Here is a 57,671-nt window from a genome sequence, read left to right on the forward strand (position 1 = left end):
TTGCCGTCGCGGCAGGCCGGCAGCAGGTTCGCATACAGCAGGCGCAGCGCTTCCTTGGCGAGCATGTCGGACAGCGGGTTCTTCAGGCGCGCCGAAGTATAGGCCTCGATCGCGTGCACCATCGCATCGATGCCGGTCGCCGCGGTCGCCTGCGGCGGCAGGCCGAGCGTGAGTTCGGCGTCGAGCAGCGCGATGTCCGGATACAGAATCGGCGAAACGACGCCGCTCTTGGTGGTCGCGCCGGTCGTGACGATGGAGATGGCCGTGACTTCGGAGCCGGTGCCCGCCGTGGTCGGAATCAGCACGAGCGGCAGACGCGGGCCTTCCACGTTACCGACGCCATACATCTTGTCGAGCGGCTGCTCGCTTGCGCACAGCACGGCGATCAGCTTGGCGACGTCCATCGACGAACCGCCGCCGAGCCCCAGCACGATCTGCGCGCCGCTGGCCTTCGCGCGCGCGGCGGCGTCGAGCACGACGTGATCGGGCGGATCGGCGACGACGTCATCGATGACGGTGACGTCCCAGCCCTGGGTCGCGAGGTCGTCGAGTGCGGGGGCGATCAGGCCGCTTTGATTGAGGAAGCGGTCGGTCACGAGCACGACGCGGCTTTCGTTGCGATAGCGCTCGCGCAGCAGCGCGCCGAGCCGCCGGGCGCTGCCGTATTCGACGATGAGCGAGGGAACCGTGGTGAAACTGAATGCGTTCATGCGATGCGCTCAGGAAAGTGAATCTTCGGTTTCGAGTTCGAGGCTGCGAAAACCCCGGTTGTAGTAGACGAGCGGCGTGGCTTCGCACAGCTCGACTTCCTGGATCTCGCCGATCAGCACCGTATGATCGCCGGCTTCGTGCACGTCGCGCGCGACGCACACGAGCGAGGCCATCGAGCCCGGCAGCACGGGCGGATGCGGATTGTCTTCGGTGCCGTAGCGGAAGCCGTGCGGGGCGAACTTGTCGACGCCCTTGCGCGCGAAGTGCATCGCGACATCCTTTTGATCCTGCGAGAGGATGTTGATCGCGTAGCGCTGCGCGGTGACGAAGGCCGCGTGCGAATCCGCCTTGTTGGCGATGCACACCAGCACGAGCGGCGGGTCCATCGATACGGACGAGAACGAGCTGGCGGTGAAGCCCCAGTGGCGGCCTGCTTCGTCGGTCGTCGACACGATGGTGACGCCGCTCGGGAAAGCCGACAGTGCGTCGCGGAAGGTCTGATTGTTCTTGAGCGTCATGAAAGTCTCCGGAATGAGATGAGCGCATGGCATCTGCACTTCATGATCCCAGTCTAGAGTCGCGCGTCCCGCAGAACAATTTCGAAGTCGCGATGGATTGATCGAGAAAACGGATAGATGAGCGGATAGATGAGCGCTTTGATAGGTGGCAAGCGCTCGCATCATGGTCTCAGGCCTGCGCCGCGTCGCTGCTCAGCGTCGCGCCGAAGTTCGCCTGCAAATGCCGCACGAAGCTCAGCGCGGCGGCGCTCAGGTCCGCATCGCGCGAATGCAGAATGCCGAAGCTGCGCATCAGCTTGACGTCGGTGACCTGGAGCGTGGCGCGGGTGTCGCGCGCGTAGCGCTGCGCCATCGAGCGCGGCAGGAAGGTGGCTCCCAGACCCGCGTCCACCATGCCGAGCAGCGTGCTCAGGTTGGCGGCGTGGTGCATCGGCCGCAGCGCGAGACCGCGTTTCGCGAACTCGTCGGCGAGCCGCTCGCGCAGGATCGAATAGCGGTCCAGCAGCATCAGCGGCACTTGCGCGAGCTGCTCCAGCGTCACTTCGCCGGCGGGCGCGAGCGCATGCGAGGTCGGCACCACGACCAGCATGTCTTCTTCCGTGAGCGCTTCGAAACTCAGCTTGCTCGAGTCGTTATCGAACGCGACGACCGCGAGATCCGCCTCGCTGCTCTCGATCCTCGCGACCACGTCTTCATATTGCAGGTCGCGCAACTGGATCTGCACGTCCGGATAGCGCTGGCAGAAGGAATGGATCAGCGAGGGCAGCATGACGGCCGAGATCATCGGCGTGGCGGCGACGACTACGCGCAGCCGCGCGGCTTCGGCATCGGCCTGAAATTCGGTCAGCAGCTTGCGCAGGTCGCGCAGCGCGGCTTCGGCGTGCTCGCGCAAGCGCTTGCCGGCGGCGGTCGGCTCCACGTGACGCGTGGTGCGCACGAGCAGCCGGGTCTTCAAGGTCGATTCGAGCCGCTGCACGCGGGCCGTCACGGAAGGCTGGGAGATATGCAGACGCCTGGCGGCGGCGCTGAAGCTGCCCAGTTCCACCACCGCAAGAAAAGTCTCCAGTTCGACGAGGTCGAAACGCAGCGTGACCGGCGCCGCGGCATGCGCGGCTTCGTCCGGCTTGTCGGACGTCATGGCCCAAGGTCTCCGGGTTTTATCAGGAATGTCTATGAGTCTATCTCATAAAGCAAATAGTGTCGTGGCGTGGGCGTCGACATAATCGGTTCATACGACTGCGCCTCTTGCGTCATGCCGAAGCATGCGGCGCTCCGAAGAATCGCAAGGAGACTTCATGAAGGACGAAATCAAGATCCTGACGCCGAACGGCATCCTGGGCTACGGCATCCCGGCGGCCGACTTCTGGCGCGGCATCGATCAAAGGCCCGACGCGATGATCGTCGATGGCGGTTCTACCGACCCCGGTCCTTATCTGCTCGGCTTGCCGAAGACGCTGGTGACGCGCGAAGCCTATCTGCGCGATCTCTCGCTGATGCTCGAAGCCTGCGCGACGCGCAAGGTGCCGATCTATATCAGTTCGGCCGGCGGCCCCGGCATTCGCGCGCACGTGGACTTCATGGTCGACGTGATCGAAGAGATCGCGAAGCGTGACGGTTATCGCTTCAAGATCGCCAAGATCTATTCGGACGTGGATCCCTCGTATGTGCGCGATGCCATGGGTGAAGGCCGCATCACGCCGTGCGCATCGGCGCCGGAGTTGCAGGTGTCGGATGTGGGCGCGTCGTCGCATATCGTCGCGCAGATGGGTGCGGAGCCCTTCGCAAAAGCACTGCGCGAGCATCCCGATCTGGACATCATCGTGGCGGGCCGTGCCTACGATCCGGCGCCGTTCGCGGGACTGTGCATGCTGCACGGAATCGAGCCGGGCATTTACTGGCACATGGGCAAGATCGTCGAGTGCGGAGCGAACTGCGCAGAGCCAAAGGGCAAGGTCATCCTGGCGACGATCCGTCGCGACAGCTTCGACCTCGAACCGATGAACCCGCGCGAGCGCTGCACGCCGGCTTCGGTGGCGGCGCACACGCTGTACGAGAAGACGCGTCCGGACCTGCTGACGGGACCGGGCGGGGTGCTGGATCTGCGCGAGGCGACCTACGAACAGCTCACGGAGCGGGCGGTGCGGGTGCGCGGCAGCCGCTTCATTCCGGCCGACGACTACACGGTGAAGCTCGAAGGCGCGGGTGTAGTGGGCATGCGCACGATCTTCATCGGCGGGATTCGCGATCCGATCCTAGTCGAGCAGATCGACACGTTCCTCGAAGGCATCAAGCAGCAGGCGCACGAGACCTATCCTGAGCTGTGCTCGGGCGAAGCGACGCTGAATTTCCACGTGTACGGCAAGAACGGCGTGATGGGCAGCTTCGAGCCGCAGATACAAGCGGTGCCGCACGAGATCGGCTTGCTGGGTGAAGTCACCGCAGCAAACCAGGAACTGGCGAATGCAATTTGCAGCAGCGTGCGTATCGATGTGCTGCACACGCCGTATCCGGGTCAGGTGGCGACCGCTGGCAACTTCGCGATTCCGTTGAACCCGCCGGAGAACCCGATTGGTCCGGTGTGCAAGTTCACGGTGTATCACGTGATGAAGATCGACTCGGCGGAGTCGCTGTTTCCGGTTGAGATCGTGGAGGTAGGCGCATGAGCACGACGCAGACACAAAACAAGACGCTGCGCGAACTGGCGAAGGTGGTGCGCAGCAAGAACTCGGGTCCATTCGAGATCACGTTCGACGTGATCTTCGACGAAGTGGAGTTGTACGAACGCGTGAAGGCCAGCGGGGTGCTGACCGAGGCGCTGATCTGCAAGCTGTACAACGTGACGAAGGAAGACATCGTGACCCTGATGTTCTTCGACCCGGCGCGAGCTTTCAAGCTGACGCTGAAGCGTTCGTGGGCGCAGGGCAGCGTGGGCGAGCGCGACACATTCGGCGCGCAGCAGCACGCACCGTTGCTGACGATTGAAATTCCCGGCGTCTGATAACGCCGACAAGAACAAGGAGGCATGCTCAACATGGCAAACAACACTTCGCGTCAGATGACGCTCATCGGTTTCCTGCAGGCTCAGAACTGCTCGACCTATCCCGGCTCCTGGCGTCATAGCGGCGCGATGCAGGACTTCATGTCGCCGGAGTATTACCAGCGCATTGCGCGCACGCTGGAGGAGGGCAAGTTCCATCTGGCCTTCTTCGACGATCGTCTGGCGATGCCGGACATCTACGGCAACGATCACGCGCAGACGGTGGAGCACGGTGTACGCGCCGTGAAGATGGACCCGTCGCCGATCGTGACCGCGATGGCGATGGCCACGACGCACCTGGGCCTTGGCGCCACGTATTCGACGACCTACTACGAGCCGTACCACATCGCGCGCCACTTCGCGACGCTGGACCTGATGACGAAGGGCCGTGTTGCGTGGAACGTGGTGACGTCACTGAACGATTCGGAGGCGGCAAACTTCGGTCGCGACATGCATCTCGAGCATGACTTGCGCTACGATCGCGCCGACGAATTCCTCGAGACCGTGATGGGTCATTGGGATTCGTGGGAAAGCGATGCGCTGATTCTCGACAAGGAGAGCGGCCGTTTTGCCGATCCGGCCAAGGTGCATCGACTGGATCACAAGGGCGAGTACTTCAAGTCGCGCGGACCGCTCACGGTGCCGCGTTCGCAGCAGGGTCATCCGGTGTTGATCCAGGCGGGGCAGAGCGGCCGTGGCCGTGCGTTTGCGTCGCGTTGGGGCGAGCTGATCTTCGTCGTGTACCCGAACCTTGCAGCGGGCAAGAAGCAGTATGCCGAGCTGAAGCAGGCGGTGTCGGCGGCGGGGCGTGATCCGGAGAAGGTCAAGGTATCGACGGCGTGTTACACGGTGGTCTCCGAATCGGAAGAGATTGCGCAGCAGGAGCGTGAATACATCGATTCGCTGGCGAAGCCGATCGACTCGCTGACGCTGCTGTGCGAAGTGCTCAACACGGACTTCTCGAAGCGCGACTACGACGCGCCGTTCACCGATGCCGAGATGAAGGCCATTTCGGGCTGGACGGGTTTCCGCGATCGCGTGGTGATGTTGTCGGGCAAGCAGAATCCGTCGGTGCGTGACTTCGTCGAGTTCTCGAATCGTGCGCGCCTGAATGAGTTCCCGGTGTTCGCGGGTACGGCGAAGACGGTGGCTGACCAGATGGAGCAATGGTTTGTCGAAGGCGGATGCGATGGCTTCGTGATTTCGCCGACGCACGTTCCTGGCGGCTATGAGGATTTCGTGCGTCAGGTGGTGCCGGAGTTGCAGCGTCGCGGCGTGTTCCGCAAGGACTACGACGGCACGACGTTGCGCGAGAACCTTGGCCTGTCGAAGCCGGATGCGGGCGATTGGCGCAAGCAGGCTTTCGCGGGCGTGAATGGCGAGGCGGGGCGCAAGGCGGGCTAAGGCTTCACACCATCGATCAAGCAAGAACAAAGCGCCCGGCCTGACCGGGCGCACCCCTTGGAGACAGACATGGCAGAAATCGCCGACATCCGGCGTGTGGCGCTTGCGAGCACCATCGGCACGACCCTCGAGTGGTACGACTTCTTCATCTTCGCGTCCGCGGCGGCGCTCGTTTTCAGCAAGCTGTTCTTTCCGACGTTCGATCCGGTGGCGGGCACGATTGCATCGCTTGCGAGCTTTGCGGTGGGCTTCATTGCGCGGCCGGTGGGAGGAGCGGTGTTCGGGCATTTTGGCGACCGGATTGGCCGCAAGGCGATGCTGGTCCTTAGTCTCACGATGATGGGCGGCGTGACGTTCCTGATTGGCTTGTTGCCGACGTATGCGAGCGCGGGCATTGCTGCGCCGATTTTGCTGACCGTATTGCGTTTCGTGCAGGGTTTCGCGGTGGGTGGCGAGTGGGGTGGCGCGACCTTGATGGTGATCGAGCATGCGCCTGCCGGGAAGCGCGGCTTTTATGGCAGCTGGCCGCAGATGGGCATTCCGGGCGCATTGATTCTTTCGACGGGCGCGATGGCGGCGACGACTGCGTTGACGACGCCGGAGCAGTTTGCTGCGTGGGGCTGGCGGGTGCCGTTCCTGTTGTCGGGGATTCTGGTGGTGGTGGGGATTGTGATTCGGCGGCGACTGGCGGAATCGCCGAGCATCGAGCGCATGCGCCGCACGCATGACACGCCGAGTGTGCCGATTGCGACGCTGCTGAAGCGTCATAAGCGTACGACGTTCTTGCTCGTGGCCTCGCAGGCGGTGCAGTGTGCGGGCTTTTATGTGGTGGCGGTGTATTCGCTGGTTTATCTCACGCAGAACCTGCATTTGCCGCGGAGTGACGCGTTGCGGGCGTTGATGATTGCGGCGGCGTGTACGTTGGTGGCCCATCCTACGTTTGGGGCGCTGTCGGACCGCATCGGGCGTAAGCGGGTTTTTATGGGTGGGATGATTTTTCTTGGGCTGTTCATTTACCCGTACTTCATGTTGCTCAATACCGGAAGCTATCCGCTGATCGTGCTTGCTATGAGTCTTGCGATGGCGGTTGGAGAAGGGTCTGTTCAGGCGGCACAGCCTAGCCTTTTTGCCGAGCAATATTCGTCGGGGGTAAGGTATAGCGGGGTGTCGTTGGCTTATCAGCTTGCCACGGTGTCGTGGAGTGGGCCCACTCCGGTGATTGCGGCGATGTTGATCGCCTGGGCAGGGGGGTATTGGCCTCTTGTTGGCTACATTATTTTCCTCGCGGTTATTTCGGTTGTTTCCATCGTTCCGCTCAGGGAAGCGGCGGGGGTTGAGCTTTCTTCTCTCGAGGAATCTATTCAGGATGATGCTCCGAGGTTTGCGCGGGGCGCCGCGACACGGTAGAGAGTTCTGTTTGCTCGCTTGCGCTTCTATGGACTTCCCGCTTTCGCGTCGGTCTATTAGTACTGCCCCTCCCCGGGGCGGGGGTCTTCGCTCTGGTCCTTCGCGTGGGTTGCTTGTGTTCGCCAGCGCTTCTATGGACTTCCCGCATTCGCGTCGGTCTATTAGCACTGCCCCTTCCCGGGGCGGGGGTAACTTTCTTTGCTGCTGCAAAGAAAGTCACCAAAGAAAGCAGCTTTCTTACCGCCCAGCGTCACGTAACGGCACGACACAGAACTGCCTCACTGGCCCGGCACTAGCGAGTGCCCTCATAGGCCACACCGGGCGTGGATCGCGGACCCACTGTGCAACCGCGCCCCCAAGCAAACTGGTGCAGCACCTAAAAGCGCCGGCCCAGCGCTACGCGCTGCCGGAGGGTATGCAAGGGAAACCGGTGGGAGGCAAGAGCTATGAGATGGATCCACTAGCAAGGAAGCACGGGCAGCCACGCCCCGATTGACCGGACGGCGGCGCGAAGCGCAGCGCCGGAGCATGCAAGGGCTGCACCAGTTTGTTCTGTGGTGCGATTTCACAGTGGGTCCGCGATCCACGCCCGGTGTGGCCTATGAGGGCACTCTCTACTGCCGGGCCAGAAACATGGTTCTGTGTCGTGCCGCTAGGTGACGCTGGGCGAGAAAAAAGCTGCTTTCTTTGGTGACTTTCTTTGCAGCAGCAAAGAAAGTTACCCCCGCCCCGGGGAGGGGCAGTGCTAATAAACCGACGCGAATACAGGAAGTCTACAGAAGCGCTGGCGAACCAAAGAAAACCCGGAGAAAACAATGAACTTGGAAGATCAACTAAAAGACCCGACCCTGCTGCGCAACGCAGCCTACATCAATGGTGAGTGGCAACAAGCCGACAACGGCGAAACGTTCGAAGTAAAAAACCCCGCGACGGGCGAATCCCTTGGCTCCGTGCCCAAGATGGGCACCACCGAAACCCGCCGTGCGATCGAAGCAGCAAACGCTGCCTGGCCGGCATGGCGCAAGAAGACCGCGAAGGAACGCGCAACCTTGATGCGCAAGTGGTTCGACTTGATGACAGAAAACGCCGATGACCTGGCGCTGATCCTCACCACTGAACAAGGCAAACCTCTCGCTGAGGCCAAAGGCGAAATCACCTACGCAGCATCCTTCATCGAATGGTTCGCGGAGGAAGGCAAGCGCGTTGCCGGCGATACCCTCGCCACTCCGGCAGCGGACAAACGCATTGTCGTGACGAAGGAACCCATCGGCGTGTGCGCGGCGATCACGCCGTGGAATTTCCCGGCAGCAATGATCACCCGCAAGGTCGGCCCGGCGCTCGCAGCCGGCTGCCCGATCGTGGTAAAGCCAGCAGAAGCCACCCCGTTCTCGGCCTTCGCGATGGCCGTGCTCGCCGAACGCGCCGGCATTCCGAAGGGCGTGCTGAGCATCCTCACCGGCGACCCGAAAGCCATCGGCGAGGAAATGACCGGCAATCCGATCGTGCGCAAACTTTCGTTCACCGGCTCCACCGCCGTAGGCCGTCTGCTGATGGCGCAAAGCGCGCCGACGGTCAAGAAGGTCACACTGGAACTCGGCGGCAACGCGCCTTTCATCGTCTTCGAAGACGCCGATATCGATGCAGCAGTAGAAGGCGCCGTCGCCTCGAAGTATCGCAACAGCGGCCAGACCTGCGTCTGTACGAACCGCTTCTACGTCCACGAAAAAGTCTACGACGCGTTCGCGCAGAAACTCGCTGCGGCAGTCGGCAAGATGAAAGTCGGCAACGGCACTGAAAGCGGCGTCGCGCTCGGACCGCTGATCAACGAAGCAGCCGTGAAGAAAGTCGAATCGCACATCGAGGATGCGCTCTCGAAAGGCGCTTCACTGGTATCCGGCGGCAAGCGCCACGCACTCGGCCACGGCTTCTTCGAGCCGACCGTGCTCACGAACGTCACGCCGGACATGAAGGTGTCGAAGGAAGAAACTTTCGGGCCGCTCGCGCCGGTGTTCAAGTTCAGCTCCGACGAAGAAGTCGTGCGCATGGCCAACGACACCGAATTTGGCCTGGCCGCCTACTTCTACAGCCGCGACATCGGCCGCGTATGGCGCGTCGCCGAAGCGCTCGAATATGGCATGGTGGGCATCAACACCGGTTTGATTTCGAACGAAGTCGCACCGTTCGGCGGCGTCAAGCAATCCGGCCTCGGACGCGAAGGCTCGCATTACGGCATCGATGACTACGTCGTCATCAAGTACCTCTGCATGGCGGTCTGAGCGCTCACGCGTAAAAGCCAGCACATGAAACCCGCACCGCACGCCACGCCCCACACGAAGCGCGGCGTGCGGTGCATCGCATCAGAGCGCCGTCGCCGGGCTCTCTGCCACCGCGCTCGCGTAAGGCACATCACGCTTGCCATAACGACGCACACGCAGGTTCGCCTGCTCGCCATGACCCGCGAAGCCCTCGAGCGCGCACAGTCGCGAGCAATACTCGCCAACCAGCGCCGATGCCTCGTCCGTCAACACCTTCTGATACGTGCAGGTCTTGATGAACTTGCCCACCCACAGGCCGCCCGTATAACGCGCCGCCTTCTTCGTCGGCAACGTGTGATTCGTGCCGATCACCTTGTCGCCATACGACACATTCGTGCGCGGACCCAGGAACAGCGCGCCGAAGTTCGTCATGTTCTCGAGGAAGTAATCGACATCGCGCGTCATCACCTGAACGTGCTCGAACGCGAGATCATTGGCGATCTTCACCATCTCTTCATCCGACTCCGCCACGATCACTTCACCAAACTGCGCCCACGACTTGCGCGCGATATCCGCCGTCGGCAGGATGCCCAGCAGGCGCTCCACTTCCGCCATCGTCTCCTTCGCAAGCTTCTCGGACGTCGTCAGCAAGATGGCAGGCGAATCCGGTCCATGTTCGGCCTGGCCGAGCAGATCGGTCGCGCACATTTCGCCATCCACGCTTTCATCGGCGATCACGAGCGTCTCGGTCGGACCCGCGAACAAGTCGATGCCCACGCGGCCGAACAACTGGCGCTTCGCTTCCGCGACGAACGCATTGCCCGGGCCCACCAGCATGTCCACCGGCGCAATGCTCGCCGTGCCGATCGCCATCGCGCCCACCGCCTGGATGCCGCCCAGACAATAAATTTCGTGCGCGCCGGCCATGTGCTGCGCCGCGACGATCGCCGGCGCCGGCTTGCCATGGAACGGCGGCGCGCACGTGATGATGCGCGGCACGCCGGCCACCTGCGCCGTAATCACCGACATGTGCGCCGATGCCAGCAGCGGATACTTTCCGCCCGGCACGTAACAGCCCGCCGCATTCACCGGAATGTTGCGATGCCCAAGGATCACGCCCGGCATCGTCTCGACTTCAATGTCCTTGATCGAGTCGCGCTGATGACGCGCGAAGTTGCGCACCTGCGTCTGCGCAAACTCGATGTCCTTGATGTCGCGCGCCGACAGCTGCGCGAGACAGTCGTCAATCTCCTTCTGCGTCAGACGATAGTCCTCGCGATCCAGCTTGTCGAAACGGATCGACAGATCACGAATGGCCGCATCGCCCCGTTCCTCGATATCGGCGAGCGTCGCCTCCACCGTCTCACGCACTTCCTTCGCCGCCGACTTGATCACTTCCGCAGTCGCACCTTGCTTCAGCCACTTGGCCATGACATCTCCTGGTCTCTGTTCGTTGATGTGGGGAGCGCAACCTCATTGCATACGTATGCAACACGAGCGAAGATTAGTCGCTTTTGGCGTGATCGGCAAGTTCCAGTGGGGAAAAGCGAAGCTAAGGTTTACCCGGGCATGGCCCAGGTTTGCGTGCCGTCATCGTTCGTCACGACACCCCGGCGCGGCCTGCGCGCCGAGCCGCGCACGATCAGCCCGCCAGGAGCTTCGTCGTGAAGCGCGGCATCGAGCGTGCCGTTCAGTTGCGCAAGCACCGCGGCGACGGCGCGCTGCACCATGTCGTCGAGCGGCTGGCTGTAGGTCGTGAGGTCGAACACGGGCCAGCGCGCCATGTCGATATCATCGAAGCCGACGATCGACACCTCGTCGCCCACCTTCAGCCCGAAGCGCGCGCGCGCCACGCTGATCGCGGCCAGCGCCATGTGGTCGTTGGCGCAGAAGATGGCGTCGGGCGGCTTCGTGGCGGACAGCAGCGAGATCACCGCTTCCTCCGCGCCCGCCGCCGTGTACTGGCCCACGCGCCGTTCAATGGCCTTCACGCCCTGCTCACGCAAGTAATCGAAGAAACCTTCCTCGCGATCACGGCTCGTCGACGAGCTCTCCAGCCCCGTGACATACGCATAGCGCTTGTGCTTGCCGGCGTGCAGAAACGCCGCGAGCGTGCGCGCGCCCGCGCGGTTCTGGCCCGTCACGCTGGACGCGGCCTGGCTGTCGGTCTTGCGATTGAACATCACCACCGGCAGCCCGATGTTCATGCACTCGTCGGCGAAATGCGAGGACAGGCTGGTCGAGATCAGCACCAGCGCATCCACGCGATAGCGCAGCACTTCATCGAGCACGGGATCCGAGCCGAGCAAAGGGTCGCTCGTGAACATCAGCACGCCATAGCCCGCGCGCGCGAAGGCGGCCGTGAGCGCGTTGAGGGCGGCGTGATAGAACGGATTGGCATTGGCCGGCACCGTCACGCCGATGAGGTTCGCGCGCCCCGTGATCAGCGAACGCGCCACCAGGTTCGGCCGGTAGCCCAGTTCGCGCGCCGCCGCGACGATGCGTTCCCGCGTGGCCGGCGAGACGCTCGCGCCGGGCGTGAACGCACGCGACACCGCCGACTGCGAGACGCCCGCCGCGCGGGCTACGTCATGCGCGGTGGCGGGTCGTCGTTCGGGCGTGGCATCGGACATCGGGTCGGGTCTCGGGGTGTCGGGGAATCGGCGGCGCACCAGCAAGCGCGCCGACAGTATGCCCCAGCTCGTTCAGGCGATCGAGCGCCACACGCCCGCGCGCACCAGCGCATCGGTCTCCTGGCGCACGATGCGATACAGCGCCTTCATGGCGAGCGTGGCTTCCTTCTTCGGCGAGAACGCCACCGAGAGCACGCCCGGCAACGTCGGCTCGATGATCGGCCGGGCCTTCAGCGTGCCCCGCTCGATACGGCCGCGCACAGCCGCATAAGGCGCGACCGAGAAGCCCAGGCCGGCCTCGACGAGCTCGAAGATCGCCATCATCGCGTCGATCTCGAAGGCAATGTTCAGCGTGAGCGAACGCGTGGTCGCGGCATCCTCGACGAGCGTGCGCAACCCATGCGGGCGCGCCGGCAGTATCCACGGCAGCTGCACGGCGTCGGCAAAGCGGATGGGCTCCATCGCGGGCTGGAGGATGCTCGCATCGGGCGGGCCGACGAGCAGCAGGTCGTCGGACAGCAGCGGCTCGATGCTGATCGTGCTGTGCGGCCCGATGTTGTACAGCACGCCGATATCCAGCTGGCCGCTCAGCAGCCATTCGAGCATGTAGCCCGACAAGCCCTCGCGCATGCGCAGGCGCACCTCGGGAAATTCGGCGCGGAAGCGCTTGACGAGCGGCACCAGCAGGAAGTCGCCGAGCATCGGCGGGATGCCCATCGTGACCGTGCCGCCCGGCACCGAACGCAGGGCCTGCATGTGGTTCACGGCCTCGTCGCTGCGTTCGAGGATGTCGTTCGCGCGCGCGAGAAACTTCTGCCCGGCCTCCGTGAGCGACATGCCATGGCCGTGCCGATACAGCAGCGGCGGCCCCAGTTCCTGTTCGAGCATCTGGATATGGCGCGTCAGCATCGACTGGCTGATGCCCAGAATCGCGGCCGCGCGCGAGACGCTGCCTTCGCGCGCCACCACCATGAAATACTTCAGCTGCTTCAACTCCACGTGCGGGTCTCCTCGTTCTCCTCGGTTGCCGGGCATTGTCGCCCGAAGCGAGCCGATATGCATAACAGGTATGCGAGCAGCCGCCGTTCCATCTGATTACGCTTGATTCCATCCAGAAGCACAACGGAGACACGCACACAATGGAAGAACTCAGGTTGCTCAGCAGTACGGCCATCCTCGGCTATGGCTTCGCGCAGAGCGCGTTCGAAGCAGGGCTTGCGCGCAATCCGCATCTCATCGGCGCGGACGGCGGCAGTTCGGATCCGGGGCCGTACTACCTCGCCTCGGGCGAGTCCTTCACGTCGCGCATGGCGACCAAGCGCGACATGCGCATCATGCTGGCCGCCGCCGTGCCGCGCGGCATTCCGGTGATCGTCAGCACCTGCGGCGGCGCCGGCGGCGATCCGCATCTCCAGATGATGGTCGATATCGTCAAGGAAATCGCCGCGGAAGAAAGTCTGTCATTCAAGCTCGCGGTGATCAATTCGGAATTGCCCAAGAACGTGCTGCTCGAACACGTCAACGCCGGCAAGACCCGGCCGCTCTACGGCCTGCCGGAACTGACGCCGGAACTCGTCGAACAGGCCGTGCGCGTGGTCGGCGCGATGGGTCCGGAGCCGTACATCACCGCCCTCGACGCCGGCGCGCAGGTGATCCTCTCGGGCCGCAGCACCGACCCGGCGCCGTGGGCCGCGATGGCGATCCGCGCGGGCTTCTCGCCGGCGCTCGGCTGGTACGCGGGCAAGATGCTCGAATGCGGCGCCGAACCGGCGTTGCCGAAGCGCGAAGGCTGTCTGCTTGCGACCATCCGCGAAGATCACGTCGAACTCGAACCGATGCACCCCGAGCAGGCCTGCACGCCGCGTTCGGTAGCGTACTTCGCGCTGCATGAGAACAGCAGCCCGATTCATCACCACGAGCCGGGCGGCATGCTCGACACCTCCGAATGTTCGTTCGAGGCCGTCACGGAGCGCGCGGTGCGCGTGTCCGGCATGCGCTGGAAGCCCGCGAAGTACACGGTGAAGCTCGAAGGCGTCGAGGCGCGCGGGCATCGCGTCATCTCGCTGTGCGCCACGCGCGACCCGGTGCTGCAAGCGCAGATGGACCGCTATCTGGCCCGCTCGCGCGAGATCGTCGATGAGAAGGCGACTGCTTTCGGCGCGCCGTCCGACACCTACACGCTCAACTTCCGCGTCTACGGCCAGAACGGCGTGATGGGCGAGCGCGAACCGCTGCCGCAGGCCGAGCGCCATGCGCACGAAACGGCGATCGTCGCGGAAGTGGTCGCGCAGGACCGCGATACCGCGAAGGCCGTGCTGGCGATTGCGCGCACCACGATCCTGCACTCGGAATTCCCGGGCCGGCTCTGCAAGGAAGGCAACATGGCGATCCCGTTCTCGCCGTCCGACCTCGATCTCGGTCAGGTCTACCGCTTTTCCGTGTGCCATCTGCTCGAACCGGAGAACGCGCTGTCGCTGTTCCCGATCCGTTACGAAACCATCGGAGCCTGACATGCCAGCCATCAAGGACTTTGCGAGCGTGTGCCGCAGCAAGAATGCAGGACCGTTCATGGTCACGCTCGACATCGTGTTCGAAACCGACGAGATCTTCGACCGCGTCGCCGCCACCGGCGTGCTCACGCCGCAACTCTTCGCGCGCCTGTATGGCGTGAAGCCGGAGCAGGTGCAGTTCACGCCGTATCGCGCCGCGCGCGCGTTCAAGGCGACGCTGCCGCGCCTGATCTCCTCGGGCGATATCGGCGACACCGACGTGTACGGCTCGCAGCAGCACGCGCCGATGCTCGATATCGACATCCCCATCAAGCTGGAGAACACGCAATGAGCGAAGCCGATCTCCAGACGCGGCCCGCCGCGTCGCCTGTCATCGAAGACACCTTGCAGGACGGCTTTCGCCAGGCCATGCGCCGGCTCGCGGGCGGCGTGGCGCTGGTGTCGACGGTGCATGAAGGCGTGCGCCACGGCATGACCGTCACCGCCGTCACCTCGCTGACGATGGACCCGCCCGCGCTGGTCGTCTCGGTGAACCGGCATGCATCCGCGTTCGATGCGCTCCTGCGCAGCGGCACCTTCTGCGTGAACCTGCTGACGCAGCAGCATGCGGACCTCGCGGTGGCCTTCTCGCGCAAGCCGGACGGCGACGCCCGCTTTGCCAACGGCGCATGGCGCATGAACGACCACAATCTGCCGTCGCTCGACGGCAGCATTGCGTCGATCACCTGCCGCGTGCACGACACCGTGGAGTTCGGCACGCACGCGATCCTGATCGGCGCGGTCGAGCATCTGGAGATCGAGTCGCAGCAGCCGATGGCGCCGCTCATCTATCTGAGCGGGCAATTCGGCGGCTTCTGGCCGCTTACGGCCTGAGGAGCGCGCATGTTCGACGCGAAATACGAACACGCCAACTTCCCGCGCGTGCGGCCCGAATGGCTCGCGCAGGTCGCCGAGCCGGCCGTGGAGCCGGAACTGCCGATCATCGATCCGCATCATCATCTGTGGGATGTCGAGAGCGCGTTCTATCACGCGCCGGAACTCGTCGCGGATGTGAACGCAGGGCATCGCGTGCTGGCCACGGTGTTCGTCGAGTGCAAGGCGCATTTCGACAACGACGCGCCCGCCGGTTTCGAGCCGGCCGGCGAGACGCGCTTCGCGGTCGCGCAGGCGCAGGCCGCCGCGCAGTTGCAGCATGGTCATGCCGGGCTGGTGAAGGGCATCGTCGCGTATGGCGATCCTTTCGTCGCGAATCCGCAAGGCGTGCTCGAAGCGCATCTCGAAGACGGACAGGGCCGCATGCGCGGCGTGCGGGTCCGCGCTGCATGGCATGCCGATCCGGCTTTCGCCGCGCCTCATGGCGGCGCCGATGAACACCTGATCGCCTCGCCCGAACTCGACCGCTACTGCGCGATCCTCGCGGAGATGGGCCTCGTGCTCGACCTGTGGGTCTATCACACGCAACTGGACCAGGCCGCGGAACTCGCGCGCCGTCATCCGCGCCTTGCCATCGTGCTGAATCATTGCGGCGGTCCGCTGGGCATCGGTCCTTACGCCGATCAGCGCGCCGCGGTGCGCGAGGAGTGGAGCCGCTCGCTCGGACGCGTGGCGGCGAACGATAACGTGGCCGTGAAGATCGGCGGACTGGCGATGCCGCGCACCGGCTTGTCTTTCGCCGATGCCGCGAAGCCCGCCAGTTGTGTCGAGCTGGTCGAACGCTGGACGCCCTATGTGCGCACCTGCATCGAGCTGTTTGGCGCGGACCGCGCGATGTTCGAGAGCAACTTCCCGGTCGACAAGGGCAGCTGCAACTACGTCTCCATGTGGAACGCGTTCAAGCTGCTGAGCGCCGGCTATCCGGACGCGGCGCGCCGCAAGCTGCTCGCGGGCACGGCGAATCGCGTATATGGGCTGCGGGTCGAGGCACTCATGGCGGAGGGCATCGCGTAAGCACAACGAGTCAGGCGCATCACCCATCCGCAAAAGGCACGAGACCGTCCGGCGCACGCCAGTGTGCGCACGGATTTCCGGAGGAGACATATGAAAAATCGCCGCATCTTTATCTACATCTTTCTGTTTTCGCTCACGAGCATCAACTACATCGACCGTGTGGCGCTTTCGGTCGCTGCGCAGCCCATCGCGCATGAGTTCGGCATCAGCCCGATCCAGATGGGCTTCCTCCTGTCCTCGTTCATCTGGACATACTTCGCGAGCCTGATCCTGTGGGGCCTCGCACTCGATCGCTGGGGCACGCGGTACGTCAACGCCATCGGCATGGCGGTGTTCTCGGTGGCCACCGTCGCGACCGGCTTCGCGTGGAGCTATGCGTCGATCCTCGTCACGCGTCTCGTGATGGGCGCCGGCGAAGCCTCGTCGTATCCGGCGGGCGGCAAGGTGATCCGCGAATGGATGCCGGCGCGCGAACGCGGCATCGCGGCGGCCGTGCTCAACAGCGGCTCGTATGCAGGCCCGGCCATCGGCGCATTGGTGGTCGCCTTCGCGGTGCAGATGTTCGGCTGGCGCACGGGCTTCATCCTGGTCGGCAGCTCGGGCGCGATCTGGCTCGTCTGCTGGCTCAAGTGGTTCCGCAAGCCGGAGCTCGCCACCTTCCTCAGCGAGGAAGAGCGCGCGCACATCCTGCGCGAGCGCAACGGCGGCATGCCCGACACGCCCACCGGCCCGACGCTCTCCATCCCCGACCTGCTCAAGTCCGTGAGCGTCTGGGGCCTGCTCATCACGCAAGGCTTCGGCTCCTACGCGCAGTTCCTGTTTCTCACTTGGCTGCCGAGCTACTTGCAGACCGAGCGTCATCTCGACATCGTCAAGAGCGGCTATTTCACGGCGCTGCCGTATGCGCTCTCGGTGCTGCTCGCGCTCGGCATCGGCAAGCTGAGCGACCGCCTGCTGCCCGTCGATGCCATCAACAAGGGCGGACGCCGCACCATGGTGGCGGCCTCGATGCTGCTCACCTCCGTCGTGCTAGTCACGCCGTTCGTCGATGACGTGTGGCTCATGGTCGCCGTCTTCACGCTCTCGCTGACCGGCGCGCAGGCCGCGCTGGCGATGAACATCGCGCTGATCGGCGACCTGCTGCCGTCGTCGGCGGAAGTGGGGCGCGGCACGGGCCTGCTGATCACCGGCGGCGCATCGTTCGCGATGATCGCGCCGATCGCCACGGGCTATGTGGTCGCCATCACGCACAGCTACAACAACGCGTTCTACATCGCGGGGGCGCTCGCCCTGGCCGGTGCGCTCGTCAGCCTCTTCATGACGCGCAAGCCGATTCGCCACCACGACAGCGTGGCGGAGATGAGCGAAGTCTCGGCCCGCGCCTGAACCCCTTTCACGATTCACGAGGAACCTGACATGACCCAGAAGCAAATGACCCTGATCGGCTTTCTGCAGGCGCAGAACTGCTCGACCTATCCCGGTTCGTGGCGCCACAGCGCGGCGATGCAGGACTTCACGACGCCCGAGTACTACCAGCGCATCGCGCGCACGCTGGAAGAAGGCAAGTTCCACCTGGCCTTCTTCGACGACCGCCTCGCGATGCCCGACATCTACGGCAACGATCACACGCAGACTGTGGAAAACGGCGTGCGCGCCGTGAAGATGGACCTGGTCTCGATCCTCACCGCGATGGGCATGGCGACCTCGAAGCTCGGCCTCGGCGCGACCTATTCGACGACCTACTACGAGCCGTTCCACATCGCGCGTACGTTCGGCACGCTCGACCTGATGACCAAGGGCCGCGCCGCGTGGAACGTGGTGACGTCGCTGAACGATTCGGAAGCGGCGAACTTCGGGCAGGACTCGCACCTCGAGCACGACCTGCGCTATGACCGCGCCGACGAGTTCGTGGAAACGGTGATGGGCCACTGGGACACGTGGGAAAGCGATGCGCTGATCCTCGACAAGGAAAGCGGCCGCTTTGCGGATCCGTCGAAGGTGCATCGTCTCGATCACCAGGGCAAGTTCTTCAAGTCGCGTGGTCCGTTCACGGTGCCGCGTTCGCAACAGGGTCATCCGGTGCTGATCCAGGCGGGGCAGAGCGGCCGTGGCCGTCAGTTCGCGTCGCGCTGGGCCGACCTGATCTTCGTCGTCTATCCGAAGCTCGAAGTGGCGAAGAAGCAGTACGCGGAGATGAAGCAGGCGCTCGCCGATGCAGGCCGCAACCCCGACGACGTGAAGATCTCGACAGCGTGCTACACGATCGTCGCGGAATCGGACGAGATCGCGCAGAAGGAACGCGAATACATCGACGCGCTCGCCAAGCCGATCGACTCGCTCGCGCTGCTGTGCGAAGTGCTCAACACGGACTTTTCGAAGCGCGGCTACGACGACCCGTTCAGCGATGCCGAAATGGCCGCGATCTCCGGCTGGACCGGGTTCCGCGATCGTGTGGTGACGCTTTCGGGCAAGAAGAATCCGTCAGTGCGGGACTTCGTGGACTTTTCGAAGCGCGCGCGCATCGACGAGTTCCCGGTGTTTTGCGGCACGCCGAAGACGGTTGCGGACCAGATGGAACAATGGTTCACCGAAGGCGCCGTGGATGGTTTCGTGATCGCGCCGACGCACGTGCCCGGCGCGTACGAGGACTTCGTGCGCATGGTGGTGCCGGAGCTGCAGCGTCGCGGCCTGTTCCGCAAGGACTACACGGGCGGCACGCTGCGCGAGAACCTCGGCTTGCCGATCCCGGAGTCGGGCGACTGGCGCAAGACGGCGTATCCGCGCGAGGAGCAGTCGAAGGTCAAGGTTGCCTGAAGCCCGCTGACGCCGACTTACGGGCATGCGCGGCGCGCATGCCCGCTTTGGCTTGTCTTGTCCGTCCCTCTTGAAGCGCATGACTATCAACGGCTCATCGCGCTTGTCAATCCGCCTGGCGTTTTCGAACGCCGGCGTCTGCGCAAACCATCGCGTCGTGGCAAAGCGTGTGCCGCACGCTCGCCTCTTAAGCACGGATTAAGTACGCCGCGCGCGATGCTCGCTTGAACCACAATAAGATCATCGACATCTTTCGACGGTGATCCAGTGACTCAACCGAGCGGCAGACGCCCCAAGCTGGTCTTGTTTCCGGCAGGTAACGTGATGCCTACGCCGGGGACCAGTGCGGACGACTTCCAGATCTACGCCTCCTATCGGGGCAGCGCCGCGGCCGGCTTCTTCGGCACGCTCAAGGTCGTCCGCAAGACGGATGGCCGCCTGCTGTTCCCGTTCGAAGGCGCGGATACCATCGGCCCCTTCGCAACGAAGGCCGATGCGGTCGCCGCCGCTCTCGCGCGTGGCGATGCCCTCGTCAACGCGGATCTCGCCCGCCCCGAACTGTGACGCCTGAAAGGCATGCCGTATAGGACCTGATCCGGACGCTCGACGCTGCTGGTTTTCCCGGATCGCAAACGTTTCACCATGCACGACAATCAGCGCTCAGCCTTCGGCAGTCACGCTGCCAACCAAGAAGGGCGACGAGAGAGAGCAGGTCAACGAGAGCGGAGGGCCAAATGAACCAGACTCGGATTGGATACCGTGGCTTTGTCATCACGCCCATGGCGGCCTTCGACGGCGGCCTGTACGCAGCGATGACGATCATCTGTGATGACCGCGGGCAACAACGCGCCAGCGGCGTGCTCGGTCATTTCACCTCGGCAGAAGAGGCAAGCGCATTCGCGCTGCTTGCCGGACGGGACGAGGTGGACCGCCGCCTGTGGCATCCCGCCGCAGCCTGACGTCCGGACCTCCTGCCGGCGCGTCTTACCATATTGCCACGTTCAAAACTCGTACGGATCGGGCGCAATACGCACGTTGATCGTGCTTTTCGTACTGCCATACTGGATAGGTTGGCGCCTTCCGGCTCGATTACGCGCCATCACCCGACTGGAGAAGGTTAAGCCCATGGCATTCGTTGTTTATGTTTTCGAGGAGAGCAGAGGCATCCCGACGCACGAGCGCGACCTGTTCGAGATCGATGCGGCAGGTTATTTCGTCGACATGAGCGCGGTCTTCGTGGAATGCTGCAGTTGCACGACGCCGACGTCTTCACGTCCCGCGTTCCAGCGGGCGCTGCGTCGCCTCCAGACAGGCGATACGCTGGTGACGACCCAACTCCTCGGTCTGGGCAACAGCGTAACGGATGTGCTCGCGAGCGTCGAACTGCTCGGACGGCGCGGCATCGCCGCCGTATGTCTCGCGTATGGCAAGGAGAATCTGTGTTCCGCCGAGGGCCAACGCTTCATCGACGCGCTCCGGCTCGCCGAGGAGCTGGAGCGCGTGACGCGCCGCAGCCGCGCGCGCGAAGCGGCGAACGCGGCGAAGGAACGCGGCGTCGCGCAGGGACGGCCCAGTTCGCTCACGCCGGCCCAGCAGCAACAGGCGATTGAGTCCCTGGAGGCAGGTCGGACGGTGACGGAGATCGCCCGCGCGCTCAACACGTCGCGCCAGACCATCATGCGCTTGCGCAACGCTCATCGGCAGGCGCCGGACGTCCCGCAGCAAGAAAGCGCCGTGCCTCAGCCACTTGCTGCCAATGACTCGAAATAACAGGATGCTTTCCCTGGCCTGTCCCAGGCGTTCGGAAGGCGCCGTTCCCTCGCGAAGCCGGCGATTTCGCGCCTGCGCAATCAAACAGCCTGAAAAGGGTATGTTGCGTACACTACAATCCAGTTCCGGGCGATGGCGGCGACGCTTCGCCGGCCCGTCGTCCGCGAGCGGATGACGCACGACGTCCACCCAGCGGACCGCATGAACCACAACGACACGACACGAACAAGCATGGGTGACCCATCAGTACAGATTCGGGCGGAGGGCCTGAGCACATGACGAGCAGCCGTTCCCAGGCGCCGGCTTCCGCGAATATCGAGCCCTTGCCGTTTGCCGTGGTCGGCATGGGCGCATCCGCGGGTGGCATCGAGGCGCTGCTCAATTTCTTCGACAACGCGCCCGCTGAAATGGACATGGCGTTTGTCGTCATCGTGCATCTGCCGGCGGATCACATGAGTGTCGCCGACGAGGTGCTGCAGCGCGTAACGAACATGCCGGTCAGGCAGGTGACCGGGCCGACCACAATCGAGAAGAACCACATCTATATCAATGCGCCCGGGCAGCATGTGGAGATGACCGGGACTTCGCTGCGCTCGGTGGACCGCGCCGAAAAGGACGCCCCGCCCACGACGATCGATCATTTTTTCGCCACGCTGGCGTCCGAGCACGGCACGCGTTCGGTAGGCATCGTGCTGTCGGGCGCGGGGTCGGACGGCGCCGCGGGGCTTTCGCGCATCAAGGAGAGCGGCGGCATGACCGTCGCGCAAAAGCCGGAAGACGCGCATTTCGCCGAGATGCCGCAGCATGCCATCTCGACGCGCCAGGTCGACTTCATCCTGCCCGCGGCCGAGATGCCGGAAAAGCTGCTCGACCTCTGGACCAACGCGAAGAAGATTCATCTGCCCGCCGTGGAGGGCGTGGAGCTTGCCGAGAAGGAGACTTCGCCGGTAGTCGGCGGCGCCGAGCGCGCGCTCTCCGACGTGCTCATGCAACTGCGCGTGCGCACCGGCCACGATTTCCGCCACTACAAGCGCGCCACCATCCTGCGCCGCATCGAGCGGCGCATGCAGGTGAACGGTCTGCGCGATATCAGCGAATATCGCGAGCATCTGCGTGCCAACCCGGACGAGACCACCGCGCTGCTGGCGGACATGCTGATCGGCGTGACGCAGTTCTTCCGCGATCGCGATGCCTTCGACGCGCTGCGGCGCGATGTCATGCCGCATCTGCTGGACGCCAACAAAAGCGAAGCGCAGATCCGCGTCTGGGTGCCGGGCTGCTCGACGGGCGAAGAAGCCTATTCGCTCGCCATCATGCTGGCGCAGGCGCGCGAGATCGCGGGCTTCGAAGCGACCTACCAGATCTTCGCAACCGACATCGACGAACCCGCCATCGCGCAGGCGCGCTCCGGTTCGTACCTGGGCTCCATTGCGAGCGACGTGCCCAACGATCTCCTGCGGCGCTACTTCAAGCAGGAAGGCGGGCGCTATCAGATCGTGAAGTCGGTGCGCGAACGCATTCTGTTCGCCGCGCACAGCCTGCTGCGCGATCCGCCGTTCTCGCACCTCGACCTGATCTCGTGCCGCAATGTCCTGATCTATCTGGACCGCGCGGTGCAGCGCCAGGTGCTCGAACTGTTTCACTTCGCGTTGCGCGCGGGCGGTTATCTGTTTCTCGGCACGGCCGAATCCGCCGATACCGCGGACGACCTCTTCACCATCGTGGACAAGAAAAGCCGCATCTACCGCGCGCGCACGGTGCTCAACCGGGTGAAGCCGCCGGTCGCGTTCCCGTCGCTCGGACCCGGCAACGTCATGCCGCGCGAGGATCTCTCGGTCGTGGCAACGCAATCGAACCTGAGCACCGGACCGGAAACGCCCGAGCGCCGCAGCTTCTCGTTCGCCGCGCTGCACCAGCGGGTGCTGGAGGAATACGCGCCGCCGAGCGTGGTCGTGGATCGCGATTCGAACATCGTGCATCTCTCCACAACGGCCGGGCGCTTCCTGCGGCACGGCGGCGGCGAGCTGTCCTCGAACATCATGGCGCTCGTGCTGCCCGAGCTCCGGCTCGATCTGCGCACGACGCTGTTTCGCGCGCACCAGACCGGCGGCAGTGTCGAGGCGCGGCGCGTCAAGCTGTTGCAGGAAGGGCGTACCGTGTGGGTCAACATGACCGTTCGACCGTTCCATGACACGGGCGTGAACGCAGACTTTTTTCTCGTGCTGTTCGACGAAGTGCAGGAGCATATGGCGGACGAAGGCTTGCCGGAAGAGCGCGGCCAGGATCCGCTGCTGATGCAGCTGGAGCGCGAACTGCAGCACACGCGCGAACAGCTTGCGACGACCATCGAGCAGCACGAGACGACGGTCGAGGAACTGAAAGCCTCGAACGAGGAATTGCAGGCGATCAACGAGGAACTGCGCTCCGCGACCGAAGAACTCGAAAGCAGCAAGGAGGAGCTGCAATCGGTGAACGAGGAGCTGACCACGGTCAATGCGGAACTGCAGGCGCGCGTGGAAGACACGGCGAAGGCCAACGACGATTTGCAGAACATCATCGCCTCCACCGAGATCGCCACGGTGTTCGTCGACAAGCAGATCCGCGTGAAACGCTTCACCACGAGCGCGACGCGCGTGTTCAAGCTGATCGACGTGGACATTGGCCGCTCGCTGTTCGACATCACGCATTCGCTGCGCTACTCGTCCCTCGCCGACGACGTCAAGCAGGCCTTCGAAACCCTCAAGCTGATCGAGCGCGAGGTGGAAAGCTCGGACGGCAAGTGGTATCTGATGCGCCTGCTGCCGTACCGCACGGCGGATGACCGCATCGACGGCGCGGTGCTGACCCTGATCGACATCACGGCGCGGCATCTGGCCGAGGAATCGGCGCGCATCGGCGAGCAGCGCCTGCGGCTGGTCGCGCAGTCCACCAACGACTACGCGATCATCCTGCAGGACCCGAACGGCGTGATCGTCACGTGGAACGCGGGGGCCGAGCGCATCTTCGGCTTCACGGAGCGGGAAGTTGTGGGCAAGAACATCGCGCTGATCTACGATCCGGTCGACCGCAAGGCGCACATTCCGGCGCGCGAACGCGAGGTGTCCGCACGCGAAGGCCGCGCCGACGACGACCGCTGGCACATCACGCGCGACGAGCGCCGGGTGTATTGCAGCGGCGTGGTGACGCCGATCTCGGACCCGTCGTTCACGGGCTTCGCGAAGATCGTGCGCGACCTCACCGAGCGCAAGTTGCGCGAGGACGCGAACCGCGAGGCGCTTGCGCACGAACACGCCGAGCGCAAGAAAGAAACGCTCGCGAACCAGCTGAAGGACGACTTCATCGCGGTGCTGTCGCACGAACTCAAGCATCCGCTCAACCTGATCGGCATGAAGGCGGAGATCCTGCCGCGCCTGCCCGAGACGCGCGGCATCGAAGTGGTGCGCGAGGCAGCGGATTCCATCAAGCGTGCGGTACGCGGCCAGGCGCAGATCATCGACGATCTGCTGGACCTGTCGCGGGTGCGCACCGGCAAGCTGGCGTTGTCCATCGCGCCGCTGGATGTCGCTGCTGTGCTGGCGCGCATCGCCGAGGCCACGGAGAGCGAAACAGCGCAGCGCGGTATCCGCCTGAACCTGAGCACGCCGGGCGAGCCGGTCTATGCCTTCGCCGACGCCGTGCGCAGCGAACAGATCTTCTGGAACCTGGTGTCGAATGCACTGAAGTTCACCGATAGCGGCGGTTCCATCGACATTCGCGTCGCGCGTGAAAGCGGCATGGTGCGCGTGGACGTCGTCGATACGGGACAAGGCATCGATTCGTCGGCGCTCCCGCATATCTTCGAGATGTACCGGCAGGGCGGACGCAACCCGACGTCGAGCGGACTGGGCATTGGTCTCTCGCTCGCGAAGCAGTTGATCGAGATGCACGGCGGGCGCATCGAGGCGCTTTCCGACGGCGTCGGACACGGCACCACGCTGACCGTATGGCTGCCGGGCGCGGCGCATCAGGACTCGGCGCCGGAGCAGCATGAAGACAGTGCGGGGCCGGTGGCAGGCGCGCGCATCCTGCTGGTCGACAACGACGTTGAGGCGACCGCTTCGTTCGCGGCGCTGCTCGAACTGGAGCAGGCCGCCGTCCAGACCGTCACGAGCGGCGAGCAGGCGCTGGAGCAGCTTCGCGCGGGCAAGGTGGACGTGCTGATCTCGGACATCCACCTGCCGGGCATCGACGGCTACGAACTGATCCGAAGGGTTCGCAGCGATCCCACGCTGACGGGTCTGAAGGCAATCGCGGTGACCGCGATGGGTCGCGAGGATGACCGTCGCGCCGCGCGTGAAGCGGGCTTTGACGCGCATCTGGGTAAGCCCGTCGATCTTGCGGACCTGCTGCACACGCTGAACACGTTGCTCGCGCGCTCGCTGAAGGGAGAGCGTCCGTAACGCATGCCGCTTTCCTCTGACGCTTGAAGGCGGCGGTCCGGTCCGCGGATTGCTGCCTCATGTAGCAAGGAGGGCATATGGCAGAACGGGACATCGTGGTCATCGGCGCTTCGCGGGGCGGGTTTCAGGGACTCAAGGTGCTGATCAGCCAGTTGCCCGCCGACCTGCCGGCAGCGCTGTTCATCGTGCTCCATATCGGGCGTCATGCCAGCGTGCTACCTGAATTGATGACGACGTGGGGGCGCATGCCCGCGCGGTACGCCATCCACGGTGGGGTCATCGAGCGCGGCACCGTTCACGTCGCGCCGCCGGACCGTCACCTGGTGTTGTCGGACGGGCGCATGTGGCTCAACGACGGCGCCAAGGAAAACTTTGCGCGGCCCGCCGCCGATCCCCTGTTCCGCAGTGCCGCGATGGAATATGGCCCGCGTGTGATCGGCGTGGTAATGAGCGGCGATCTCGATGACGGCGCGGCCGGACTCGCCAACATTCGTGCGCAGCACGGCTTCGCGATAGTGCAGGATCCGGACGATTGCGAGGCGGCCAGCATGCCGCGCGCCGCCCTGAGCTCCTGCGGCGCCGACATGCTGTGCACGGAGCAGGAACTCTCGGCGTGCATCCAGCAGGCTGTTAAAGAAGGCGCATCGGGCAGGACCTCGAGGAATGCACAGATGAACAATCCAGTGTACGAAAAGGAGGCGCAAATCGCTGCGAAAGGCTTGGCCAATCCCGAAACACTCGACGAAGTAGGCGAACGCTCGGCGCTGACCTGCCCCGACTGCGGCGGCGCGCTGTGGCGCATACGGGACGACTATCCGTTGCGTTACCGTTGCCATACCGGACACGCGTTCACCGGCTTGTCACTGGAAGAGGGGATTACCTCGCGTTCGGAAGAAGCCGTGTGGTCGGCGATTCGCGCCGTGCACGAGCGCGTCATCTTTGCAAAGGAGCGGCAGCGCTGGGCCGAGCGCGCGGGCGATCAGGACCAGATTGCCATCGAGCAAGCGCGTATCGATGAGGCCGAACGGCTGGCAGACTTGCTGCATTCGGCCATGCAGGCCGCCTCCTCTACGCCGGCTTCGCCTGCTGATCCTGCTTAAGGGACTGGATGTCCGTCGCAGTGCGCGGACGTTGATGCAGCGTGGCGACGGGCGGCGAAGCGCCGCAGCGGCGTCATTGCGCCACGATACTGTCCGGCTGCAATACGTTCGCGCATGCGGGCAGTCACCAGCGAATTGATTCCCGACGAACGTGCGGGGCGTGCGCGGCGGCTGCGCCGTGCGCGCTGCCCCAGCGAAGCGCACACGTCGTGTGCGAAGCGTTGCAGCGCTTCCGCCGAGCCGCTGACGCTCGTGTATTCCTGAAGCCCGATCCTGCCTTCGAGCAGAATCGTCATTCCTGATTCCTGGGCCATCTTCAAGACATCGGATTGCATGGTGTGCCGAGCGCTCACGCTCGCTCCTTCAAGTCGTAGGCCCCGCGCCAGTGCGCGGAGCGTGTCACATCCTTTTAAAAGCAATCGCAGTGCCGCTGTCAGATGATCGGCTTGCCGCCCGTCACCGCGATGGTCGCGCCCGAGATATAGCTTGCATCGTCTTCGGCGAGCATGACGTAGGCAGCGGCGAGTTCAGCAGGCTGGCCCGGGCGCTTCATCGGCGTCTGCTTGCCGAAGTTCTCGACGCTCGATGGCGGCATGGTCGAAGGGATCAACGGTGTCCAGATCGGCCCCGGCGCCACGCAGTTGGCGCGAATGCCGCGCTCGGCCAGCAATTGCGCGAGGCCGCCCGTGAAGTTCTGGATCGCGCCCTTGGTGCTCGCGTAGGCGATCAGCCCGGGATTGGGCGAATCGGCGTTGATCGACGTGGTGTTGACGATGGCGCTGCCCGGCTTCATGTGCGCGAGCGCTGCCTTCGTGATGCGGAACATTGCGCCGATGTTGGTCGAATAGGTCTTGTCCCATTCGTCGTCGCTGATGTCTTCCAGCTTGTCATACGTGGCCTGATACGCGGCGTTGTTCACCAGCACGTCGATCCGGCCGAACGTCTCCGCCGTCTTCGCGACGAGTTGTTTGCAATGCTCGCGGTCCGTGATGTCGCCGGGCAGCAGCAGCGCGCGCCGGCCTGCATCCTTGACGAGGCGCGCGGTTTCCTCGGCGTCCGCGTGTTCGTTCAGATACGCGATGGCGACATCGGCGCCTTCACGCGCATACGCGATCGCCACCGCGCGGCCGATGCCGCTGTCCGCGCCGGTAATCAGCGCGATCTTCCCGGAAAGCCGGCCGCTGCCCTTGTAGCTCGATTCACCGTGATCCGGTTGCGGGTTCATCGGAGCGGTGTGTCCGGGACGGCTTTCCTGCTGCTGTTGAGGCATCGGCGGACGGGGATAGTCTTTGTCGGTCATGTCTGTTTCCTTGATGGGTAGAGTGTTCGAGAGTTTCAGGCGGCGGTCTTCAGGACGACCTTGGTCCAGCCCTCACGGCGTTCGTCGAAGTTGCGATAGCCTTCGGGCGCCTGTTCGAGCGGCAGTTCATGCGAAATGATCTGCGACGGCTTCAGCTTGTCTGCTTCGATCAGGTCGCGCAGCTTGCGGTTGTAGGCCTTGACGTTGGCTTGGCCCGTCGCGATGCGCTGGCCCTTCATCCAGAACGAACCGAAGTCGAACGCGAGCTGGCCCTTCTTCATCAACGCGTCGGGCGAACCCGGGTCTTCCGCGACGAACACGCCCACCACGCCGATGCTGCCCGTCGCGCGCACCGACTTCACGAGGTTGTTCATCGTGAGATTCGGCACTTCATGACCTTGACAGGTGCACTGATAACCGACGCACTCGCAACCGCGATCGGCCCCTTCGCCACCCGTGAGTTCGAGCACGCGGTCCACGCCGCCGCCGTCGCTGTCGTCGATCGGAATGGCGCCGAGACGCTCCGCGAGTTTCAGGCGGTCCGGATGCGAATCGACCACCATGACCTTCGACGCCCCCTTGAGATTCGCTGACATCGCGGCCATCAGCCCCACCGGACCGGCGCCGTAAATGACGACGCTGTCGCCTGCTTCGACGCCCGCGAGCACGGTCGCGTGATAGCCGGTCGGGAGGATGTCGGAGAGCATGACGTAGTCGTTCTCCTTCTCCACGGCATCGGGCGGCAGCAGCAGGCAATTGAAGTCCGCGAACGGCACGCGCAGGTATTCGGCCTGACCGCCGCTATACGGGCCCATGCCGGCGAAGCCATAAGCCGCGCCGGCCATGCCGGGATTGGCCGTGAGACAGAAACCGGTCAGGCCCTTCTCGCAGTTCTTGCAGAAGCCGCAGCCGATGTTGAACGGCAGGCACACCCGGTCGCCCACCTTCACGCGCGTGACGCCCGGACCGGCTTCGACGATCACGCCCAGATTTTCATGACCGAGAATGCGGCCGGTTTCCATATTGGTCCGGCCTTCGTACATGTGCAGATCGGAGCCGCAGATGTTGGTGGTGGTGATCTTGACGATCACGTCGTTCGGCTGTTCGATGCGTGCGTCGGGCATGTCCTTGACGACGACCTGTCGCGGTCCTTCATAGACGAGGGCTTTCATTCACGGCTCCAATGTTGAGGTTCGCTAGACACTTCGCTTGCGCGGTGATGACATGCGAACAGCATTGGGTGTTCCAGCGTGCGTGGAACAGCCGCGAACGGGTAGTATGGACGACCGCGCCGATAGCACGCGAACGTGCTTCGGGTGATCGAATGGGAACCAGGCGGTTCAGTCTTCCGTAGATTGAAGCTCGTTCAGGACGGTTATGCGAAGTCGAGCCAGCGCACTGGAGCTGGAGATGAGGTTGTGCAGCAGCCTTTCGGAATCCCCGGCATCGCCTCCGAGGTCCTTGATCCAGTCGATGCGCTGCCGCTGCGCCTCGATGCGCATCTCGCCTTCGAGAATGAACTGATTGATTCGGTTGAGTTCGTTCAGTACGCGCTCACGAGTCATGGCGGGCCTCGATCCGATTGAGTCGATCGTCGGCGCGTCGAACATGAGCGCGCCATCGCCAATGTTACAACGCGCCGCGCGAGGTCCTATCAGGCTCTGCCCGCCAGCCGCAACGACGATTCGAGCACGTCGCTGCTCGACGTGACGAACTCGCGCGCCCATGCTGCGATGGCGCCCTCCGCCATGCGGCGGGTCGGCTGGAAGATATGGCTATGGAAAGTGACCGTGGTGACTTCAGCGTGGCGCTTGTAGTCGCTTTGACGCGAAAAGCGCGCGACGCCCGTCCATCCGTCCCCTGGAATCGACTCAGGAAATATTTCGAGGAAATACGCGCCTAGGGAATACATGACCGTCTCCATGAAAGGCGTACAACTTTTGTGCAGCATATAGCGCTCCCGCTTCCTATGAATAAAGCCTGCCTTTCCAGCAGTGTTCTGCATCTGGCGCACGCGTTGCTGACGAATACGCGTTCGTGGCCAAAGGGAGGACGCCGATGAAGCGATTTCTGCAATCCGCGCTCATGGTTGTATTGACAGGTGCATGCATGAGCGCCGCGTGGGCTCAGCAAAATGGCGCGCCGCCTGGCAATAAATCGCCTAGCGACGATGGCGCCGGCAAGTCCGCAGGCATCGCGGGCGGTGCAGGTGCGGCGGGCCAGTCCGGCACCGATCCCGCCACGCTTAAGCGCACGGAAGAGCAACGCGTGAAGAAGCAGCACGGTGGTGCATCCGGTCCAGGAACGGCCAATCGCAAGGATTGGAAGGAGTGATCCCGGCTACAGAGGGCCGGGATCGCACGCGCGTTCGCAGACGCATCGTCAGCGATCTGTGGCGCGCGGTCTGGGCATGGCGTTATCAGACGGCGGCCGCGTTGGTGCTGATGATCGGCGCGCGGCTTGCCGTAGTGTCCGTGCCGCTGCTGCTCAAGCGGGTCATCGACGAATTCAGTCACCCGGCATCGAGCGTCATCTTTCCCGTCTTCCTGATCCTCGCCTACGTGCTGCTGCGCTATCTCGGCGATGTGCTCAACGAAGCACGCGATGTGGTCTTCAGCATCGTCACGCAGCGCACCGTCGCGTCGTTCACGGAGCGAACGTTCGTGCATCTGCACGCGCTCGGCGCGCGCTTCCACGCCAAGCGCGAAACCGGCGCTGTGGTGCGCGACGTCCAGAAAGGTGCGGATGGCGTGGGCTTCCTGCTCGGCACGTCGCTGTTCACCATCGTGCCGGTGCTGATCGAGATCGGTACCGTCGTGGCGGTGATGGTCAGCAGCTACTCGCTGGAGTTCATGGCCATCATCGGCGTGACCTTCGTGCTGTACTCGGTGTGGACGCTTATCTTTACTCGCTATCGCATGCGCTTTCAGCGCGCTGTCAACGCGCTGGAAGCTCAGTCGGACAGTCGCCTCGTCGACAGCCTGCTCAATTACGAAACCGTCAAGTTCTTCGCCAGCGAAGACACGGAACGCGGCCGTCTGTCGGGTGTGCTCGAACAATGGGTTCACGCGCGCGTCGCGAACCAGCGCGCGCTGACGCTGCTGCACGTGGGGCAAAGCACGATCATCGCCGCGGGCATTGCGGCCGTGATGCTGCGCGCGGCGCAGCATGTATTGGCGGGAACGATGAGCGTCGGCGATCTCGTGCTGGTCAACGCCTACATCGTGCAAGTGTGCAATCCGCTCAACACGCTGGGCTTCGTGTTTCGCGAGACCAACGACGCCATCGTGAACGTCGAGCGCATGTTCAACATCCTGCTGTCGCGCGGGCGCGTACGTGAGGACATCGACGAGACCGGTGCGAAGCCGCTCGTCGTGACGGCGGGCGAGATCGAGTTCGAGCATGTCGAGTTCGGTTACGATCCGGCGCGGCAGATCCTGCGCGATGTCGACTTCCGCGCGCATCCGGGCAAGAAGCTCGCCGTGGTGGGCGGCAGCGGCTCGGGCAAGTCGACGCTCGTGAAGCTGCTGTTCCGCCTCTACGAACCGACATCGGGCTCAATTCGCATCGACGGGCAGGACATCGCGCAGGTGACGCAGAACAGCCTGCGCGCGACCATTGGCATCGTGCCGCAGGACACCGTGCTCTTCAACGATACGATTGCCTACAACATCGGCTATGGGCGGCCGGACGCCACGCGCGCCGAGATCGTCCAGGCGGCGCGCGCCGCGCAGCTGGACGGGTTCATCGAGCGTCTGCCGGATCACTACGACACGCGCGTAGGCGAACGCGGCGTGCGGCTTTCGGGCGGCGAGCGGCAGCGTATCGCCATAGCGCGGGCCATCCTGAAGAATCCGCGCGTCATCGTGTTCGACGAAGCTACCTCCGCACTCGACACGCGTTCCGAGCGCGCCATCCAGAACGAACTGGACCGGCTGGCGGAAGGACGCACGTCGATTGTGATCGCGCATCGTCTGTCCACCGTCGTCGATTCGGACTGGATCCTCGTGATGGAGCATGGGCGCATCGTCGAGCAGGGACAGCATGACGACCTGCTCACGCTCGATGGCGTGTATGCCCGCATGTGGTCGCTGCAATGGCAACAAGGCGAACTCGAACATGCGCAGCGCAAGATATCGGCGGAAGCGGTCGGGCTCGATACGCTGGTGAGCGGCGTGATCGATGCGCTCCACGAAGAGATCGCGGCGCGCGGCGTGAATCTCTATACAGTGATGACCGAACCGGGCTTGCGCGTATCGGGCGACGCGGGCGTGTTGCAGCAGATCGTCGCGGAGCTGTGCCGCGTGCAGATCGGCACGGCGGCGCGTGGGGAGCGCGTCGAGTTGCGCGTGTTCCGAGAAGGCAATCATGCGTCGCTGGTGGTGATGGGACAGCGCGTCGCGCCAGTGGAACTGTCGCGGCAACAGATGCGCCGGCTGGAGAAGGCGCTGACGGAGATTGGCGGGGGCTTCGCGGCGCGCACCATCGACAGGCAGGTGGCCTATGTCGCGACGATGCCGCTGCGCCCCGTGCTCGACGATGCCCACATCCATGCCGGTACCGCCGAGGATGCGCTCACGGGCATCACGGTCATGGTGCTGGACGATCAGGAAGAAGCCCGCGATGCACTTGAGGCCGTGCTCGAGACCGTGGGTGCGCAAGTGGTGTCATGTGGGTCCGGCGACGAAGCACTGGCGCGGCTGCGCGCTTTGCCCACGGCGCAATGGCCCGGCGTCCTGCTGTGCGATATCGTGCTGGGCGGCGATCAGGACGGCTACGACGTGTTGCGGCTGATACGCGAGGAAGAGGCAAGCCGCGGCGCGTCGCTGGCCGAGCGCATGCCTGCTATCGCGCTGACGGGCTTTGCTCAGGCCGAAGCACGTGCGCGGGCGCAGGCGGCGGGCTTTCAGGCCCACCTGACCAAGCCCGTGCCCGCGCCGAAGCTGATTGCCACCATCGAGGGCGTCACCGCGCGCAGCGCTTAAACGGCATGCGCGGCGCGTGCATCGGCGGCTTCGATGATGCCGCGGAAATGCTGCGCGGTGCGCCGCAAGCCTTCGTCGAGATGCGTGGACGGCGCCCAGCCGAGCAAGTCGCGCGCAAGCGAGATGTCCGGCTGGCGATGCCACGGATCGTCGAGCGGCAAGGGCTTGAAGATGATCTCGGACGACGACCCCGTCAACTCGATGATGCGCCGCGCGATGTCGAGCATCGACAGTTCATGCGGATTGCCGAGGTTCACCGGACCGGTGACGTCGTCGGGCGTGTTCATCAGGCGAATGAAGGCGTCGACCATATCGTCGACATAACAGAACGAGCGCGTCTGCAAGCCTTCGCCATACACGGTGATCGGCTGGCCGGACAGCGCCTGCATCATGAAGTTGGAGATCACGCGGCCATCGGCGGGATGCATGCGCGGACCATAGGTGTTGAAAATGCGCGCGATCCTGATCGAGAGTCCATGCTGGCGACGGTAATCCATGAACAGCGTTTCGGCGCAGCGCTTGCCTTCGTCATAGCAGGAGCGCGGACCGATGGGATTCACGTTGCCCCAATAGGCTTCCTGCTGCGGATGAACGTGGGCATCGCCATACACTTCGCTTGTCGATGCCTGGAAGATCTTCGCGTGGACGCGCTTCGCCAGGCCCAGCATGTTGATGGCGCCATGCACGCTGGTCTTGGTCGTCTGCACCGGATCATGCTGATAGTGAATGGGCGACGCGGGACACGCGAGGTTATAGATCTCGTCCACTTCCACATACAGCGGGAACGTGACGTCGTGGCGCATCAGTTCAAAGTTCGCGCTGTCCAGCAGATGCGCAATGTTGTCCTTCGTGCCGGTGTAGAAGTTATCCACGCACAGCACGTCATGGCCCTGTGCAAGCAGACGCTCGCATAGGTGCGAGCCGAGAAAGCCCGCACCGCCCGTCACTAGAATCCGCTTTCTATAAGCTTCTTTCATGTCGCCATTCCTTCAAGAATGAATTTCAGCTGCATACGTGGCGCAGGGTTTCGTCCCAGTCATGGGCGAAACGTGCGATATGGAATCGTTCCAGTGCAGTGCGGCGCGCGCCTTCGCCGAGACGTCGCGCTTCGGCGGGGTCGCGCAGCAGGCGTTGCATCGCATCGATGAGCGCGAGCGGATTCGTATCGACAAAGCCGTTCTCGCCATTGCGAATCACGGCCGCGAGTTCGGTCGTGGCCAGCCCGATGATCGGCATGCCGATGGTCATCGCCTCGACGATCGCCAGTCCCAGGCTGGTCCAGCGGATCGGGTTGAAGAAGAAGCGATAGCGCGCGACGAACGCGGCAAGCTCCATGTTGCCAATCTCGCCGATGCCGCCCGCAGACTGTGCGTCCATGCCGACGAGATCGAGCGGTATGCGCTCGGCCGCCTGCGCGAAGACATCATTCCCGAGCCGCCTGCCGCGCTGCCGCAGGTGATTGATGACGGCGATGCCGCGCTCCAGTTCGCCGCTATAGCGGACGCCTTCGGGCACGACCACGCCGTGCTCGATGACGCGTGTCTGCGTATCGCCGTTGTCCCACATGAGACGGTTGAAGTGCGTGACGTGCACGAGCAACGTGTCGCGATCCTGGACCCAGTGCTTTTGTTCGAAAGCGTTTTCTTGCGGCGGATCGTGTTCGATATACACGCGTGGCAAACGCCGCTGCGCATCGCTCAACAGGTTGATGCGGTCGTCGTCCCACTGCTGTTTGTGCTGGAACAGGATGACGTCGAAGGACTGCGACTGCACTTCGCTGGCCGGAATCTCATGCACGTTCGCGCCGAACGGCAGCGCGCCCGCCGTACCCGCATATCCGGGTGGATAACCGGGGCGCGTGACAAGGTAAAAGTCGTGCGGCGTCTGGCTCAGGTAGTAGAGATAGTTGCCATGCACGTGCCATGTCAGCACGCGCAAGCGCCGGGAGCTAGTCATGGGCATGGATCAGCGTCTCCTTGCGGAAGGTCGTTTCAAGTTGCGCGCGAGCGGCATCGAGTACGGCGGGCACACCGATGTTGGTCGCGCATTCGTGTTCATAAGGGCACACGCGGAACGCGCACGGACGGCATGCGGGCCAGTCGGCCAGCACGCGATGCCGTGCGTGATCGGTGGGCGCCCAGCGGTGCGTGTCGCTGCCTGACGCGATCACCACGCTCGGCGTGCGCATCGCGGCTGCGACGTGGGACAGCCCGGTGTCGTTGCACACGATCAGCCGCGCCCGGCCGACGAGCGCCGCCAGTCCGCCGAGGGAGGTCGCGCCGGCGAGATCGATGGCGTTCGGTCCTCCGTTCTGCGCCACATGCGCGGTGAGCGCGGCTTCGCCCGGGCTGCCTGTGACGGCGATGCGCCATCCCGCGCGAGCAAGCTCACGCGCGACTTCGCCAAAGCGTTCGACGGGCCAGCGCCGCGACGGCAGTTGCGCGCCCGGATGCACCAGCACGAGGCGGCTGCAATCGATCGCACAGGCTTCGATGAGCGCTGCGCATTCGCGTTGGTCATCCGCCGTGAGCGGAATCTCGAGCGAGAGATCGCTTGCATCGATACCGAGGCGCTGCAGCAGCGCCGCATAACGCGCCGATTCGGGCAGTTCATCAGGCCATGACATGAACACACCTGCGCGCATGCCTTCGTCGGGTTTGAGGAAGCCCGCGTTCAGCCGTGCACCGAAGCCTTCGACGATATCGTTCGCCACGCCGCCGCTGCCGTGCAGTTGAATCGCCAGGTCGAAGCGGCGCTCGCGCATGGCCTGCTGGAAGGCGGGCAGATGTGCGTCGGTTTCTTCCTGTTCCGGGAAGCCCACGGCGCCTGGAAATACGATCAGTTCGTCGAGCAGATGCGCATAACGGCTGACGAAGCTGCTGGCCCACGGCAAGCCGATCAGCGCGATGTGCGCATGCGGATGAGCGCGCCGCAGGGCTCGCAGCGCAGGCACGGCGCACAGCATGTCGCCGAGTTGCAGCGCGCGAAAGATGACGATGCGTTGCACCGGTCCGGCATTCATAGGAACAGCACCTTGAAGCGGAGCGCGCCGCGGATGCGCCAGTAGATCGACAGGGTCGGAATAATGGCCGAGGTCCACAGCATCTCCGCGACATGCGCGGGCGTATGGGCGGTGCGTTTAAGCCGCTGCGCGCCGAACCAAAGCGTGAGTGCGGCCCAGACGAGCAGCGCCGTGACCGCCACACGAGGCGCACCGGCAATGAACGAAAGCAACGCAGTCGCCAGCGCCGCGAGCATCGCGTAATACAGCAGCGGCGGGCCGCGTCGAATGCGCGCGCGAAAGAGGTCGGGATACTTCTTGAACAACAGGGCGTCGAACTGGCTCTTCTTCTGCTGCGAGATGCATACGCCCCAGCGCGCGGGACGCACCGGATGCAGCACGATCGCATCTTCCGCGCGCGCGATCGTCAGTCCCGCCTGCATCAGCGCAAACTGCAGGTCCGAATCCTCGCGCCACGCGGCGGTATAGCGTGCATCGAAACCGCCGGTGCGCTCCAGCGCGGCACGAGTCGCGAAGGCGTTGGCCGTGGCGAACTCGGCCGTGGCCAGTCCGGCTGCGTCGCATTCGTAGTCGGTCGGACGCGGTCCCAGCGGCACGACGATACGGCCGGACACCGCGTCCGCGCCGGCGTCGAGTGCGCGGATGCCATTCGCGAGCCAATGCGGATCGGGGATGGTGTCGTCGTCGGTGAAGGCGATGCGCCGTGCAAGCGATGCATGCCAGCCCGCGTTGCGCGCGCCCGCTGGTCCCTGCGTCGCCATGACGGGCACATAGCGAATGCGCAGACCCCGTAGCGCCTGCTCATGCGCCAGACGTTGCACGCAGGCTTGCGTGGCATCGTCCGGGCCGTCGTCGCACACGATGATCTCGTAACGCGCCGCATCGTACTGCTGCGCGGCGAGCGCGCGTACGCAACGTTCGAGCATCGCGGGACGGCGGTAGGTTGGCACGACCACAGATACCTCAGGGATGAAGTCCCCACGGTGCACGGCGTTTGCATCGCCTGCAGCGGCAGTGCCGTCGTGATCTAAGAGACCGGTGCAGGTGCTCATGCGCGCAACCCCGGCTTCTCGACCAGGAAGGGACCAATCACCAGCGCATCCAGCGGCGAGGTCCAGAACGATTCGAGCGCATCGCGCGGGGAGTTCACCATCGGCTCGCCGCGCGTGTTGAACGACGTGTTGACCAGCACCGGCACGCCCGTGCGCGCCTTGAAGGCCGCGAGCAGGTCGTAGTACAGCGCATGCTGCGAGCGGTTGACGGTTTGCACGCGCGCGGTGCGGTCGATATGCGTGACCGCCGGAATCCGGTCCTTCATGTCCTCGCGCACGTCGAAGATGAACAGCATGTAGGGCGCGACGCGCGCATCGACGAACCAGTCGGCGGCATGTTCTTCCATCACCACCGGCGCGACCGGCCGGAAGTCCTCGCGGTCCTTGATCTCGTTCAGGCGCGCCTGCATCGACGCATCGATGGGCGAGGCCAGGATGGAACGCGCACCGAGCGCACGCGGTCCGAACTCGGTGCGTCCCTGATACCAGCCGATCACGCGGTTTTGCGCGAGCAGGTCGGCGGTTTCGGCGGCGATGTCATCGAGCCTGCGATACGGCGCGCGCGTCCACTTCAGGAAAGTTTCGATGTCCTCGTCGGCGAAGGATGGGCCGAGATACGCATGGTTCATGCGCCATTTGCGGCCGGGTTCGCCTGCGATGGTCCGCTCGCGCCAGTCGGTCCACAGCGCGGCGCCGAGCGCCGTGCCGGCGTCGCCCGCCGCGGGCTGCACCCATACATCGGCGAACGGGCCGCGATCGCGCAGGCGCGCATTCATCACGCAATTGAGCGCGACGCCGCCGGCCATCGCCAGATGAGACAGACCGGTCTTTGCGTGCAGCCACTTCGCGAGTTCGAGTGCAGTTTCCTCCAGCACGACCTGCAACGAGTGCGCGACGTCGTAGTGATGCTGCGTGAGCGGACCACCGCGTTCGCGTGCCGGTCCGAAACGTTCGACGAGACGCGGCGCATCCACCGTATAGCTTCCGTCATTCCGGTACTTGACGATCTCGCGGAACTGATCCACATGCACGGGCTTGCCGAACGATGCCAGGGCCATCACCTTGTACTCGTCGGAGGAGTGCAGGAAGCCCAGATAGTCCGTTACCGCTTCATACAGCAGGCCCAGGGAGTGAGGCAACTCCACCTGCTTCAGCCGGCGGTATTCGCCATCGACGAACTGCCCGAGACTCGTCGTCACGCCTTCGCCACGGCCGTCCATCGTGAGCACGGCGCAGTCATCGAAGGGCGCGGCGAGGAATGCGCTCGCTTCATGGCAGAGATGATGATCCACGTTGTGCCAGGTGTAACGCGGCACACGCCCGCCACTGGCGAAGCGCTTGCGCAGATGATGCGGCGCGCCGTCGCGCAACTGTCCCTGCGCATTGACGATATAGCTCAGGAACAGCGGATCCCACGGCGATTCGGATGGATTTGATAGCGGCTGTTCCGACGGCATCATCGGCAACGTGATGCTGGCCTTCGCATCCTTGGGCATGCCGGAGAACAGATGCGGATCGTATGAATAGGCGACGTGATCCACATCGGCCAGTTCGATGCCCGCTTCCTTCAGGCAATAGTCGATGGCATCGAAGGGAAGCTGCCACGTCGAGAACGGCACGGGCCGCTTGGCATGCTTCACATGCGTGAAGCGTTCGTCTTCGGCAGCGGCGATGACCACGCCATCCTTGATGAGCGCGGCCGCGCTGTCGTGATAAACGGCGTTGATACCCAGTGTGTACATGACTAGAAAACCTGTGTGGTCGTGTTGATGGGTGGGAGTTCGGTTTCGAGCAGGGCCAGCGCGGCATCGACGACGTCCTGCACTGGCACGCCCAGCAGGCAAGCGTGATGGCCTTCAGGACACACGCTGCGGTAGCACCAGCGGCACGGCACGTCGTGATACAGAACGCGGTGCGGCGTCTGCCAGGGCATGTGCTGCGGATTGGTGAGCGCGTAGAGATCCACGACAGGCGTGCCGAGCGCCGAAGCGAGATGCACCGGACCGCTGTTGTTCGAGATCAGCACGCGCGCACGGCGGATGAGCGCGCCCAGCTCACCGAGCGACACCGCGCCCGAGAGGTCGATGGCGTGCGGACTGGCGCCGCATGCATCGCGACAGAGCGTGCTTTCGCTGGCCGATCCGGTGACTAACACCGGCAGGTTCAATTGTTCGCCGAGACAAGCGATCACTTGCGCAAAGCGCTCGACGGGATAACGGCGCGACTCCGCCGTGGCGCCCGGATGCACGACGATGAAGGGCGCATCCACATCCACGCCGCGTGCTTGCAGCTTCTGCGCGAGCGAAGCGACATCTGCGGGCTGTTCGTTGAAACGCATGCGGGTATCGTCCGCGCGTGCGCCCACCTGCGCGACCAGCGCAAGCTGCCGCTCCACTTCATGACGCGTGCCGAGTTGCGGCTCGCTTTCCGCGACCCAGTCGGTCAACAGGCCATAGGGGTTCTCACGGCAATGCGCGAGCCGCAACGGAATGCCGGCGAGATGACACAGCATGGCCGCCGGCAGCGGGTTCTGGCTATAGACGCTAAAGATCACGGCCGCGTCGAAATGCGCGTCGGCGAGACGCGCGCGCATGGCCAGGTCAGCGAGCGGGTCGATGGGCGCTTCCTGCTTCACCCAGGGCGCGTCGTATTCGATCACGTCGTCGATGGCATCGATGAACGGCGCCGCGGCCTTGCCCGAACGCGAAGCGAGCAAGGTCAGATGCCGGTCCGGCTGCGCGTTGCGCAACGCATGCAGCGCGGGCGTGGTCATCAGCACGTCGCCGAGATTGTCCAGCCGGATGCAGAGAATGCGCTTCACGTCCGCGCCCCACTCGCGCGGAGCGTTCGCCGCGCTCTTGCGGGCGTGCGCTGCGATCACCGGCGTCATGGACACCGGCTGTTCCGTGTCGCGCTTCATGCAGGGCACTCCGCGTTCGCGATCGCCAGCGCGGCCTCATGCATGTCGCGCACCACGATGTCCGGTTCACGCCCTTCGCCGCGCAGCCATTCGGTCTCGTTGCCGTTGTCGATCAGCACACAGCGGCAGCCCGCGCGATGCCCGGCTTCCACATCGTCGAGTATGTCGCCGATGAACCAACTGCGCGCCAGATCGATGCGATGCTCGCGGGCGGCCCGCATGAGGAGGCCGGGCGCGGGCTTGCGGCAGTCGCACTGCAGCGTATATTCGGGCACGACGCCTTGCGGATGATGCGGACACCAGTAGATGCCTTCGAACGCAGCACCCGCTTCCGCGGCAAGCGTCCGCAGGCGAGCTTCCATTGGATCGAGCGCTTCGCGGCTGAACTTGCCGAGCGCCACGCCGCTCTGGTTACTGATGATGAACAGCGGCAAGTCGAGCGACGCGAACAGGCGCAGTGCGTCGAACGCGCCGGGCGCCAGCCGCATCCGTTCCGGGTCCACGTTCCACGGTACGTCGTGCAGCAGCGTGCCGTCCTTGTCAATGAAGACGGCGGGTCTCGCGGGCGGCGTCATCGGGCAGCCCTGCTCATCTGGTGCGCCGTGGCGGTCTGCGTATCTTCGCCGCTGACGCGCGCGTAGACCCGCGCGAGCGCCTGCGCAACGCTCGACCACGTGAACATGGCATTGGCGCGTGCCAGGCCGGCATCGCCCATCTTGCGGGCGCGCTCCGGGTCGCGTTTCAAGGCGACCAGCGCTTCGGCGAGCGCGTCCGGATGCCTCGGCGGCACCAGCAAGCCGGTCTCTCCATGCGCGACGGAATAGCGGATGCCGCCCACGTCCGCGCCAATTACCGGCGTGCCGCACGCCATGGCTTCCAGCGGCGTGATGCCGAAGGGTTCGTACCACGGCGTCGTCACGAAGACATCGGCAGCGTTATAGAAGTGCTTCAGCTCGCCGCGTCCATGACGGCCCACGAAGTGCACATGCTCTTCGACCCCGCATTCCCGCGCGATGCCACGCAGCCTGCCGATCTCCGGCGTGGCGCCTTCGTTCGGTTCATCGGAATTGCCGCCTGCTATATAGAGTTCCGCTGCTTCGCCGTGCGTGGCATGGAAGGCGCCCATTGCGCGCACCACGTTATCGATGCCCTTGCGCGGCACCAGCCGTCCCAGTTGCAGCACGATGAAGCGATCCTGCGGCCAGCCCAGCCGTGTGCGTGCCTGCGCCTTGTCGAGCGGATGAAACTCGGTGCGGTCGAAGCCGCACGGCACGAGATCGATGCGCGCGGGATCGGCGTCATAGAGATGCACCAGATCGTTCTCGTCCTGCGGACATTCGGCGATGACGGAATCGGAACGGCTGACCAATTCGTCTTCGATGGCGAAGCGCGCATCGGGAAAGCCGTCCGATTCGCCCTGATGCAGCCGCCGCACACGCCCGAGTGCATGAAATGTAGTGATCAGCGGCACGCCGAGCGCATCCTTGATTCGCAAGCCCACCAGACCCGACATGAAGAAGTTTGCATGCACGACGGCATAGGGCTGTCGTTCTTGCTTCATGAACTCGATCATGAAGCTTGCGAAGGCCTCCATGTGCGGTAGAAGCTGCTCTTTGGGCAACTGCACCGGCGGGCCCGCCGGAACGTTTATCACGCGGATGTTCTCGAAACGCGAGATAAGCGGCAACAACGAACGATCGCAACGTGTGAATACATCGACATCGTGACCGAGGCGCACAAGTTGCCGCGCGACGTTGGCGACATAGATGTTCTGACCGCCGCTATCGACTCCACCTGCCACGGCCAGTGGCGAAGCATGTTCACTGATCAACGCGATCTTCACGGATGTCCCCTTTTCACAAGATCCCTCTCCGCATGGGCGCGGTGCGTCGTCGCGTGGATCAGTCCATAGCTTTCAGCATTCGCTATGCCACTCGTTGCGAACGTACGAAGGTCTATGAAACGATCTGCGGTTCGCATGGAGACGAACCGAATATCGTTGGGTGCGTTGCACAGCGAACGCGCTTTTACGAATCGCTTGTAAAACGGAATGCGTGGCGGGATGAAGTTTCAACCGCTTGGCGCAGATCATCGTCGCGGACGATGCGACGCATTTCCTGGACGCGTGAAGGGATGACGCGGCGTCTTGCGGCGGCCCACGCGATGCCGCGAAGAAGTTCAGGCAGATCGCGCAACAGCGATGCTTCCGCGCGCAAGGTGCGAAACGCATCGCGGGTCGTCATGATCGCTTCGCGCCAGGGCAGGCGCATCCATGCGACCCAGGCTGCGTTGCGCGCCAGGAGCTTGCGCCGCTGGGCGCTGTCGCGAAGCGGGGAGGGATGATGATGGAGGACGAGTTCGTCTGCATAGACGATCTCGTGGCCTGCGCTCAGCACATCGAGCGACATGAGCGTTTCCTCGCCGCCGATGAACAGCCGTGGCTCGTATCCGCCCGTCTGCCGGAATACGCTGGTGCGGAACACGCAGGCGCCCGCCATGAAGCCGATCAGCGCAGGCCCCGGCAAGCCATCGTGCGGCAAGGGGCTGGCGCGCATGCGTTCGCAGGTTTCGTCGGTCGCGCCGTGCTCGCCCACCACCACGCGCGCATTCAGCACGCCGACGCGCGGCGCCGCATCGAGGATGTCGACGGCACGCGAGAGGGATCCGGCGTGCCACCAGGTGTCGTCGTCGCAGAAGGCAACGTATTCGGTCTGCACGCGTGCTACGCCGAGATTGCGTCCCGCCGCGCCGAGGTTGCCCGGCGCGACGACGAGTTCGACTTCCGGAAATTCGGCCACGATGCGTTCAGCGGTGCCGTCAGAGGAAGCGTTATCGACCACTACGATGTGGATGGGATCAGGCAACGCGGTAACTCTTGCGAGCGTGTCGAGCACCTGATCGGCACGGTTATAGGTCAGCACGACCACGGTGAGACGTGCGCCCGCGGAATCGGCAAGCATTGCAGGTTCACGCATCGCGATGCTTCGTCCGCAAGGTCCAGAAGCGTTCGGGTGCGAGCACGTCGTCATAGCCGTGCGGACCGAACGCTCTCAACTGGCTCGCATAACATTGCACGGCGCGCTGCTTCGCTTCCATATGGCCAGGCAGGCCCGCCACATCGATGGTTTCGAGCCAGGGCGTGGCTCCTATTCCGTCGCTTTGGAGGGCTGCCAGGCGCTGCTGCACGAGCCCGTCCATGCGCCGGTACAAGCCATCTTCATACGCGATGCAGGGCCGCGATGCATCGGCCATGCAGGCGGCGAGGGCGGCGCGGTGCACGAGTTCATGGTCGGAGTGGAACAGGCCTGCGGGGATCACGACAGCGTCATGACGACCCGCGTGGATCACATCGGCGAGCGCGTCAGCGATGGCTTGCATCGTTTGTGCGCCGTCCTCCGCGTATTGCGAATCGAGGAACGAGAGATGCTTGGCGCGTGCGCCGAGTATTGCCAGCGCGGCAATGTCCTCGGCGCGACGTGCTTCCATGGCTTGGTGAGCGTCGCTGAAACCGCACTCCGTGTCCCAGCCGGTCACCATCGGTATCTCGGGCGTTCCGGCGAACACCGTGCAGACCAACGCATCGGTTTCCGCAGCGAGCAGCGCGCCGCAACTGAAAACGGCGTCGTCGAGATGTGGGGAGATCACGAGCAGGCGTCGGGGAGGCTTCTGCATCATCGCGTGTCGGTCGTTCAGGTCATTCGCCAGGCGCAATGGCTGTGCCTTGGCGCGCGGCTCAGTGTGTCGAGCCGCCTCCCACCGCTTCGCGCATCGTCCTGACATCGCGCGTCGTGACCGGCGGCGCGTTATTGCCCCACGTCGAGCGCACGAAGGTCAGCACGCGGGCTATCTCCGTGTCGGTGAGCTGGTCAGCGAACGCGGGCATCTTCTTCGGTTCGGGGCCATGTACCGTGGACGGCGCCCGTCCGCCCTGCAACACGAGCCGCACGAGCGAATCCGGCTTCTGCGACAGCACCGCCGGATTGCCGGCCAGACGGGGGTACTTGAGCGGAACGCCCATGCCGTCGGCCTGATGGCAGCGCGCGCAGGTACCTTGATAGAGTCCCGCGCCGGGCCGCTCCTGCTCACCCGTGTGCAGCGCTGCGACGCTCTGGCGGGCTTCGCGCGAATGATCATCGTAGGTGCCCCCTTCGCCGTGCGCAGGCAGACTCTTCAGATACGAGGCGATGGCCTGCAGATCCTGATCGTCGAGATACTGCGTGCTGTCCTCGACAACCTGCACCATGGCGCCGAAGGTGGCCAGGCCCGCGCCATGGCCGGTCTTGAGAAAGGCGGCAAGGTCCGCCGCCGAGATGCGGCCCAGTCCCGCGCCTTTCAGGCCGGTCAGGTTCGGTGCATGCCAGTGATCGTTGGTGCCGCCTGTGAGATAGGCCGGCGACCCGTCCGTGTAGCCGAGTTCGTCATAGGCCGGGCCGCGCGGCGTATGACACGCGCCGCAATGGCCGAGCGATTGCACCAGATACGCGCCCCGGTTCCATTGCGCGTCGCGCTTCGGATCGCCAACGAAGGGTTTGTCCGGCGCGAAGGCGAAGTTCCAGAAGGTCAGGGCCCAGCGTTGGTTGAACGGGAACGGCAGTTTCGTTTCGGGCGCGGCCTGCGCTACCGGTTCAACGCCATGCATGAAGTAGGCGTAGAGCGCATGCAAGTCGTCGTCGCTGATCTTCGAGAACGATGGATAGGGCATCGCCGGGTAAAGATGCTTGCCGCCCGACGCTACGCCCTTGCGCAGCGCGCGCGCGAAATCCTCATAGCTATAGCGTCCGATCCCATGCACTGGATCGGGCGTGATGTTGCTGGACCAGATCGTGCCGAAAGGCGAGCCCATCGGCAGGCCGCCCGCGAAGGGATGCGGCTGAGGCTTGCCCGGCACCGGGGCGGCGGTGTGGCAACCGGCGCAGTCGGCGGCGCGGGCGAGATAGTCGCCGCGCGCGACGAGCCCCGGCGACGTGTCCGGCGTCTGCGCATGGACCCATGGCGCACACGCGAACAACGTCAGGCATATGGATAGAAGGCGGCGGATCATGAGTTCACCGTCCTCCGCAGGGCGAGACGAGCAGCCACGCGAGATCGGTGGCGATCAGCGCGAACACGAACAGCGCACTCGCCAGCGCGCCCGCACGCGCAATGAAGGCATCGCGCGCGGCATGCCGGTCGATCGAGCCCTGCTGCTTGAGTTCTGACGCAAGCTGCCCCGTGCGCCGCCAGTTGCGCCATGCGATGACGCCGCCCGCACCGCCGATCACCAGCGCCCCCAGCGCCGTCATCGCGAGTCCTTGTTCGAGCCACGGCAGCGCGGGCGCATGCACGGGCCGCTGATGCGGAAAGCAACCCCACGCTGACAGGGTCTGGCCGAGCGTCGTCTGCGTCATCCATGCGAACGGCGCGAGCAGCAGGCCGAGCGTCAGCGATAGGCCACCGGGGCGCGCGGGGTGTTGATCGGATGTCATCGCGCCAGCACATAGGGCGACAGATAAAGCGTCGCGAAGATGAAGAGCCACACGACATCGACGAAATGCCAGTACAGCCCGCCGATACTGAGCGCCGCCGATCTCGCCCGGTCGAAGTAACCGAGCGCGGTCCACAGCAGCAGGAAGGCGAGGACGATCAGCCCTACCAGCACGTGCATCATGTGAAAGCCGGTGATCGTGAAATATAGCGAGCCGTACAGATGCGTTGTCAGGCCATAGGGATGATCGGCCCATTCCTTCATCTGGATCGTGACGAACGCCGCGCCCAGCGCAATCGCGATGACGAGCATCAGCACGCCCATGCCGCGCCGTCCCTTGCGCACGAAGCGCTCGCTAGCCCATACAAAGACGCTGCTGCTCAGAAGAATGCCGGTGTTCACGATGCCGAGCCCGAGTTTCGGCATGCCTTCGGGTGGCCAGCGTTCGGTGGTTTGAGAGGCGAGATAGAGATACGAGAAGATCAGATAGCCGAACAACGCGGCTTCGGTCGCGACCAGCGTGAGACATCCCCACCAGCCGCCCGAGCGCTGCCCCGGACTGCCGACGGGCAGGTTCGCGCGTTCCGGCAAGGCTTCCGCGAGTTCGCTCATGATGCGGCCTCCGCGTGAGGCGCGTCGTCGCGCTGACCGAGTTCGCGTTGCGGCCATAGCCATGCGACGATCGCCGCGCCGCATCCGAGCAGCGAGAGGCCCGCGAACCACCACGCCTGCAAGGCGAGCCCCGCGAAGAACAGCAGCGATGCCGCGCCCAGCCAGAACGGCGCATAGGAGTCTTCGGGCATCTTGAGGATGACGTCGGGGTCGCCATCGAGCACGCTGGTGCCGAGCGCCTCGCGTCCCTGATTCAACACATAGCCCTGTGCAAGCTGCGATTGTGCGCGGCCTGCAATGCGCGCTTCCCACAGTGGATGACGGCTCGCAATGCGCGGCGCGACGGCGAAGTTATACGGCGGCGGCGGGGACGACGTCGACCATTCGAGCGTCGGCGCGTCCCACGGGTTGTCTCCGGCAACCGGCCCGCGCCGCAGGCTGTAGACGAGGTCCCACATGAACACGAGCACGCCGGCCGCGAACAGGAAGGCGCCTATCGACGTGATCATGTTGACGGTATTCCATCCCATGTCGGGCGCATACGTGTAGATGCGGCGCGGCATGCCGAGCAGACCGGCGATGTGCATCGGAAAGAACGCGACGTTGAAGCCCACGAACAGGATCCAGAAGCCGATGCGTCCGATGCGTTCGCTCATCATGCGTCCGGTGAACTTCGGAAACCAGAAGTAGATGCCGCCGATGACCGGAAATACGTTGATGCCCAGCAAGACGTAATGCAGGTGCGCGACGACGAAATACGTGTCGGTGAGTTGCCAGTCGAGCGGCACGGCGGCGGTGAGCACGCCCGACAGTCCGCCGATCACGAACAGGAACACGAAGCCTGCGAAGTACAGGAACGGTACGCGGAACACCGGCCTGCCGGTCCAGATGGTCGCGATCCACGCGAAGGTGGCGACCGCGCTAGGAATCGCGATCACCATGCTGGCCGCGCCGAAGAACGACAGCGCAAGCGCCGGAATGCCGGTCGCGAACATGTGGTGGATCCAGACGACGAAGCCGACGACCATGGTGGCCACCGTCGAGAGCGCGACGGGCAGATAGCCCACCAACGGACGACGGCAGAACACGGGCAGTGCATCGGAGACGATGCCCATGGCGGGCAGCACGACCGCGTAGACCCACGGGTGCGCGAAGATCCAGAACAGATGCTGCCAGAGCAGCGCGCGGCCGCCGTTCACCACGTCGAAGAAATGCGTGCCGATGCGCCGGTCCAGCCACAGCAGGAAGAACGCAAGACTGACGGAAGGCACCGCGAGCAGATTGCCGCCCGACGCGGTGAGCGTGCCCCACACGAGCACCGGCACGCGGTCGATGGACATGCCCGGCGCGCGCATGCGCAGGAACGTGACGACGAAGTTCATCGAGCCGACCGTCGTCGAGATGCCGAGCAGGACCATGCCGAGCGCATAGACGTCGATGTTGGGACCGGTGTTATAGGTCAGTCCCGCGAGCGGCGCATAGTTGAACCAGCCTGCATTGGGCGCTTCGCCGAACGGAAAGCTTGCGTAGAGGAACAGTCCGGCGAACAGGAAGATCCAGTAGGACAGCGCGTTGAGACGCGGAAACGCCATGTCGCGCGCGCCGAGGATCAGCGGCCACAGATAGTTGGAGAAGCCGGACAGCACGGGCAGCGCGTAGAGAAAGATCATCGTGACGCCGTGCATCGTGAAGAGCTGGTTGTATTGCTCGGGTGTCAGGAGCGTTGTGTCGGGCCGCGCGAGTTGCACGCGCATCACGAGCGCCTCCACGCCGCCTGCCAGCAGGAACGCGAAGGCCGTGATGAGGTAACGCAGGCCGATGCTTTTGTGATCGACCGTCGAGAAGAAGCCGCGCCAGCCGGGCGGCGTTTCCCACAGCGCGCGCAGGGCGCGTTCGTCGGCGCTGCCGGGTTCGACGCGGCCTATCGTGAGTGAGCGCCGCAATGGCGGAGGAGAGGTGGCGGGTTCGGTCATTGCAGTGTGCGAAGGTAGGCGGACAGCGCGGCGGCATCCGCCGGGCTGAGCGCAATCGAGGGCATCAGCGAATCCGGCTTGATGCGCTGCGCATGCTGGATCCAGTCGAGCTGGTTCTCTGCCGTGTTCGGCAGCAAGCCGGCCGCGATCAGCCTGCGGGAGTTCAGGTGCGTGAGGTCGGGCGCCTGCTTGCCGTTCGCATCCGAACCGCGGATGGCGTGACAGCCCGCGCATTTATCGTCGAACAGCCTGGCTCCGGCGCTCAGGTTCGTGGCCGCGTCGTGCGGCAGGGCTTGCTTTGCGTACCAGGCGTCGAATTGCGCGCGCGGCTCGGCGACCACCTCGAACGCCATGTGCGCATGCTGTGCCCCGCAAAATTGCGAACATTGCCCGCGATAGATCCCCGGCTTGTCGGCCTGTATCCATTGCTCGTTGACGACGCCCGGTATCGTCTGGGTCTTGCCCGCAAGACGCGGCACCCAGAACGCGTGGATGACGTCCGCGCTGCGCAGTTCGATCTTCACCGGCTCGCCGACAGGGATATGAATCTCGTTGGCCGTGGTCACTGCCGGGTCGCCGGCATAGTCGATCTTCCACCACCAGTCATAGGCGGTGACGGAGAGCGTCAGCGCGGGCGGCTTGTGCGGTGAGGCGACCGATTCCAGCGTGACCAGCACATAGGCGAGCGCGGCGAACAGCGCGACCGAGGATATGCCCGTGCCAATCCATACCCAGTGCAGCCCGCCGCCTTCCCCTTGCACATGGCGTGCGCCGTGTTCGGTGGGCGGCGGACGCTTGCGCAAGATGCCGCCGATCAAGAGCACGCTGACGATCACCGCCACGACGACGGCCAACGCAGCAAGCGCCCAGCCGAGTCGCATGGTGGGTGCGGCGGCGGGGCCATCGGCGTGAAGGAAGTAGTTCAGCGGTGCATCGGCGTGGGCGCTTGCCTGGCAGGCGAGCGTGAGCAACCCGGCCGACACAGCGCGAGTGGTACGAATGAGCCGCCCGGCACGATGGTTCGCGTAGTGCGTGGCAGGCATCCGTGGCCGTCTCCCGACAAGAATGAATGTGTTGAACCCAATGCCGTTGAGTCTGGCGTTTGTCCACCTGGAGCAATCCGTGATCCCAACGATTTGCTTACCACCGCACGGTGCCTTTTCTACACCGAATCGGGTTGAACTTCTCTGATGTATCGCGTTCCCATGCGACGGGCCGCAAGCGTCCTTTCATTCAGTCGAATAGGCGTCCGTCAGGCGCTTTCATACACCGCCATCACGAGGTTCCCGCCTTCACTCATGCGCATGACATCTCTGCTTTCTACGGTTCTCCCCACTCCAAAACAAACTCGTCGCCTTCCATCGTTATCGGTTGCATGCGTGATTGCGGTCACCGTCGCACTGAGCGCATGCGGTGGCGGTGGTAGCGGAAGCAACGGCGGTAATCAGACGGCCTCTTCTACGCCGGCTTCGGCTTCTACTCCCGCCTCATCACCCGCGGCCACTACCGCCAGCGCCCCCGCAGCCGTCATCGCACCGTCCAGCAGCATCTTCTACGGCATGAACGGCCACGTGAACGCCGCCGATGCCTACGCCACTTCCAGCCCGCAACAGCAGCTTGCGCAGTTGAAGGATCTCAACGTCTCGATGTATCGCAACGATGTCTCAAGCCAGGCCGATGCGGTGAAGCTCGCAAGCGTCGCGCAGATGATGCTGCCCTCCGGCGTGACGGTCTATCCGGTGCTGCTGCAAGTCGTGAAGGACTTCACCGACGAGGACACCGCCTATCAGAAGTCGTACACGCTGGCGCAGCAGATTGTCGGCGTGCAGAAGTACGCGTACTACGAAGTGACGAACGAACTGGCGCCGCAATGTCTCGTCGGCTGGGTGGATGGCGTGCACAGCACCGACTACGACAACCAGTGCTTCCAGATCGCGCGCGGCATCATTCGCGGGATGATTGCCGGCATCAAGTCGGTGGATCCGGCGGGGAAGATCATCATCGGCGGCAATACCTGGATGCACTATGGCTTCGACCAGATGCTCGCCAGCGGCACGCAGCCGGACGGCACCGGCGGACATCCGGTCGTGACGTGGGACATCACCGCATGGCACTGGTATTCGGAACAGGGCGACATGCGCCATGCGTGCGGCGGCTCCGGTTGCTATGACGTGATCGGCACGCTCACGTCGTTCGGCAAGCCGATCTGGATCAACGAAGTTGGCATCCGTCCCGACTTTCCCGGCACGCAGGATCAGGCTGCGACGTTCCTGTCCAGCGACATGCTCGGCACGCTGCTTTCCATCGCGCCGCAATACGATATCGAGTCGTTGCAGATGTACGAGCTTTACGACGACCCGCCGACCGGTCAGGGTCCTTACGGCGTCATGCTGAACGACGGCACGACGCAGAAGCCGGAGTATGCGGCGTTCAAGAACTTCATCGCCGCGCATCCCCTATGAAGCCGGGCAGGCCCGCGGCCTTCGGGCTGTGGGCCAGTGCAAGCGCGGGTTGGAGCAGGGCGTCGAAGTCCGCGTCGTTCGCGGGGCAGGGCAGACGCGCGTAAAAGAAGTCCGCCCAGCGAAAGTCCGCGAGCGGGACATCGATCTTGTCATAGCCGCCCGCGTCGCGCACGAAGGCGGCGAGGCTGCGGAATTCGTCGTTCTGCGCATCGGCCAGCCGGTGCGGCATGTCCTCGAACGCGACCCGGCGGCGCGCGGCATCGTAGGGATAAGTCCAGGAGCGGTTCTCGAGCGTCAGCCAGAACTCGGCAGAGGACAGGGACGAGAAATCACGGAGCAGCACGAACGGCACGCGCGTCACACCGATGAGCAGCAACGCGCCCGCGACATGATGATGGTCGATCACATACGGCACTTCATCAGGACCCAGCACGATGGCGATGGGCTTCTCCGCGATCGCCATCTTCAGGTCGCGTGCATGCAGTGCCCGATAAGCCTCGGCTTTCTGCCTGATCTGGCGTTCGCCGTGCGTCATCTGCGTGGGCCGCAGACGGTCGATATCGAGCGTGTTCATCGCGTGCTCTCCCTTCGGTCAAAGCTCCCCGCGCGCCGCCAGCGCCTCGATGCGGTCCGCCGTGCGCAACGCGACGGCCTGAATCGTCAGGGACGGATTCACGCCGCCGACGGTCGGAAACACCGAGCCGTCGCATATCCACAGGTTTTTTATATCCCAGCTGCGGCAGTCGGCATCGACGACGCTCGTCGCGGGATCATCGCCCATGCGCGCGGTGCCGTTCAGATGACAGGTATCGTCATCCTGCCGCCAGACCTCGCGCGCGCCCGCGGCTTCGAGCGCGGTGCTCATGGTGCCGAGCGCATGCGCGACCATGCGCCTGTCGTTGTCGCAGAGCGAATAGGTGACGCGCGCAACCGGCAGGCCGTACTGGTCGCGTTGATCGGCGAGCGTCACGCGGTTGCGCTCCTGCGGCATCGTTTCGCCGACGATCTTCAGCCCCGCCTGATGGTTGTACTTGCGCATTTCGTCGACCAGCGGCTGGCCCCACAGCCCGCGCCCGTTCTGCACCGAGGCCCATGCCACCGGCAGCGGCCCCTGGCTCATGTAGCAATAGCCGCCGAAGAAGTCCTTGCCCTTGTCCTCGTAATTCCAGTGCTCCGTCATCGAGAGCGAGGGCGGGCCCTTGTACCAGCGCACTTCCTCTTCCATCGTGCCCCACGCGGCCTGGTTCAATTGCACCATCAGGTTCTTGCCGACGAGGCCCGAACTGTTGGCAAGGCCGTCGGGATGACGGTCGGTGGCGGACATCAGCAACAGGCGCGGCGTTTCGATCGCATAGCCCGCGACCACGACGTTGCGTGCCCTCTGGAACCTCCAGCGACCCTCGCGGAAATACTCGACGCCTTGAGCGCGGCCATCGTCGCCCATGACGATGCGGCCGACCATCGCGAGATCGCGGATCTCGGCGCCCGCCTGCACGGCGCGCGGGATCCACGTGACGAGCGCGCTCTGCTTCGCATTGGTTGCGCAGCCCGACACGCAGAAGCCGCGATACACGCACGGATGGGCATCGCCGCGCGGCGCGGAAAGCGTGGCGAGCGGGGTGGGCGTCCAGTCCATGCCGAGCGCCTCACAGCCCCGCGCGAGCACGAGCGCGGCCGCATTCAGTTCGTGCGGTCGATACGGATAGCGCGGCCGCTTCGGTCCCCATGGATACGTGACGGGGCCCGCGATTTTCAGCGCCTGCTCGACCTCCGCGTAATAGCGCCACATTTCGCGCCAGTCGAGCGGCCAGTCCGCGCCATAGCCGAGCAGCGACCGCGCCTTGAACCACTCCGGCCGAAAGCGCAGCGACACCATCGCGAAGTGCACGGTGCTGCCGCCCACCGCACGGCCGCTGTTGTTGTTGCCGAGGCGAAGCGGATCGTCGCCGTCGCAGATGCGTTCGTCGGTCCAGAAGACCTTCGACTGATGCGTCTCGTCCGAGGCGAACTCTTCGAGCGGACGCCACCACGCGCCCGCGTCGAAGGCCACCACACTGAAACCTTTCTCGGCGAGACGGCAGGCCAGCGTGCCGCCGCCCGCGCCCGTCCCGACAATCGCGAAGTCCACTTCCTCGCTCTCATCGTATTCACGCATCGGCAGCCATGCGCCTTGATGGAAAACATCGGGCGCGCGGCCATGCTTGCCGCGCGGAACCTGCTGCGGATCATCGGACACGGCGATTCTCCTTCAGCGCACGCGCTTCCGTGCCGGGCTTCGCTTCGGCGGCTTCCCAGGGATCGCGGCGGTCGAACACCATGCGCACATAGCCGCGTGGATTCGCCGGGCCACCGAAGCCGATCTCGCTCCATGCCCGCGGATGCGAGTAGTACGCGCCGCAGATGTCGTGCAGCACGCGCATCGCGAAGAACAGGGCGGGCGGCATGCCGCGCCACGCGTCGCTGTGCAGATTGCCGTGCTGCATGTCGAGCAAGAGCGTGCGCTGGCCGGCTGCGTCGATGCTCGCGAACGGCAGTTCATGGCGCGCGCGGCTTTCCGCGTCGAGCGCGGCGAGACCGATGCGCCACGCGTCGCGCAGCATCGGCAGACGGGCGTCGCGATAGCCATCGCCGACGTCCCTGACGAGCTTTGCATCGATCAGCGCGGGCAGCGGCGCGGGTTCGCGTTCATGATCCTGCGGCACGATGCACGCGCACAGCGCTGTCAGCGCGCGCCATTCGACGGCATCGAGGAAGCGCGGCTCCTTGGGCGTTGCGAGCCGTTCGTCGATCACGCCGCGCGTAACGTCGTCCCATGACGGCGTATCGCGCTTGTCCGTCACGTCATAACCGGGATAGCGGGGCAGGTTCATCGCTCGGTCTCCCGCAAACGCTGCGCAGCGAGGCCCGCGAGCGCGAGTGCGGAAAAGCTCGGCGGCGCAGGCAGCGGTGGACCGTTGAACAGGTTCTGGCTCCAGTTGCGCCAGCCGCCCTGATTGCGGGCGATACCGCGCGCATGGAAGCCCACGCCAATGACACCGAGCGCCGCCGTCATGCGAAGCCAGAGGCGGGTGAACCAGCGCGGTCGCGGCGTGGCGAGCGCGGTGTGCAGCAGCAGCGCGGAGGCAAGCGGCGGAATGGTGACGGGCGCATACATGGCGGGGTTCTGGAACGCGCCGCGAAAATGCAGCAACGCAACTTCGCCCACTGTGCCGATCAGTCCCGCACTCGTCAGCAGCGCCAGCGCCTGCCCGGCGGGCAGGCCGAAGAGTCGCGGCTCGTGTTGCGGTTCGTCGCGCAGGCGCTCCGCTGCCGCGCCGAGCGCGCCTGACAGCAGCAACGCCATCGGCGCGCCGATGGGCGCGGCGTAGAAGAGGTTATGCCAGCTCCACTGGCCGGGACGCTTCGTGATGTTGTACAGATGGAAGCCCGTGCCCGCGACGCCCGCGAGCGCCGCGCCCAGATACACAGAATCGCGCACCGGATGCCGCTGCGGCTCGTGATCGCGTCCGCCGTGCACGCCCGCGAGCAACGACAGCGCGGAGACCACGAGCGGCGTGACCATCGCGGGGTTGTCATAGGAGCCGCGGTAATGTTCCATTGCGCTGTCCGCAAGCACGGAGAGCGCGAGCAGCGCCGAGCTGCGATTAAAACTGCGCGCCGTGTCGATATGGGTCTGCACGGGCGCCGCGCGCCGGTTCGACCTCATGCCGATGAAAGCGGCGCCCGCCGCCGCGAGCCCGGCCGCCACTGCCAGATTGCCTGCCGTGAATTGCTTCATGCCGTGCCCCGTGTGCTTCACACCGCGTACCGGTGTGCATCCGTATATTTGAATTCGAGCCCGCAGCCGGGCCGCGACAGGTCCGGCGCGATGGCGCCGTCCAGCGCGCGGGGTGCGCCGTCGAACAACATCTGCTCGATGCGCACGTGATCGTGGAACCATTCCTGATGCCGCAGACGCGGCGCGGCGCAGGCGACGTGCAGATGCATCGCCGGCGCGCAGTGCGCCGATAGCGGTAGATGAAACGCATCGCACAGCGTGGCTGCACGCAGGAAGCCGGTGATGCCGCCGCAGCGCGTCACGTCGGCCTGCAGCACATCCACCGCCGCGTTGTCGAGCAGCACGCGGAAGTCGTCCAACGTGTAGCCGTATTCGCCCGCCGCCAGCTCCATGCGCGCGGGCAGCACGCCGCGCAGCGAGGCGAGCCCGGCGATATCGTCCGATGACAGCGGCTCCTCGAACCATTCGACCGCCTGCTCCGCGAAGATCTGCGCGCAATGCAGCGCCTGCTTGCGCGTCAGCGCGCCGTTTGCATCGACGAACAGGCCCGCCTGCGCACCGATGGCCTCACGCGCCACCGCCACGCGATGCGGATCGCGCGCGGGCTCGCTGCCGATCTTGATCTTGACCCAGCGACACCCGTCCTCATGCACCCAGCGCGTGAGTTGCTCGCGCATCTCGTCGTCGCTATAGGTGGTGAAGCCGCCGCTGCCATATAGCGGCACCCGTGTGCGCACCATGCCGAGCAGACGCGCAAGCGGCATGTCGAGCAGCCGGGCCTTGACGTCCCACAGCGCGCAGTCCAGCGCGGAGATTGCGGTGGCTGCGGCGCCCGAGCGACCGATGTTGCGCACGCGCTGTTGCAGGCGCTGCCACAGGGCGTCGATGTGCCATGCGTCCTCACCCTGCAGCACAGGCGCGAGCGTGGCTTCGATCATCTTCGCGACGCTCGCATCGCTGTAGGTATAGCCGAGGCCCGTCTTGCCCGCCGCGACGATCTCCACGACGATCAGCGTCGTCGCGTCCCAGGTGAAGGTGCCGTCGGCTTCGGGCTTGTCGGTGGGAATGGTGTAGGCGCGCGCACGGATCGTTTCGATCGGCGCCTCACGCTTCGACAGCTGCATGGATCACTTGTCCTTGTGTCCCGGCAACACCGCGCCGAGCACCTGCTTCGCCGTATCGACGATCACGTTGGCCTGGCTCGGGTCGCCCTTCATCAGCGTGGTCGCGAAGGCCTTCGCCTGCTGTATCGTGATGTGCGGCGGCAGCGGCGGCACATTCGGGTCGGCCTTCACTTCGATCACCACCGGCCGGTCCGCAGCCAGTGCTTCGTCCCATACGGCGGCCATGCGCTCGGCGTCATCGATGTAGATGCCTTTCAGCCCGATCATCTCCGCGAACTTGTGATAAGGCACCGAAGGAATGTCCTGCGACGCCTCGAACTTCGGGTCGCCTTCCATCACGCGCTGTTCCCATGTGACCTGGTTCAGATCCTCGTTGTTGAGCACCATGCAGATCCAGCGCGGATCGCTCCATTGCTTCCAGTATTTCGCCACCGTGATGAGTTCGGCCATGTTGTTCATCTGCATGGCGCCGTCGCCAACGAGCGCGATCACGGGCCGCTCCGGATGCGCAAACTTCGCGGCGATCGCATAGGGCACGGCCGCGCCCATCGAAGCGAGCCCGCCCGACAGCGAGCACAGCATGCCGCGCTTCACCTTCAGGTCGCGCGCATACCAGTTCGCGACGGAGCCTGAATCGCTCGTGACGATCGCATTCGACGGCACGCGCGGCGACAGCTCCCACACGGTGCGCTGCGGATTCACGCCGCTCTTCGCCGGTTCGATCGCGCGCTTTTCCAGCGTCTTCCACCAGCTCGCTACCCAGCCTTCGATGTCGTCACGCCAGCCGCGTTCGGTCTTCTGCTGCAACAGCGGAAGCAGGGCACGCAGCGTCTCGGCGCTGTCGCCGACAAGGTTCACTTCCATCGGATAGCGGATGCTCAACATGTCCGCCTTGAGGTCGATCTGCACGCCGCGCGCCGCGCCTTCCTTCGGCAGGAACTCCGCATACGGAAAGCCCGAGCCGATCATCAGCAGCGTGTCGCATTCCATCATCATCTTGTAGCTCGGCTCCGTACCGAGCAGGCCGATCGAGCCCGTCACGAAGGGCAGGTCGTCGGGCAGCGCGGCCTTGCCGAGCAGCGCCTTCGCGACGCCCGCGCCGAGCTTGTCCGCCACGGCGATGACTTCGTCGGTGGCCTCGAGCGCGCCTGCGCCGACGAGGATCGCCACCTTCTTGCCCGCGTTGAGGACGTCGGCTGCGCGTTGCAGGTCTTCGTCATAAGGCACGGTCTTCGGCGCGCGATAGCCTACGCCCGAATGCAGCGTACCGTGCTTGCGGCCGGGCGGCTCGTAGTCGAGATCCTGAAGGTCGTTGGGCAGGATGAGCGCGGTTACCTTGCGTTCGGACAGCGCAATGCGCACCGCGCGATCCACCAGATGCCGGATCTGCGAGGGCACGCTCGCCTGTTGCACGAACGCGCCGGCGACGTCCTTGAACAGCGCGGGGAGATCGACTTCCTGTTGGTAGTGACCGCCGAGCGCGGCGCGCGCCTGTTGGCCGGCGATCGCGAGGACGGGCATGTGATCGAGCCGGGCATCATAGAGACCGGTGATCAGATGCGCCGCGCCCGGGCCTGACGTTGCGATGCACACGCCCAGCTCACCGGTGAACTTCGCGTGCGCCGACGCCATGAAGGCCGCCATTTCCTCATGACGCGCCTGGATGAACTCGATCTTGCCCTTCGAGCGATTGAGGGCGCCGAACACGCCGTTGATGCCATCGCCCGGATAGCCATAGATGCGGCGCACGCCCCAGGCATGCAGGCGGTCGATCAGAAAATCACCGACGGTGGTGGTCATGGGAAGCTCTCCGAAAGTCGTGAACCAAAGCGCGGGATACCGAACCGCAGACAAGCCGTGCGGCGCAAACCGCATGCCGACGGGGCTTCTGTCGGGAACTTGTTCGATGATGGAAAGACGTTGGAAAGCTGGCCATGTGCGCCGTCAGCGTTCACACGGGCTCGACGATTGCTGGACAGCCATGACTATGGCGACGCATCGGGCTTCGCTTGCCGGATGCGCTCGCCAACATTACTCAAGGACTAGGCAATATGGCGCTCATGCCACTGACATTGCATTGGAGCGACGTATGCATGCGCCTGTCGCTCGCCGTGCTGGCCGGCATACTGATCGGTTTCAATCGCGGCGAGTCGGGCAAGGTGGCCGGCTTGCGCACCACGCTGCTCGTGTGCCTCGCCGCCTGTCTCGCGATGCTGCAGGTCAACGCGCTGCTGCTTCAGGCGGGCAAGACGCCGGAATCGTTCGCCACGCTCGACCTGATGCGCCTGCCGCTCGGGATTCTTTCCGGCGTCGGCTTCATTGGCGCGGGTGCGATCCTGCGCAAGGACGGCCTCGTCAAGGGCGTGACGACCGCGGCGACGCTCTGGTTCGTGACGGTGATCGGCTTGTTGTTCGGCGGCGGTCAACTGGCGCT

General features: G+C 64.6%; 52 protein-coding genes (2 of these 52 cut by a window edge). 20 read left to right on the plus strand and 32 right to left on the minus strand.

Translation table 11 applies throughout. The features are described from left to right. The 3 genes from QCE83_RS14920 to QCE83_RS14930 form a co-directional block, all read right to left on the minus strand. On the minus strand, positions 1-710 hold the 5' portion of the coding sequence (locus tag QCE83_RS14920) for an iron-containing alcohol dehydrogenase (protein WP_309812053.1). It extends 451 nt beyond the left edge of the window; the window shows 710 of its 1,161 coding nt (coding positions 1-710); it begins with the start codon at positions 708-710; the stop codon falls past the left edge of the window. A 9-nt stretch (positions 711-719) separates the two neighbouring features. Continuing rightward, a complete protein-coding gene (locus QCE83_RS14925; protein WP_309812056.1) occupies positions 720-1,229 on the minus strand; it encodes a flavin reductase family protein in 510 nt (169 codons plus the stop codon). A gap of 169 nt (positions 1,230-1,398) precedes the next feature. Then, entirely contained in the window at positions 1,399-2,367 is a 969-nt protein-coding gene (locus QCE83_RS14930; RefSeq protein WP_309812059.1) for a LysR family transcriptional regulator, read from the minus strand. Positions 2,368-2,524: 157 nt separating this feature from the next. Between QCE83_RS14930 and QCE83_RS14935 the strand changes: the two genes are divergently transcribed. The 5 genes from QCE83_RS14935 (at position 2,525) to QCE83_RS14955 (ending at position 9,353) form a co-directional block, all read left to right on the plus strand. Continuing rightward, entirely contained in the window at positions 2,525-3,892 is a 1,368-nt protein-coding gene (locus tag QCE83_RS14935) for an acyclic terpene utilization AtuA family protein (protein ID WP_309812061.1), read from the plus strand. Continuing rightward, on the plus strand, positions 3,889-4,227 hold the full coding sequence (locus QCE83_RS14940; protein WP_309812065.1) for a DUF4387 domain-containing protein: 339 nt from the start codon (positions 3,889-3,891) through the stop codon (positions 4,225-4,227). Before QCE83_RS14935 ends, QCE83_RS14940 begins: the two co-directional genes overlap by 4 nt. 33 nt (positions 4,228-4,260) lie before the next feature. Next, a complete protein-coding gene (locus QCE83_RS14945; RefSeq protein WP_309812068.1) occupies positions 4,261-5,670 on the plus strand; it encodes an LLM class flavin-dependent oxidoreductase in 1,410 nt (469 codons plus the stop codon). A gap of 69 nt (positions 5,671-5,739) precedes the next feature. Next, on the plus strand, positions 5,740-7,077 hold the full coding sequence (locus QCE83_RS14950; RefSeq protein WP_309812072.1) for an MFS transporter: 1,338 nt from the start codon (positions 5,740-5,742) through the stop codon (positions 7,075-7,077). An 815-nt stretch (positions 7,078-7,892) separates the two neighbouring features. Further along, positions 7,893-9,353, plus strand: coding sequence for an NAD-dependent succinate-semialdehyde dehydrogenase (locus QCE83_RS14955; protein WP_309812075.1), 1,461 nt, complete (start codon positions 7,893-7,895; stop codon positions 9,351-9,353). An 81-nt stretch (positions 9,354-9,434) separates the two neighbouring features. Here QCE83_RS14955 and hisD read toward each other — a convergent pair whose 3' ends face one another. From hisD to QCE83_RS14970, 3 genes are all read right to left on the minus strand, one after another. Continuing rightward, positions 9,435-10,763, minus strand: a complete 1,329-nt coding sequence (hisD, locus tag QCE83_RS14960) for a histidinol dehydrogenase (protein WP_309812078.1) — start codon at positions 10,761-10,763, stop codon at positions 9,435-9,437. Between the two features lie 128 nt (positions 10,764-10,891). Continuing rightward, positions 10,892-11,965, minus strand: a complete 1,074-nt coding sequence (locus QCE83_RS14965) for a LacI family DNA-binding transcriptional regulator (RefSeq protein WP_309812081.1) — start codon at positions 11,963-11,965, stop codon at positions 10,892-10,894. A 72-nt stretch (positions 11,966-12,037) separates the two neighbouring features. Next, positions 12,038-12,964, minus strand: coding sequence for a LysR family transcriptional regulator (locus QCE83_RS14970; protein WP_309812085.1), 927 nt, complete (start codon positions 12,962-12,964; stop codon positions 12,038-12,040). 140 nt (positions 12,965-13,104) lie between these two features. Here QCE83_RS14970 and QCE83_RS14975 point away from each other — a divergent pair, with 140 nt between their 5' ends. The 11 genes from QCE83_RS14975 (at position 13,105) to QCE83_RS15025 (ending at position 26,545) form a co-directional block, all read left to right on the plus strand. Beyond that, positions 13,105-14,475, plus strand: a complete 1,371-nt coding sequence (locus QCE83_RS14975) for an acyclic terpene utilization AtuA family protein (RefSeq protein ID WP_309812086.1) — start codon at positions 13,105-13,107, stop codon at positions 14,473-14,475. Between the two features lies 1 nt (position 14,476). Beyond that, complete coding sequence (locus QCE83_RS14980; RefSeq protein WP_309812088.1) at positions 14,477-14,806, plus strand: DUF4387 domain-containing protein; 330 nt, start codon at positions 14,477-14,479, stop codon at positions 14,804-14,806. Continuing rightward, entirely contained in the window at positions 14,803-15,348 is a 546-nt protein-coding gene (locus QCE83_RS14985) for a flavin reductase family protein (RefSeq protein WP_309812091.1), read from the plus strand. The genes QCE83_RS14980 and QCE83_RS14985 overlap by 4 nt, the downstream gene beginning before the upstream one ends. 9 nt (positions 15,349-15,357) lie before the next feature. Then, positions 15,358-16,422, plus strand: coding sequence for an amidohydrolase family protein (locus QCE83_RS14990; RefSeq protein WP_309812095.1), 1,065 nt, complete (start codon positions 15,358-15,360; stop codon positions 16,420-16,422). A 90-nt stretch (positions 16,423-16,512) separates the two neighbouring features. Beyond that, complete coding sequence (locus QCE83_RS14995; RefSeq protein WP_309812097.1) at positions 16,513-17,808, plus strand: MFS transporter; 1,296 nt, start codon at positions 16,513-16,515, stop codon at positions 17,806-17,808. Between the two features lie 30 nt (positions 17,809-17,838). After that, positions 17,839-19,236, plus strand: coding sequence for an LLM class flavin-dependent oxidoreductase (locus tag QCE83_RS15000; RefSeq protein WP_309812100.1), 1,398 nt, complete (start codon positions 17,839-17,841; stop codon positions 19,234-19,236). A 324-nt stretch (positions 19,237-19,560) separates the two neighbouring features. Continuing rightward, positions 19,561-19,800, plus strand: coding sequence for a DUF6723 family protein (locus QCE83_RS15005; RefSeq protein WP_309812102.1), 240 nt, complete (start codon positions 19,561-19,563; stop codon positions 19,798-19,800). 170 nt (positions 19,801-19,970) lie between these two features. Then, a complete protein-coding gene (locus tag QCE83_RS15010; protein WP_309812105.1) occupies positions 19,971-20,195 on the plus strand; it encodes a hypothetical protein in 225 nt (74 codons plus the stop codon). Positions 20,196-20,277: 82 nt separating this feature from the next. After that, positions 20,278-21,006 (plus strand): recombinase family protein, encoded by a 729-nt coding sequence (locus tag QCE83_RS15015; RefSeq protein WP_309812107.1) that lies wholly within the window; start codon positions 20,278-20,280, stop codon positions 21,004-21,006. A 275-nt stretch (positions 21,007-21,281) separates the two neighbouring features. Then, on the plus strand, positions 21,282-25,445 hold the full coding sequence (locus tag QCE83_RS15020) for a CheR family methyltransferase (protein ID WP_309812110.1): 4,164 nt from the start codon (positions 21,282-21,284) through the stop codon (positions 25,443-25,445). Between the two features lie 77 nt (positions 25,446-25,522). After that, positions 25,523-26,545, plus strand: coding sequence for a chemotaxis protein CheB (locus tag QCE83_RS15025; RefSeq protein ID WP_309812113.1), 1,023 nt, complete (start codon positions 25,523-25,525; stop codon positions 26,543-26,545). On the opposite strand, the gene QCE83_RS15030 is transcribed toward QCE83_RS15025, so the two are convergent. The 5 genes from QCE83_RS15030 to QCE83_RS15050 all read right to left on the minus strand — a co-directional run bounded on the left by QCE83_RS15030 (position 26,542) and on the right by QCE83_RS15050 (position 29,850). After that, entirely contained in the window at positions 26,542-26,841 is a 300-nt protein-coding gene (locus QCE83_RS15030) for a hypothetical protein (RefSeq protein WP_309812115.1), read from the minus strand. The two genes, QCE83_RS15025 and QCE83_RS15030, sit on opposite strands and share 4 nt — an antisense overlap. Before the next feature lie 137 nt (positions 26,842-26,978). Beyond that, positions 26,979-27,845, minus strand: coding sequence for a glucose 1-dehydrogenase (locus QCE83_RS15035; RefSeq protein ID WP_309812118.1), 867 nt, complete (start codon positions 27,843-27,845; stop codon positions 26,979-26,981). A gap of 35 nt (positions 27,846-27,880) precedes the next feature. Continuing rightward, on the minus strand, positions 27,881-29,017 hold the full coding sequence (locus tag QCE83_RS15040) for a glutathione-independent formaldehyde dehydrogenase (protein ID WP_309812121.1): 1,137 nt from the start codon (positions 29,015-29,017) through the stop codon (positions 27,881-27,883). A gap of 168 nt (positions 29,018-29,185) precedes the next feature. After that, positions 29,186-29,455, minus strand: coding sequence for a hypothetical protein (locus QCE83_RS15045; RefSeq protein ID WP_309812123.1), 270 nt, complete (start codon positions 29,453-29,455; stop codon positions 29,186-29,188). Positions 29,456-29,499: 44 nt separating this feature from the next. After that, positions 29,500-29,850 (minus strand): hypothetical protein, encoded by a 351-nt coding sequence (locus QCE83_RS15050; RefSeq protein ID WP_309812125.1) that lies wholly within the window; start codon positions 29,848-29,850, stop codon positions 29,500-29,502. Between the two features lie 53 nt (positions 29,851-29,903). Here QCE83_RS15050 and QCE83_RS15055 point away from each other — a divergent pair, with 53 nt between their 5' ends. Both QCE83_RS15055 and QCE83_RS15060 read left to right on the plus strand, forming a co-directional pair. Continuing rightward, entirely contained in the window at positions 29,904-30,179 is a 276-nt protein-coding gene (locus QCE83_RS15055; RefSeq protein ID WP_309812128.1) for a hypothetical protein, read from the plus strand. Continuing rightward, the gene (locus tag QCE83_RS15060; protein WP_404985205.1) at positions 30,179-32,830 is read left to right on the plus strand and encodes an ATP-binding cassette domain-containing protein; all 2,652 of its coding nucleotides are present in this window, start codon (positions 30,179-30,181) and stop codon (positions 32,828-32,830) included. Before QCE83_RS15055 ends, QCE83_RS15060 begins: the two co-directional genes overlap by 1 nt. Here the strand turns inward: QCE83_RS15060 and QCE83_RS15065 are convergent. The 15 genes from QCE83_RS15065 to coxB form a co-directional block, all read right to left on the minus strand. After that, a complete protein-coding gene (locus tag QCE83_RS15065; RefSeq protein ID WP_309812134.1) occupies positions 32,827-33,807 on the minus strand; it encodes an SDR family oxidoreductase in 981 nt (326 codons plus the stop codon). The two genes, QCE83_RS15060 and QCE83_RS15065, sit on opposite strands and share 4 nt — an antisense overlap. A gap of 25 nt (positions 33,808-33,832) precedes the next feature. Beyond that, entirely contained in the window at positions 33,833-34,792 is a 960-nt protein-coding gene (locus QCE83_RS15070; protein WP_309812137.1) for a glycosyltransferase family 4 protein, read from the minus strand. Then, on the minus strand, positions 34,779-35,852 hold the full coding sequence (locus QCE83_RS15075) for a glycosyltransferase family 9 protein (RefSeq protein ID WP_309812140.1): 1,074 nt from the start codon (positions 35,850-35,852) through the stop codon (positions 34,779-34,781). Before QCE83_RS15075 ends, QCE83_RS15070 begins: the two co-directional genes overlap by 14 nt. Next, positions 35,849-36,904, minus strand: coding sequence for a glycosyltransferase family A protein (locus QCE83_RS15080; protein ID WP_309812143.1), 1,056 nt, complete (start codon positions 36,902-36,904; stop codon positions 35,849-35,851). The genes QCE83_RS15075 and QCE83_RS15080 overlap by 4 nt, the downstream gene beginning before the upstream one ends. After that, positions 36,901-38,646, minus strand: coding sequence for a carbamoyltransferase C-terminal domain-containing protein (locus QCE83_RS15085; protein WP_309812145.1), 1,746 nt, complete (start codon positions 38,644-38,646; stop codon positions 36,901-36,903). Before QCE83_RS15085 ends, QCE83_RS15080 begins: the two co-directional genes overlap by 4 nt. A 2-nt stretch (positions 38,647-38,648) precedes the next feature. After that, positions 38,649-39,824, minus strand: a complete 1,176-nt coding sequence (locus QCE83_RS15090; protein ID WP_404984826.1) for a glycosyltransferase family 9 protein — start codon at positions 39,822-39,824, stop codon at positions 38,649-38,651. Further along, on the minus strand, positions 39,821-40,399 hold the full coding sequence (locus QCE83_RS15095; RefSeq protein WP_309812148.1) for an HAD-IIIA family hydrolase: 579 nt from the start codon (positions 40,397-40,399) through the stop codon (positions 39,821-39,823). Before QCE83_RS15095 ends, QCE83_RS15090 begins: the two co-directional genes overlap by 4 nt. Further along, on the minus strand, positions 40,396-41,667 hold the full coding sequence (locus tag QCE83_RS15100; RefSeq protein WP_309812151.1) for a glycosyltransferase family 1 protein: 1,272 nt from the start codon (positions 41,665-41,667) through the stop codon (positions 40,396-40,398). Before QCE83_RS15100 ends, QCE83_RS15095 begins: the two co-directional genes overlap by 4 nt. Positions 41,668-41,851: 184 nt before the next feature. Next, positions 41,852-42,799 carry a glycosyltransferase gene (locus QCE83_RS15105; protein WP_309812154.1) on the minus strand — a complete coding sequence of 316 codons (948 nt, stop codon included), beginning with the start codon at positions 42,797-42,799 and terminating at the stop codon, positions 41,852-41,854. Next, complete coding sequence (locus QCE83_RS15110; RefSeq protein WP_309812156.1) at positions 42,792-43,499, minus strand: PIG-L family deacetylase; 708 nt, start codon at positions 43,497-43,499, stop codon at positions 42,792-42,794. The genes QCE83_RS15105 and QCE83_RS15110 overlap by 8 nt, the downstream gene beginning before the upstream one ends. A gap of 58 nt (positions 43,500-43,557) precedes the next feature. After that, complete coding sequence (locus QCE83_RS15115) at positions 43,558-44,865, minus strand: cytochrome c (RefSeq protein WP_309812159.1); 1,308 nt, start codon at positions 44,863-44,865, stop codon at positions 43,558-43,560. 4 nt (positions 44,866-44,869) lie between these two features. Continuing rightward, on the minus strand, positions 44,870-45,289 hold the full coding sequence (locus QCE83_RS15120; RefSeq protein WP_309812162.1) for a hypothetical protein: 420 nt from the start codon (positions 45,287-45,289) through the stop codon (positions 44,870-44,872). Next, entirely contained in the window at positions 45,286-45,900 is a 615-nt protein-coding gene (locus tag QCE83_RS15125; RefSeq protein WP_309812165.1) for a cytochrome c oxidase subunit 3, read from the minus strand. The genes QCE83_RS15120 and QCE83_RS15125 overlap by 4 nt, the downstream gene beginning before the upstream one ends. Continuing rightward, a complete protein-coding gene (gene ctaD / locus QCE83_RS15130; protein WP_309812168.1) occupies positions 45,897-47,873 on the minus strand; it encodes a cytochrome c oxidase subunit I in 1,977 nt (658 codons plus the stop codon). The genes QCE83_RS15125 and ctaD overlap by 4 nt, the downstream gene beginning before the upstream one ends. Next, the gene (gene coxB / locus QCE83_RS15135) at positions 47,870-48,916 is read right to left on the minus strand and encodes a cytochrome c oxidase subunit II (RefSeq protein WP_309812171.1); all 1,047 of its coding nucleotides are present in this window, start codon (positions 48,914-48,916) and stop codon (positions 47,870-47,872) included. Before coxB ends, ctaD begins: the two co-directional genes overlap by 4 nt. 516 nt (positions 48,917-49,432) lie before the next feature. Here coxB and QCE83_RS15140 point away from each other — a divergent pair. Further along, positions 49,433-50,335, plus strand: coding sequence for a lipopolysaccharide biosynthesis protein (locus tag QCE83_RS15140; protein WP_309812173.1), 903 nt, complete (start codon positions 49,433-49,435; stop codon positions 50,333-50,335). On the opposite strand, the gene QCE83_RS15145 is transcribed toward QCE83_RS15140, so the two are convergent. The 6 genes from QCE83_RS15145 to QCE83_RS15170 are packed head-to-tail and all read right to left on the minus strand — an operon-like array spanning position 50,313 to position 57,037. Continuing rightward, positions 50,313-50,909, minus strand: coding sequence for a ParB/Srx family N-terminal domain-containing protein (locus tag QCE83_RS15145; RefSeq protein ID WP_309812176.1), 597 nt, complete (start codon positions 50,907-50,909; stop codon positions 50,313-50,315). The genes QCE83_RS15140 and QCE83_RS15145 overlap by 23 nt on opposite strands. Positions 50,910-50,927: 18 nt before the next feature. Further along, the gene (locus QCE83_RS15150) at positions 50,928-52,571 is read right to left on the minus strand and encodes a GMC family oxidoreductase (protein WP_309812180.1); all 1,644 of its coding nucleotides are present in this window, start codon (positions 52,569-52,571) and stop codon (positions 50,928-50,930) included. Continuing rightward, positions 52,561-53,205: a gluconate 2-dehydrogenase subunit 3 family protein gene (locus QCE83_RS15155; RefSeq protein WP_309812183.1), complete on the minus strand. Its 645-nt coding sequence runs from the start codon at positions 53,203-53,205 to the stop codon at positions 52,561-52,563. Before QCE83_RS15155 ends, QCE83_RS15150 begins: the two co-directional genes overlap by 11 nt. Next, the gene (locus tag QCE83_RS15160) at positions 53,202-54,113 is read right to left on the minus strand and encodes a hypothetical protein (RefSeq protein ID WP_309812186.1); all 912 of its coding nucleotides are present in this window, start codon (positions 54,111-54,113) and stop codon (positions 53,202-53,204) included. The genes QCE83_RS15155 and QCE83_RS15160 overlap by 4 nt, the downstream gene beginning before the upstream one ends. 17 nt (positions 54,114-54,130) lie before the next feature. Then, complete coding sequence (locus tag QCE83_RS15165; protein WP_309812188.1) at positions 54,131-55,237, minus strand: enolase C-terminal domain-like protein; 1,107 nt, start codon at positions 55,235-55,237, stop codon at positions 54,131-54,133. Positions 55,238-55,240: 3 nt separating this feature from the next. After that, positions 55,241-57,037, minus strand: coding sequence for a thiamine pyrophosphate-requiring protein (locus QCE83_RS15170; RefSeq protein ID WP_309812191.1), 1,797 nt, complete (start codon positions 57,035-57,037; stop codon positions 55,241-55,243). Between the two features lie 260 nt (positions 57,038-57,297). Between QCE83_RS15170 and QCE83_RS15175 the strand changes: the two genes are divergently transcribed. Then, positions 57,298-57,671 carry the 5' portion of an MgtC/SapB family protein gene (locus tag QCE83_RS15175; RefSeq protein ID WP_404984833.1) on the plus strand. 325 nt of this gene lie beyond the right edge of the window, so the window shows 374 of its 699 coding nt (coding positions 1-374); it begins with the start codon at positions 57,298-57,300; the stop codon falls past the right edge of the window.

It is taken from the genome of Caballeronia sp. LZ034LL (assembly GCF_031451215.1).
In the GTDB taxonomy this organism is placed as follows: domain Bacteria; phylum Pseudomonadota; class Gammaproteobacteria; order Burkholderiales; family Burkholderiaceae; genus Caballeronia.

Excerpts from the sequence above, each read along its gene's own strand:
- QCE83_RS14925 (WP_309812056.1), bottom strand. The coding sequence starts at position 1,229 with ATGACGCTCAAGAACAATCAGACCTTCCGCGACGCACTGTCGGCTTTC.
- QCE83_RS14930 (WP_309812059.1), bottom strand. The coding sequence starts at position 2,367 with ATGACGTCCGACAAGCCGGACGAAGCCGCGCATGCCGCGGCGCCGGTC.
- QCE83_RS14935 (WP_309812061.1), top strand. The coding sequence starts at position 2,525 with ATGAAGGACGAAATCAAGATCCTGACGCCGAACGGCATCCTGGGCTAC.
- QCE83_RS14940 (WP_309812065.1), top strand. The coding sequence starts at position 3,889 with ATGAGCACGACGCAGACACAAAACAAGACGCTGCGCGAACTGGCGAAG.
- QCE83_RS14945 (WP_309812068.1), top strand. The coding sequence starts at position 4,261 with ATGGCAAACAACACTTCGCGTCAGATGACGCTCATCGGTTTCCTGCAG.
- QCE83_RS14950 (WP_309812072.1), top strand. The coding sequence starts at position 5,740 with ATGGCAGAAATCGCCGACATCCGGCGTGTGGCGCTTGCGAGCACCATC.
- QCE83_RS14955 (WP_309812075.1), top strand. The coding sequence starts at position 7,893 with ATGAACTTGGAAGATCAACTAAAAGACCCGACCCTGCTGCGCAACGCA.
- hisD (WP_309812078.1), bottom strand. The coding sequence starts at position 10,763 with ATGGCCAAGTGGCTGAAGCAAGGTGCGACTGCGGAAGTGATCAAGTCG.
- QCE83_RS14965 (WP_309812081.1), bottom strand. The coding sequence starts at position 11,965 with ATGTCCGATGCCACGCCCGAACGACGACCCGCCACCGCGCATGACGTA.
- QCE83_RS14975 (WP_309812086.1), top strand. The coding sequence starts at position 13,105 with ATGGAAGAACTCAGGTTGCTCAGCAGTACGGCCATCCTCGGCTATGGC.
- QCE83_RS14980 (WP_309812088.1), top strand. The coding sequence starts at position 14,477 with ATGCCAGCCATCAAGGACTTTGCGAGCGTGTGCCGCAGCAAGAATGCA.
- QCE83_RS14985 (WP_309812091.1), top strand. The coding sequence starts at position 14,803 with ATGAGCGAAGCCGATCTCCAGACGCGGCCCGCCGCGTCGCCTGTCATC.
- QCE83_RS14990 (WP_309812095.1), top strand. The coding sequence starts at position 15,358 with ATGTTCGACGCGAAATACGAACACGCCAACTTCCCGCGCGTGCGGCCC.
- QCE83_RS14995 (WP_309812097.1), top strand. The coding sequence starts at position 16,513 with ATGAAAAATCGCCGCATCTTTATCTACATCTTTCTGTTTTCGCTCACG.
- QCE83_RS15000 (WP_309812100.1), top strand. The coding sequence starts at position 17,839 with ATGACCCAGAAGCAAATGACCCTGATCGGCTTTCTGCAGGCGCAGAAC.
- QCE83_RS15005 (WP_309812102.1), top strand. The coding sequence starts at position 19,561 with ATGCCTACGCCGGGGACCAGTGCGGACGACTTCCAGATCTACGCCTCC.
- QCE83_RS15010 (WP_309812105.1), top strand. The coding sequence starts at position 19,971 with ATGAACCAGACTCGGATTGGATACCGTGGCTTTGTCATCACGCCCATG.
- QCE83_RS15020 (WP_309812110.1), top strand. The coding sequence starts at position 21,282 with ATGACGAGCAGCCGTTCCCAGGCGCCGGCTTCCGCGAATATCGAGCCC.
- QCE83_RS15025 (WP_309812113.1), top strand. The coding sequence starts at position 25,523 with ATGGCAGAACGGGACATCGTGGTCATCGGCGCTTCGCGGGGCGGGTTT.
- QCE83_RS15030 (WP_309812115.1), bottom strand. The coding sequence starts at position 26,841 with ATGACGATTCTGCTCGAAGGCAGGATCGGGCTTCAGGAATACACGAGC.
- QCE83_RS15035 (WP_309812118.1), bottom strand. The coding sequence starts at position 27,845 with ATGACCGACAAAGACTATCCCCGTCCGCCGATGCCTCAACAGCAGCAG.
- QCE83_RS15040 (WP_309812121.1), bottom strand. The coding sequence starts at position 29,017 with ATGAAAGCCCTCGTCTATGAAGGACCGCGACAGGTCGTCGTCAAGGAC.
- QCE83_RS15045 (WP_309812123.1), bottom strand. The coding sequence starts at position 29,455 with ATGTTCGACGCGCCGACGATCGACTCAATCGGATCGAGGCCCGCCATG.
- QCE83_RS15050 (WP_309812125.1), bottom strand. The coding sequence starts at position 29,850 with ATGCAGAACACTGCTGGAAAGGCAGGCTTTATTCATAGGAAGCGGGAG.
- QCE83_RS15055 (WP_309812128.1), top strand. The coding sequence starts at position 29,904 with ATGAAGCGATTTCTGCAATCCGCGCTCATGGTTGTATTGACAGGTGCA.
- QCE83_RS15065 (WP_309812134.1), bottom strand. The coding sequence starts at position 33,807 with ATGAAAGAAGCTTATAGAAAGCGGATTCTAGTGACGGGCGGTGCGGGC.
- QCE83_RS15070 (WP_309812137.1), bottom strand. The coding sequence starts at position 34,792 with ATGCCCATGACTAGCTCCCGGCGCTTGCGCGTGCTGACATGGCACGTG.
- QCE83_RS15075 (WP_309812140.1), bottom strand. The coding sequence starts at position 35,852 with ATGAATGCCGGACCGGTGCAACGCATCGTCATCTTTCGCGCGCTGCAA.
- QCE83_RS15080 (WP_309812143.1), bottom strand. The coding sequence starts at position 36,904 with ATGAGCACCTGCACCGGTCTCTTAGATCACGACGGCACTGCCGCTGCA.
- QCE83_RS15085 (WP_309812145.1), bottom strand. The coding sequence starts at position 38,646 with ATGTACACACTGGGTATCAACGCCGTTTATCACGACAGCGCGGCCGCG.
- QCE83_RS15090 (WP_404984826.1), bottom strand. The coding sequence starts at position 39,824 with ATGAAGCGCGACACGGAACAGCCGGTGTCCATGACGCCGGTGATCGCA.
- QCE83_RS15095 (WP_309812148.1), bottom strand. The coding sequence starts at position 40,399 with ATGACGCCGCCCGCGAGACCCGCCGTCTTCATTGACAAGGACGGCACG.
- QCE83_RS15105 (WP_309812154.1), bottom strand. The coding sequence starts at position 42,799 with ATGCGTGAACCTGCAATGCTTGCCGATTCCGCGGGCGCACGTCTCACC.
- QCE83_RS15110 (WP_309812156.1), bottom strand. The coding sequence starts at position 43,499 with ATGATGCAGAAGCCTCCCCGACGCCTGCTCGTGATCTCCCCACATCTC.
- QCE83_RS15115 (WP_309812159.1), bottom strand. The coding sequence starts at position 44,865 with ATGATCCGCCGCCTTCTATCCATATGCCTGACGTTGTTCGCGTGTGCG.
- QCE83_RS15120 (WP_309812162.1), bottom strand. The coding sequence starts at position 45,289 with ATGACATCCGATCAACACCCCGCGCGCCCCGGTGGCCTATCGCTGACG.
- QCE83_RS15125 (WP_309812165.1), bottom strand. The coding sequence starts at position 45,900 with ATGAGCGAACTCGCGGAAGCCTTGCCGGAACGCGCGAACCTGCCCGTC.
- ctaD (WP_309812168.1), bottom strand. The coding sequence starts at position 47,873 with ATGACCGAACCCGCCACCTCTCCTCCGCCATTGCGGCGCTCACTCACG.
- coxB (WP_309812171.1), bottom strand. The coding sequence starts at position 48,916 with ATGCCTGCCACGCACTACGCGAACCATCGTGCCGGGCGGCTCATTCGT.
- QCE83_RS15140 (WP_309812173.1), top strand. The coding sequence starts at position 49,433 with ATGAACGGCCACGTGAACGCCGCCGATGCCTACGCCACTTCCAGCCCG.
- QCE83_RS15145 (WP_309812176.1), bottom strand. The coding sequence starts at position 50,909 with ATGAACACGCTCGATATCGACCGTCTGCGGCCCACGCAGATGACGCAC.
- QCE83_RS15155 (WP_309812183.1), bottom strand. The coding sequence starts at position 53,205 with ATGAACCTGCCCCGCTATCCCGGTTATGACGTGACGGACAAGCGCGAT.
- QCE83_RS15160 (WP_309812186.1), bottom strand. The coding sequence starts at position 54,113 with ATGAAGCAATTCACGGCAGGCAATCTGGCAGTGGCGGCCGGGCTCGCG.
- QCE83_RS15165 (WP_309812188.1), bottom strand. The coding sequence starts at position 55,237 with ATGCAGCTGTCGAAGCGTGAGGCGCCGATCGAAACGATCCGTGCGCGC.
- QCE83_RS15170 (WP_309812191.1), bottom strand. The coding sequence starts at position 57,037 with ATGACCACCACCGTCGGTGATTTTCTGATCGACCGCCTGCATGCCTGG.